This window comes from Salinarchaeum laminariae (assembly GCF_023204835.1).
In the GTDB taxonomy this organism is placed as follows: Archaea; Halobacteriota; Halobacteria; order Halobacteriales; family Salinarchaeaceae; genus Salinarchaeum; species Salinarchaeum laminariae.
Genome location: NZ_CP096270.1, coordinates 1,424,044 through 1,480,232, shown reverse-complemented (window position 1 = coordinate 1,480,232; position 56,189 = coordinate 1,424,044). Strand labels below are relative to the sequence as shown.

Sequence of the window (56,189 nt, the reverse complement as noted above, 5' to 3'; positions counted from 1 at the left end):
TGACGCTCGACCGCGAGACGAGCTACGCCGACATCGCCGAACGGCTCGCCCGCTTCCCGGAAGTGCAGACGCTCCAGCTGGTCTCGGGGGACTACGACTTCGACATGCGCGTCGAAGGCGACTCGATGCGCGAGGTCTCCCGGTTCATCAGCGACAAGGTCGCGCCCGTCCCGGAGATCACGCAGACGGTCACCCACTACGTCATGGACACGTACAAGGACCGCGGCGTGAACTTCGGCGACGGCGACGACGACGATCGTCTCTCCGTGTCGCCATGAGCGAACAGGACCGATCTGGCGATGTCGACGGCACTGGGCCGGGCGGCCAGTCCGAGGACGGCGCGTTCGGCATCTCCCAGCGGGTGCAGGAGACGCCGCCGTCGGGGATCCGGCGGTTCTTCGAGCTCGCAGAGGAGGCCGAGGACGTCATCTCGCTGGGCGTTGGCGAGCCGGACTTCTCCGCGCCCTGGGCGGCCCGCGACGCGGCGATCCACTCCCTCGAGCAGGGACAGACCGCCTACACCGCCAACCGCGGGAAGCGCGAACTCCGGGCGGAGATCGCTCGCCACGTCGACGCAGAGTACGACCTCCAGTACGATCCCGACGAGGAGATTCTGGTGACCACCGGCGTCAGCGAGGGGATCGACGTCGCGCTCCGTGCCGTCGTCGACCCCGGTGACACCGTCGCGGTCCCGGATCCGACCTACGTCTCCTACGCGCCGGGCGTCACCTTCGCCGGCGGGGAGATCTGTCAGATTCCGACCACCGAGGACGAGTTCCGGCTGACGCCCGAGGCGATGGCCGAGGCCGGGGCAGACGAGGCGGACGTCCTCCTCTACTGTTACCCGAACAACCCCACCGGTGCGATCATGCCCCGCGAGGAGCTGGCGGCCGTCGCCGAGTTCTGTCGCGAGCACGACCTCGTCGTCCTCGCCGACGAGATCTACGCGGATCTTACCTACGGCCAGGAGCACGTCTCGATCGCGACGCTCCCGGGCATGCGCGAGCGAACCATCGTCTTCAACGGCTTTTCGAAGGCCTACGCGATGACCGGTCTCCGGCTGGGCTACGCGATGGGGCCACCTGAGGTCATCGAGGCCTGCAATCGCATTCACCAGTACACGATGCTCTCCGCGCCGACGACACCACAGCACGCGGCGATCGAAGCCCTGCGCTCCTGTGACGACGAGGTCGACGAGATGGTCGAGGAGTACGACCGTCGCCGACGGTTCGTCCTCTCGCGGTTCGAGGAGCTCGGGATGGACTGCTTCGAGGCCAAGGGCGCCTTCTACGTGTTTCCAGAAGTCCCCGGCGGCGACGCGGAGGCGTTCGCGGAGGAGCTGCTCACCGAGGCCGGCGTCGCGGCCGTCCCCGGCGACGTCTTCGGCGACGGCGGCGCCGGCCACCTGCGCGTCTCCTACGCGACGGGGCTCGAGGACCTGAAGGAGGCGATGGATCGGATCGAAGCGTACCTCGAGTCCTGAGGCCCGTACTGCTGGCCCTGGCTGTTGAGGACGGCTCCAGATTTTTGTGCGAAAATCGGCCGACGGGCCGTTGAACGGTCGCAAAAACCTGTTAGAGCTCTCAAAAGAACGATCGCCAGGAGAGCGTTCAGCTGCCGAAGATCGTCGAGGTGATCCGTCCGACGAGCCCGGGCTCCGCGTCGGCGTCAGTGCTCCCACCGGCGTCGGATTCGTCCTCGGTCGACGCACCGCCGGAATCCGACTCCGCGGAGTCGGTATCGGGTCCGACGCCGCCAGCGGCGGCGAGCGGGCCGTCCGCTGCCGCGGGATCGTCTGTGGCGAGGTCGACCGTTGCAGTGGAATCGGTTGCGTGATTGGCATCGGCCTCGTGACCGGCCACAGTCTCGTGACTGGCATCGATCGCGCGATCGGCATCGCTACCCTCGCTCGACCCGGATTCTGTCTCCGCCCGATCGGATTCGGCACTATCAGTCGTTTCCAGGCCAGCGGCGGGCGTCGGCGTCGCAGCCGTCTCTGGCGACGGCGTCGACTCGCCACCCGCGGACTCGTCGTCGGCCGATGGTGCTGGTTCGGGCGACTGGACGTCGACGGCTTCGGCATTCGCTTCGGCCGGAGAGCGATCCTCCGAACGGTCCCCGGTCGGATCCCGCTCGGCAGATTCCGCAGTGGATTCCGACTCGGCAGCAGTCGTCGCAGCCGTCGGCGCATCGGCCTCGGTCTCGACGGGGGCGCCGTCGGTGGCCTCTGCTGGATCCGCAGTGGCGGCCGCCGGAGCGGAATCGAGTTGCTGTGACGGGGCAGCCTCGGTCAGCGCGGACGGGACGTCGCCGGCCTCCGCGAGGACGGCGTCGGGGTCAGCGCCGTCCTCCTCGGCGGCGATCGTCTCGAAGTCGCTGTCGCCGGTCGCCTGCGAGAGTATGTCGTCGGCGCTCGTCGAGGAGACGGTCCGGGTCGGGCCGCCAGTGAGGCCGTTGGGAGTGACGTCTGCGTCGTCGGACGATGCGGTCGCGTCGGTCGAGGAGTCGGTGGAGTCGAACATGGAACCTGCGGTCGATTCGGTCGAAGCGGGAGGACGGTCACCAGATTCTGCGGTCGCGTCGGCAGAGTCGTCGATCGAGTCGGACGGTTCGTCGGCTGGCGTCTCGCTGGCGGCGGACGCACTGGCGGAGGACTCGATCTGGTCGAACACCTCGTCGATGCCCGTCGTCGAGACGGTGCGTCGCGGCCCACCGCCGACGGTCGCCGACGCCGAGGCCGCGAGCGCCTCGTCGTCCTCGATCGTGTGGGTCTCCGGGCCGCTGTCGGCCAGTGCGGATTCTATCGACTCGGCGTTGTCCTCACTCGCCTGGGTGACGACCTCGCGGACGGAGTCGCCGTCGGACGCGCCATCCACGAGCCCCTCCGCATCGTCGGCAGCGCCTGCGCTGGGTGTGGCGGCACCGATCGATGCGGACGGTGGCTGGGACGCAGCGGTAGGCGTCTCCGCAGGGAGCAGCGGGCCATCGTCATCAACGTCGATCGCCGCGTCGGGGGCGAGCAGTGGATCGTCGTAGGGCTCGATCCGCGGGCCGTAGCTGGCTGCCAGCGCCGCTATCTCGCGAGGTTCAGCGACGAGGTGGCGACCGTCGAGCAGTTCGAGGAGGTCGACCGGTCCGTCGTCGAGAAGGTTCTCGCGTAGCGTCGTTTCGACGGCCGTCGCGTCCGCACGCGTGTGGAAGGATTCCGTCTCACCGATGACGACGTCAGTGACCAGGAGCGTCAGGTCGGGCTCCGCGTCGTGGCCGGTATCCGCCTCGGAGCCAGAGTCCGCATCGTGATGTGCGTCCGCCTCGGAGCCAGAGTCCGCATCGTGATGTGCGTCCGCCTCGGCACCAGCTGCGTCGGAGTCATGGGCGTCGCCCGCCGACTCGATCTCGATCCGGAGGCCGAACCGACCGAGGGAACCAGTCAGCCGGTCACCGTCCTCGGGGCCAAGACCGTCCCGGAGGTCGATCACGCGCCCGGTCGCGTCGAGTGCGGAGAGGAGGTCCGCGGTGGGGGAACCACGGTCGCCGTCGATCGCGGCTCGGAGTGGCGTCTCCGGGCTGGCGCCGTGGTGCCGGTGGAGGGCGGCGTCTGTGACGCCGAGCGTCCGGAGGACGTCGAGGTACGTGTCCGTCGTGCTATCCGGTGGGCGGGGCATGGCGTAGTCTGTCTACGGCACCCACGCATAAAATTTTTACTTGGAAATTCCTACAACAAACGTCTGACGCGCCGACGGACGGATGTCGCAGGAGTGTGCGAGACGGGACGGCGACGTGGAGGCGTCAGATGGTCTGCGGTCCCGACACTGGAGATTCGGCAGGCCGCACGCGCTGGGGCCGGTCCGGAATCGCGTCCTTTTTGCCCCGGACCGCGGTAAGCAGGGTATGAGCTACGAGGAGGACGACGCAGTTGTCCTGCACGACGAGCACAGCGAGTACGACGGCCAGCAGGGGACGGTCACGCAGATCGTCGAGACGATGTTCGGCGACGCGAACTACACCGTCAGTTTCGAGGACGGCCAGGAGACCGGCGTCCCCGACGACAACCTCGAGGCCGCTCCGGACGAGGAATCCGACGCGGACGAGGACGCCGACGCCGACGAGGAGTAAGTCGATGGCGAGCGTCCCGTTCCACTACGTGGACCTGCGGACGTTCGTCTACGCGACGGAACACGAACAGCGCGTCGAGGACGCCCTTCGGCTGTTCCTTCCCGAGGACGCGCCGATCGAGCGCCAGGAGACCACGGGCCACCACGGAGATCGCATCCTCGTCCTCTCGACGCGCCTCGAGAAGGCCGACGACGTTCGGCACGTCCTCTCCACCGTCGCCGAGAGCGACGACTTCGGCACGCTCGAATCCGAGCTCGACGACCGCGTCACCGACAACTGCGAGCTGTTCGTCAGTCTCGACAAGCAGGCCGCGTTCGGCGGCGAGGCCCGCCTCGGTGACGGGCTGACCCTCCGCGCGAAGGTCGAGGCCTACCCTGCCAAGCGAGAAGCCGCCGTCGAGAACGCCGCCGAGGCACTCTCCCAGTTCGAGTCCGCGGAGTAGCGTCGTCGAGACGGTACCCGTGGTCGCCGGCTCGTCAGTCCTATCCGATCGGAGCGCGGCATCTGTGCCGAATCGGTGACCGCGTCTGGCGTTTTCCAGTTGAAACGGCACCCAGTAACGAGCCCTTCGTATATCGTCGAAACCCGTCGCAATCGCCCGGTTGACTCGACCCCGACGCACCGTGACAAGTGGACACAACGCTTATGCTGATTCCAGCCGTCACGTGTATCGTTACCACGCGACGCGTGGAGAGGTTCCCTGCATGAACGAGTGTCCCTATTGTGGCTCCGACCTGCTCGGCAACGGCACCGTCCGGCAGACGAGATCCGGCGCGCAATCTGGCGCGAACCCCGGCGGCAAAGAGACCGGAGCGTCCCTCGTCTCCTGTCCCGACTGCGACGGCGTCATCGACGGCTACTCGCCACACTGACCACCGCGAGCGTCTGCGAGAGCGATCCCCGTCACGGTTTGTTCCCTCAACTGGGAATGCAGCCATAGGTAGATCGAACAGCACAGCAGACAGCTACGGAAGCCCCCTCCCGCTCGACGATTCTAACTCTCTGTCGTTCGAGAGATCTACGATCTCTCGGACGACAGCGAGCCCTGGGATATCGAGCGGTCGGGGGCTTTCGGAGGCCACTTTCGCCACCTCAATGCAGTAACCACGTTGCAGTACCCAACGGTCAGTTCGAACGGCCGATTCGAACGGAAAACCGACCCCAGACCCCGTCTATCGAATGACGGTCACGGGCACGGGCGAGCGACGGACGATCGTCTCGGCGACGCTGCCGAGCAACAGCCGCGACACGCCGGTTCGTCCGTGGCTCCCGGTGACGATCTGGTCGACGTCGTGCTCCTCGGCGTACTCGACGACCGATGGTCCCGGCCGTCCGACCACCTTGTCGGTGACGAGTTCGCGATCGCCGGCGCGGTCCACCGCCTCGGCGAGGATTCGCTCGGCCTCTTCGGTCGCCTCCTCGTGCCAGCCGTCGGCGACGGCGGGCATCTCCTCAGTAGAGGCGTAGGTGGCCTCTGCCGGGTCGATCACGGTGACGACGTGCAACTCGGCGTCGGGGAACTCCGCGAGGGCGTGGTCGAGTGCTGCGTCGGCCTGCTTCGATCCGTCGTAGGCGACGAGAATGCGCTTCATATACGGAGCGAGGAGCGCCGGTGGCATAAAACCAGGCGCAGGCTCCGGAATCGCAAGACCTCGAATCCACTCTCCGTGTGATGGGCGGCGATCTACTCGTGTTTGACGAGGCAGTGATCGAGCCCGACCAGCTCGACGGGCTCGGAGTTGTCCGGTGAGTAGACGACCATCTGTCCCTGCTCCATGTAGGGGACCTTCTGCTCGAGTGCGGTCGGGATGTTCACGGCAGAGATCGCGTCGTCGTCACCGAGATTGAGGACGACGGTCGAGTTGATCTGCTTGAACACCGCGTCGTCGATGTCCTGGGGATCCTGTGTGACGAGGAAGAGACCGAGACGCTCCTTGCGGCCCTGTTTGGCGGCGTCGGTGAACTTCCCGATGACGTGGCGAGCCTGGACGCTCTCGGCGTCGGTGAGGTAGTTGTGGGCCTCGTCCATCCCGACCACGAGCGGCGTCTCCTTGATTCGGTCGTAGGTGGGGTCACTCGAGAGCTTCTCGTCGACGAGCAGGCTCGCGACCGCGAGCACGACGACCTCCGCGGCGCGGGAATCGGAGATGTGGTAGGTCGGAACGACGGAGAGACCGCCGGGACGCACGAGATCCCGGACCTGGTCGGTGATCGGCCGCGCGTCCTGATCGAAGACGTTGCCGAAGCCGCGGATGCGCCGGAAGACGGCGTCGAACGTTGCCTCGTGGACGCGACCGGATTCATCGAGCTCCTCGCGCAGGGCGGGATCGTCCATGAACGACTCGAACTGGTCGTAGGTGCCGCCGTTGCCGTACTGGGAGAAGAACCGGTCGAGCAGCTCGTAGAGCGCCTGGTACTGGTTGTCGTTGAGCCCGCTGCCGGCGACGAGCCAGGGGTTCCCCCGGACCATCGAGAAAGGAATCGTGAACTCCACCTGCTCGGCGCGGTGGCCGCCGCCGTCGTAGCTCGCGTCGCCGACCTTCGGCACGAACGCGAGCGTGTCGTCGTGGCCACCGTGGGCCACACCCTCACGCTCGTACTGCCGTGCGGCCTCTGCGTCCAGATCGGGGTTGTCGTCGTGGAGCTGCGCGTACTCGTCCTGGGGGTCGAACTGCACGACGCCGGCCTGGACGTCCCGACCGTCGCCCATCGGGTAGGTGCGCTCCTCGGCGAGCACCTGCCGGAGGACGTTCTTCGCGGCGTGGGTCTTCCCGGAACCGGTGCCACCCGCGACAAGCGTGTGTCGGAAGAGGAGCGGGTCACCGGCGTCGTACTCGTCGTCGAGACGGTAGTCGATCGTCGGCGGGGTGGCCGCGGTCGTGACGCGCTCGCCACCGACGGCGAGATGGCCGAGGAAGATACCGTCGGCGGGAATCTTCAGTCCGGTCTTGATCTCGTCGGCGTCCGACGCGCGATGGACGGTCGTCTCGGGCTTTGGCACCCGGTCGGTGGCGCGGCGTTTCTGCTCTGGCTCGCCGTCCTCGTCGGTGCCGTCGTCGTAGATGACCGCGATGGGATCCAGCTCCGCGAGGAACTTGTAGTCGGTCTCGTCGATCGAGCCGTCGCGCATCGCGCGGCGCGCCCGAAGCTCGGTCGCGTCGTCGCTCTGGAACTCCTGGGCATACTCGAGCCCGGCGACGCGACAGAACAGTCGCTCGTTGGACGCCTCGCCAGCGCCGTCCTGGCTGCTACCGGAGCCCCCCGCTGTGTTCGCGCCCGATCCGCCGGCGCCAGCGGGGTAGGGGACGAGAACGTACGTGCCCACGCGCACGTCGTTCCGGTTCGGCGCTGTCACGTAGGCCTGAAGCTCGGTCTCCTCGCCCGTCTCGTCGATTCGCAGCCCGCGAGAGGCCGAGAGGATTCCGAGTCCTTCCGCGCGCTCGGGAGCCGTGGCGTCCGCCGAGGCGAAGGAGAGCCCGTCGCTATCGTCGCTGGCGTCGGGAGCAGCGTCGCCAGCGTCCGTGGCACTCTCCCCGGCGCCGCTACCATCTCCGCCAGGATCGATCGCATCAGAACCGGCGTCGTCGCCGTCCTCGACTGTCTCCGAGGACTCGTCCTCGGGATCGTACTCGGTGAAGTCGTCGAGGGCCATACCTCGCTCTTGCGAGCCGCGGGCAAAGTCGTTTCCATGAGGGTTCCTGCGGTAGCCGGGTCCCGGCGTGATCCAGCCCGTTACTGCCGCGTCAGCGAGCACGATCAGAAGGGACACCTTGAAGGGCGATTCTCCCTTGGGGAAGTGTATGGCAGACGCCCAGACCGTCGATCTCACCTACGAGGACGGGGCACGGGCGGTGGAGCTCGCCCGAGAGGCCGTGGAACTCTACGTCCAGAACGGACAGCGAGAACAGCCCGGCAGCATGCGCGACGCCTTCTACCAGCGAACCGGCGCGTTCGTTCGCCTGGAATCGACCCGAGGCCGCGGCAGCCTGCGTGGCTGCGCCGGCGGCTACGAGGCCAGCGAGCGCCTCGGTCACGTGATCGTCGACGCCGCCATCGAGGCAGCCTCCGGCGACTCCGCAGGCTCGGAGGTTTCCCCGCCCGAGCTCTCGAATCTCACCGTCTCCGTCTGTGCGGTCACGAACGTCCTGCTCACGGACGACCCACTCGCCGACCTCGAACTCGGCTCCCACGGCGTCGCGGTCGACGCCGGCGCAGAGCACGGCTGGCTCTACCCGACGGTGCCCCTCCAGCAGCGCTGGACCGAGGAGGAGTACCTCTCGCGAACCTGCCGGAAAGCAGGGCTCCCGCCGAACGCCTGGCAGCAGGAGGACGTCGTCGTCACGCTGTTCGAGGGAGAAGTCTTCCGCGAGCGCGAAGCAGAGGGCAGCGTCGAGCAGCTGTAATTTCGGCTGGTTTCTCCACCGCGTCTCCGTCGCCGTGTCGTCTGCACACTCAGATCGGCGAGGCGCGCCTATAGAATCCGCTCGCCGAGCGCGCTCGCGACGAGTTCGCAGGCCAGCTCGGCGGTCTCGTTGTGCGAGTCCAGGACAGGGTTGACCTCCACGACTTCGAGCGACCGCGTCGGCACGTCGGCAGAAGCGACCTGTTCGAGTGCGGCGTGGGCCTCGCGATAGGTCACGCCGCCACGCTCGGGCGTCCCGACGCCGGGCGCCTCCTTGGGATCGAGCCAGTCCATGTCGAGGCTGACGTGGAGCCCGTCCGCCCCCGCACTGGCAGCACCGACCGCATCTTCGACGACGTCGACGATTCCGCGCTCGTCGATGTCGGACATCGAGTACGCCGAGACCGGAGAGTCGTGAATCGCCGCCCGTTCGGGCGGATCGAGATTGCGGAGCCCCACGAGCGCGATGCGTTCGGGATCGAGTCCAGAGGCCTGCGCCCAGGGCAAGTCGGCGAACTCGTCGTGGCCGAGTGCAGCGGCCAGGGGCATCCCGTGGACGTTGCCGGAGGGCGACGTCGACGGCGTGTTGAAATCGCCGTGGGCGTCGAACCAGACGACCCCGATATCGGCCTCGCGAGCCGCACCGGCCATCGAGCCGATGGCGATCGAGTGGTCGCCACCGAGCACGAGCGGGAGATCACCGTCGGCACAGACGCCGGCTACGACGTCGGCGAGCCGCTCGGAGACGTCTTGGATCTCCGAGAGGAACTTCGCGCGATCCTGCATCGGAGCGCGATCGGGATCGGTGCTCTCCGCACGGACGACCGAGAGGTCCCCGTCGTCGACGCACTGTTCGTTTGCACGCGCGATCGCGTCGGCGAGGCCGGCGTAGCGGATCGCCGAGGGGCCCATGTCGACGCCGCGTCGGTTCGCGCCGTAGTCCGTCGGCACCCCGAGGATCCGCACCGATCTGTTCATGTCGTTCGTGTAGTTTTCGGTGGGTCGTGATAGTGGTTGGTGACTGCATCGCGCCAGCAGCCACTGGACGAGAGAAGCGTCGGCGAAAACTCCGCGCCGTGAATCCGGTGACGGTGCAGCGCCGCTACTGCACGTCGTTGTAGATTTCGGAGAACGCGTAGGGGTCCTGCTGGACGCCGCTACAGGTCGGCGACACGGTGCCGGTCGCGCAGCTGCCGTTGTCGCGATCGATCGACCAGAAGGAGACGAGCCCGACGCCCTTGTTCTGGACGAAGGAGGCGACCTCCTGTGCGTCGGCCAGATTGTGCGGGCCCCCGGCGTTGTTCTCGCCGATCATGGGCGTGAGCCCGAGCATGCTCCAGGCCTCGTCGCTGGAGAGGCCCGAGAAGATGGATTGCAGGTCCGAGTGGGTGCCGTTGGCGGAGTCCTTGACCGTGCTCGCGCTGGGCTCGACCCACCCGTAGTTCATCGTCATGATGTTGACGTACTGCAGGTCCACGCCGTGGTCGCGGGCGCTCTCGACGACGTAGGTGCCGTGGCTGGTGAGGCCGGTCGTCCGGCAGCGAAGCGTGTAGGACACTTTCAGCTCCGGGCGCTCGGACTGCAACTCGGCGAGCGCCTGATTCCGGCGGTCGACGGCGTCCTGGTTCACGGACTCGATGTCGAAATCGAGGTGGGTGACGCCGTAGGTGTCCATCACCGTCTCGTACTCGGATTTGATCGCCGAGATGTCGGTAGCGTCCTGGGCGATCATCGTCCCGACCGCGCCGCCGAAGGAGACGATCACCTCGCCGCCAGCGTCCTGATAGGACTGGATCTCCGAAGCCAGTCCGAAGTCGCCGACGAGCTGGTCGGGGGCACCGTCCCACGCCGCGTTCCCGTTGCCGTCCGAGAGGACGAACGCGAGGGTGAACGCGTCGTTGTCGGCCTGGCTGTAGTGATCGACCAGACTCGTCCCCGGCTGGGTCGTCATGTGCTTGTACGGCGCGAAGGTCGTCACGCCCGAACCGCCGGGATCGGTCTCGACGGACACCGTCCGCGAGTTCGTGTTCGTCGCGCCGTCGTCGTCGGTGACGGTGAGGGAGACGGTGTAGTCGCCGGCGGAGTCGAAGCTGTGCGTGACGGATTCGCCGCTGGCGGTGGAGCCGTCACCAAACTCCCACTCGTAGCCGGCGATCGAGCCGTCCGCGTCCGAGGAGTCGGCCGCGTCGAACGTCGCCGATTCACCGGGTTCCGGCGAGTACGGAGAGACGGTGAAGGAGGCGTTGGGCGACTCGTTGCCGCCACCGCCACCGTCGCTACAGTCGCCCTGCCGCGACCAGACGTTCGCGTCGCGGCTCGGCTCCGTGCCCTGGGTCCACCACTGCGCCTCCCAGAGTGCGCCGTCGTGCGTGACGCGATCACCACCGGAGTAGGTCGCGGCCGAGTCCCAGGCTGGGACGCCGCTGCAGTCTCCGCCGCCACCGCCGCCACCTCCGCCCCCGTCGCCGTCGCAGCTGCCGTCCTTCGTCCAGACGGACTTGCTGTCGTCGGGCGTCTCGCCCTTGGTCCACCACTCGGCGGTGAACAGGTCGCCGTCGTAGGTGACCTGGTCGCCACCGTCGTAGGCAGTGTCCGAGTCCCACTCGGGAACACCACTGCAGTCCGCTGCCGATGCTGTTACACTCGCGCCGACCGCCAGCGCGGAGAGTGCCGATGCCTTCCGTAGGACGCTTCGTCTGTTGAGATCCATGTGTCGGACTGATCGTATCGTAGTCGCTGTGTGCGCTGTCTGTCACGCCTATCTGCAGCCGTCCCGACGCAGACCTGTCGACGAGCGGGAGCGTGCGGCGTGGCAGTGCTCCCACACGCCGGGTCTGCGCCGTGGGCTTGCCGTCTGGTCGACGCTGCGTTAGAGCAGGCCGTTGCTGAGCTCGTCGAGCAAGTGGTGCTCGACGGTGTCGTGTGAGAGCGCCCAGATCATCGTGCCGCCGTAGTCGCTGTTCGCCAGCCAGTTCGCCCGCTGTTGGACCGAATCGGGCGTCGGGTGGCTGATCATCAGCGAATCGCTCTGGTTGTAGCTCCAGGTCGCCATCGCCGTATCGTCGTAGGAGGTCGTCCACGCCGACGAGGAGAGGTCGACCTGGCCGGTCGCACGGGCTGTGCCGACCGTCGAGAGGTCCCAGTAGTCGTAGATACCACTCGCCGACGTATCCGGCGGGAAGCTGCCCTCTCCGGTGCCGCTGAAGCTCTGGAACAGGCCGTCGTCCGTCCCGTTCCCCAGCCCGTTACTCGGCGGCTCGACGCTGGCGAAGCTGCGGCCGTAGAACGGCGTCGCGATGTTCAGCTGACTTGCGTCCCAGCCCTTGTCGACGTACCAGGACACGCCGGAGGAGACGTTGAACGTCGACGCCTTGCTCGATGGGTCGTTGGGGTTCTGGAACAGCGGCGACGCGTGGCCCGTGTAGTCGCTGAAGCCGCCGCGCATGTCGAAGGTCATGACGGACACGAAGTCGAAGAGGTTCGAGAGCGTGCCGTGGTCCAGCCCCTCGGCCTTCGCGCCGCCGGAGACCATCGCGGCGGTGAGTTTGTACTCCCGACCGTCCTCCTCGCCAGCCGCGTCGAGGGCGTCGCGACAGGCCTGGATGAGCTTCGTGAAGCGCTCCTGGTCGCCCTCGCGGACGGTGTTGTCGGGATGGCCGCCACCGCCGGGGTACTCCCAGTCGATGTCGACGCCATCGACGCCCGCCTCGCGGACGATCCGCACGCACTCCTCGGCGAACGTCTGCCGACTCGACTCGTTTAGCGCGACGTCCGAGAAGTTCTCGGAGTCGCTCCAGCCGCCGATCGAGATCAGGCAGGTGACGTCCGTGTTCGAGGAGATGTCGCCGAACGTCGTGATGTCGTCGTGCCAGGACTGGGGGAATAGGTATTTCTGGGCGCTGGTTCCGCCGAGCCCGGAGATCGTCCCGTCGGATTCGGGCCGCATGAACGCGTACTGCAGGTGCGTGACCTGATCCGTCGGGATGTCACCGGGGACGTACTCGCGATCGTACTGGGCCCACTGCATCCAGTAGCCGACGATGCGGTTGTCGGTGGTGCCGCCTCCACCGCCGGAGTCGACGGTCACCGTCGTCGAGTTCGTATCGGTCGCGCCGTCGTCGTCGGTGACGGTGAGCGTGACCGTGTAGTCCCCGGCAGACCCGAAGCTGTGCGTCACGGATTCGCCGCTGGCGGTGGAGCCGTCGCCAAAGTCCCACTCGTAGCCGGCGATCGAGCCATCAGAGTCCGCGGAGTCGGCCGCGTCGAACGTCGCCGATTCGTCCGTCTCGGGCGAGGCCGGCGAGACGGTGAACGACGCGTTCGGTGCGGTGTTGGAGTCGCCGTCCGACACGGAGATGGTCTGGGACGCTGAACCAGTCGCGCCGTCGTCGTCGGTGACCGTCAGGGTCACCGTGAAGTCGCCCGCCGAGCCGTAACTGTGCGAGACTGACTGGCCCGAGGCCGAGGCTCCGTCTCCGAACGCCCACTCGTAGGATGCGATCGATCCGTCCGAGTCAGAGGAACCGCTCGCGTCGAAGCCGACGTTCTGTCCCGGGTCGGGCGTTGTGGCGTCCGTCGTGAACGACGCAGTCGGTGCGTTGTTCTGGTCGCCGTTGCCACCGTCACAGGCGCCCTCGAGCGTCCAGACGTTCTCGCTCTCAGCCGGTTGCGTGCCCTGCGTCCACCACTCGGCCGTCCAGAGCGAGCCGTCGTAGGTCACCTGGTCGCCGCCGGTATAGGCTGCGCTGGCATCGTAGGCAGGGACGCCCGAACAGTTGGCGCCGCTTCCGTCGTCACCACCACCACCGCTACCGTCGTCGCCGCCGTTACAGGCTCCCTCCTTCGTCCAGACGTCTTTGCTGCCGTCGGGTTCGCTCCCCTTGGTCCACCACTCGGCGGTGAAGAGATCGCCGTCGAACGTTACCTGATCGCCGCCGCTATAAGCAGTGTTGGCGTCCCACTCCGAGACCCCGCTACAGTCCGCCGCTGCTGCCGTCGCGCTCGCGCCGACCGCGAGCGCCGACAGTGCCGATGCTTTGCGTAGGATGCTGCGTCGTGTTGGGTTCATGTGTTGGTGTTCTCCGCTGGCCGTGCTGCCCGCCGTTCGATCGCACGAGCGCCGACGTCACCGTCGTGCTGCGACCCCACAGCCACTCGATCCCCCGTCCGCACCCCTCGCCGACGCGCCGTCACCTGAACGGCCGCCGGCGTGGTGTGGTACCGCATCGCATCAGTGTCGTCACCAAGCATGTCACACAGAAACATAGGATAAAATTCCTTCGGTAACCAATCACATATAAAATATAATTTTTCTACGATTGCCAGTAAATTTCTGTCCCCGAGCCTCCCGTGGGTTCGGTTGTCCCACTCCCGATACGCTCAAATCGTGGCGGTAGCTCGCCTGTCAACTCAATGATGCCATTCCGTGTTACCGATGGCACTGCATTCGGCGAAGGGAGCGAAACTGCGACACCGGAATATGACAGGTAAAGTAGCTATTGGCAGCCCGGTCAGCTCGCCCGACGTCTACGCGTCCTCGTAGAGCCCCTCGACGGCTCGCTCGTAGCGGGAGAGAATCTTCCGTCGCTTCTTCTTCATCGTCGGCGTCAGCAGGTCGTTGTCCTCGGTGAACTCCTCGGGGACGATCACGAACTGCTTGATCGTCTCGTAGGACTCGAAGTTCTCGTTGACCCGATCGACTTCCGTCTGGAGCCGCTCGCGGACGGCCTCGTGCTCGGCGAGCGCTTCGGGGTCCTCGGGAAGATCGATCCCCTCCGCGTCGGCCCAACTGCGGAGGTTCTCGAGGTTCGGCACGAGCAGTGCGCCGACGAACTTCCGACTGTCCCCGACGATCATGCACTGCTCGACGACCTCGCTGGCCGCGAACCCGTCTTCGATCGGCCCCGGTGCGACGTTCTTGCCCGTCGAGAGCACGAGCAGCTGTTTGGCGCGCTCGCGGAACTCGACGTAGCCGTCGGGGCGCTGGTGGACGATGTCGCCGGTGCGGAACCACTTGCCGGACTGGGTCCACTCGTGACCGGACGCTGGCGTAGCACCGCCGGGCAGCTCGTCGACGAAGGCCTCCTCGGTCTCTTCGGGCTTGTTCCAGTACCCCTCGGAGACGTTCGGCCCCCTGACGAGAAGTTCGCCGACCTGGCCCTCGTCGTCGGGGAACTGCCCCTCGGGGACCACCGACTCGTCGACCCAGAGATCCTGACCGATCAGCGGCGGGCCGATCGTTCCCACCTTCGGCAGCTCGGGCGGGTTGACGGTGATGACCGGCGAGGTCTCCGTGAGCCCGTACCCCTCGAGAATCGGCATCCCCATACCGTGATAGAGCGAGCAGAGCTCGGCGGAGAGGCTCCCACCCCCGCTGAGCAGGAAGTCGATCTCGCCGCCCAGCGCGTCGTGTACTTTCGAGAAGACGAGTTTGTCCGCGATCGCCCGCTTGGCGCGCAGGACGACGCCCGCCGACTCGCCCGGCGTGGATTCGGCCTCGTGGTACGCCCGGCCGACCTCGACCGCCCACTCGAAGATCTGCTCCTTGCGCTCGGAGCTGGCGGCCTGCTCGCGGATCGCGTCGTAGATCTTCTCGTACACGCGGGGGACGCTCGTCGCGCTCGTCGGGCTGACGAGACCGAAGTCCTCCCGGAGCGTGTCCGGCGATTCGGCGTAGGCGACGCTCCCGCCGGCCGCGAAGATGACGAAGTGGCCGGAGAGGCGCTCGAACACGTGCGCGAGCGGGAGATACGAGACCGTCCGCGTGTCGGTATCGAGCGACGGCACCTCCTTGTCCGGGCGATCGCCGTAGCGGGAGAGCACCTGGTTGACGTTCGAGCGGAAGTTCCAGTGGCTCAGCTGGACGCCCTTGGGCTGGCCGGTCGTCCCCGAGGTGTAGATGAGACTGCAGAGGTCGTCGACGTCGCGCTCGGCGATCCAGGACTCGTAGGTTTCGGGGCGGAACGTCTCGGCGCCGCGGTCGTGGACCTCCGCGAGCGTGTAGACGTCGTCGCGCTCGCGGTGGACGGCCTCTGCGTCGAACGCAGCGTCGTCGGCCTCGGCCGCAGACGCCTGGGCGCCGCCGTCGGTCGCGACGCCCGAGCCAGGGCGATCCATCTGCACGATGAACTCGAGGTCGAGGTCGTCCTCGACGGCAAGCACGCGTTCGAGATGCTCGTCGCCCTCGAGCACGACGCCCGTCGCGTCGGGATCGGCGAGCAGGTACTCGACCTGCCGTTGTGAGGAGGAGGGGTAGACCGTCGTCACGACGCCGCCAGCGCCGAGCACGCCGAAATCCATCTGTGCCCACTCCATCCGGGTGTGCGCGTAGATGGCGACTCGGTCACCCGCCTCCACGCCGAGATCCCGCAGCCCCGCCGCGAGGTTGTGGACGACGTCGCGCATCTCGTCGTAGGAAATCGATCGAAACTCGCCCTCTGGCGCCGCCGGCATGACCGTCTCCGTGAGCGTCCGGTCGTAGACGCCTCCCTTGTATCGCTGGGCCGGTCGGTGTTCGTTCCGTTCGGCCGTCTCCTCGAACAGCTCCGGAATCGTGTTCTCCCCGACGCCCGGTCCATCGTACGTTCGTTCTGCCTCCCGCCAGTCCATGTCACGAACGATCGTTGGGGTCCGGCATAAAGTCTCGTGAACAGGTGACACGGCGGCCGCGGTTGCTGTCGTCACTGCGAGGACGTGCCCACTGCCGCACGCGGCGATCGAGTCCGTCGACGGTCCCGGAACTCAGTCGCCGGCACCGTGGCGGACGAACACGGCGACGCCAGTGTCGAAATCCGCCATGGCGTCGGGAGAGAGCTCCGCACGGCCGACGCCGAGTACCTGGGGGCCGCTCCCGTCGTCGTAGACGACCACGGCGTCGTCACCGGGGCGGAGCTCGGGATCGACCGACTGCACGAACTTCGCGAACGCGTTCCGGCCGTCGCGAACGAACTCGACGCTCTCTTCCCCCACCACGACGCGATGACGCGGCGCTTCGAGCCCTTCGACGATCCGGCGACCGCCTTCGACGGAGAGCACGAACCGGCCGTTCGTCTCCATCGTAAACAGCCGAGCGCCGTCGTCGAAACACTGCTCGACCCGGCCCGATGCGGTGCGGGTGACCGTCACCGACCCGACGTCGTCGCTCCCACGCTCACCGACGTTGGGGAATAGCGCCGCCGCCCCACCGCGGCCGAACTGGAAGTTCGCCACGCGCCGGAGCCGATCCAGATCCTCGGGTGACGGCGGCTCGTCGTCCATCGAGGTCGGGTTTGCGTCCGCCCGGCGAAAGCCCTTCGCTCCGCGCGTGGCCGGTTCGGAGCTTCCACCGCCGACCGATCCGCCTGTCAGCGCCCGCATCAGTCGACGTCGGCGATCTCGATCCGGCCCTCGAGGTCGCGCTTCTCGGTGGGAGCGACGGTGATTCCAGCGTCGTCGAAGCGGCGCTTGACCGCGCGTGCGTACGCCGACCGGACCGCCAGAACGTCGTTTCGATCGGGATCGTCGATCCAGAAGTGAACGCGCGCGACGAGTCCGTCGCCCCCGAACTCGTCGAGGTAGGCCCGCGGATCGGGCGCGTCGAGACTGCCATCCACGTCTTCGACCGCCGCCTCGAGCTGCTGGAGGGCAGCCGCCAGATCGTCGTCGTAGGAGACCTCGACGCGCTCGACGATCTGGAAACGGCCGTGGCCGAACGGACGGGTGATCGCCTGGTCCGTCAGAACGTCGTTGGGGACCGTCACCAGTTCGCCGTCGGGGGTCTGTACTCGTGTGACGCGGAGGGTGATCGATCGAATCGTGCCCTCGCCGCCCTCCCACGCGACGTAGTCGCCGACGTTGAACTCGGGGTCGATCACGAGCACTGTGCCGCTGACCAGCGATCCGATCACCGACTGGGCGGCGACGCCCAGCGCGAGCGTCGCGGCCGCGACGACGAGTGCGGAGTCGGTGAGAAACCCCGTGAACCCCGTCGACGCGAACCCGACGTACACCGCCACGACGAGGACCGCAAGCTGGAGGTATCGCGAGATCGCCTCCTCGAGAGTCGCATTGTTGCGGTTTCGACGGCCGACGATCCGACGGGCCGCAGGGACGAGGAGAAACCAGCCCGGGAGTGCGACGAGCAGGAATCCGGCACAGAACCACGCCGCGGTGACCAGGAGCGGCCATTCGTCGACGAGTGCCGCGGCGCCGACGTCAGTCAGTGAGTTCGCGAGGCCGAGAACGATCCCGGGCGCGTGGGAGACGCCCAGCGCATCGACGAGGACCGTGGAAGGGAGTGCCATGGTGCAGACAAAAACGGTTTCCGGCGGCAAAAGCCCGGCCGTCAGCCCGGTGCGTTCGAGCGACTCGGCGTCCAGTTCACGAGTCTCAACGTTGAAGGCCGTCCGCGACCGATCCGCGGCCATGACAGTCGTCGCGCTGTTGGCCGAGCCGCCGCGTCCGGGGCACGTTCTGACCGATCTCGTCGATGCAGACGTCTGCACCGCCGAGGCGGCCGCGGAGCTCTACGCCGCCATGATCCAGGACACGGCAGTCGCGATCACCCGCAGCGGCGGCGAACTTCTGGTGAACTATCCGCCAGCGGAGGACTACGCGGACGACGTCGATCCCGAGGCCGCCCTGCAAGAGGTCGTCGCCGAGGTCCGCGACGACGTCGAGGACGTCCGGTTCGAGGTGCAGGTCGGCTCCACCGAGTCTGCGCGCGTCGGCAACACGATCACCCACCTGCTACAGGAGGAGGGCGTCGACACCGCGGCGCTGCTCCGGCCCGAGGCACCGCTCGCGGGACGCACGGCGATCGACGCCGCGGCGATGAAGCTCCGGAGCGATCCGGTGGTCGTCGGCCCGGCACCCGGCGGACGCGTCTACTACGCCGGCTTCGGCGAGCCGATCGACTTCGAGGGCGCGCTCGCACAGCCGGCGGTGGAGACGATCACCGACCGAGCCGCGGACGCCGGCCTCGGCACGAACTTCGAGGCGATGCAGCCGCTCCTCCAGACGGCCGACGACGTCGAGGACCTCCTGCCGATGCTCCGCGCGCGGATGCGAGGCGGCGGGCTGGTGCCCGAAGCGACGGCGGAGGTCGTCGAGGAGATCGGGCTCGGCGCGGTGTGAGGCTGCGGTCTACGGACCGATGTGTCTCCGCCAGGCGGTACCACGTCTCCTCAGATTCGCCCAGGTGTTCGCGTTGCTCGCGCGTTCGGGCGCTCCGTGGAGCGGAGTGTGAAAAATGGAAAACGGCGTGCGTCCCGACGCGATCGGCGGCCGGGACGACAGAGGAGCGTGTATCGCTAACGGAGTCAGACCAGCCGATCGATCTACGGGAACTCGATAGAGCTACCGTCGCTGACGAGGGTGAGGTTCGACACGTCGTACTCGGCCGTGATTAGCTCGTCGGCGGTGACGTCGATTGCCTCGTCATTCTCGGCCGGCTCGTCGTTCGCAGCCGCCTCCTCGGAAGGCGTTCCCTCGGAGAAGTCGATGGAACCGCCGTCCTCGATCATCACCGTGTTGTCGCCGGTCAGTTCGACGTCCATCGAGGTCGTCTCGTCCGCGGAGAGGGGCTCCCGCACGTCGGTGAACGTGTCCGAGCCGACGTAGTAGGTTCCGGAGACGCGAATCTGGCCCGGCTCGTCAGCAGGAGAGACGGAGATCGCCACGCGATCCTCGTCGGCGTCCGGGGCCCAGAGGTCGAAGTGGACGGACTCGCCGTCCGCGAAGTAGCTCCGGAGCTCATCGTCCGCCCACGCGGCCTGGATCGCAGCCTCGACGTCCTCGTCGGTCAGCACGTCGTGGCGGTCCGTAACCTCGACCGTGTAATCGTCGGGAAGGGTGTGTTCTGTCGCCGGTTCGTCAGAGTCGTGGACTGCTGGGCTCGCGCCCGTCGCAGCCGCCACGCCGCTCGTGAGCAGCGCGAGGGCTGCCACGAGGGCGAGCGCAACTTGCGTCGTTCTCATCGTTGGATGTTCCGAGAGCGGCCGGCAGCGGGCCCACGTACGGTGGAGGGCCGATGGGGACCGGTCCGTCGACGGCAGAGACGGCGGGGTCCTACGGGCACCACCACCGGCGCGCTCTCGAATATACCCAGGATGAAAGACCAGATAGTGTTTGATTGAGAACGTGTTCCGGAACAGCTTTCGAACGCGTTTCCGCCGGAGTACGCGTCAGGTCAGCACGACGACGTTGCCCATCCCCCGCCGCTTGCGTTCGAGGAGCTGCTTGCGCTCGAGGGCGTCGAGCGTCCGACTGACTGTCGCCTTCGAGAGGTCGGTCTCTTCGACGACGTCGCGCTGCGGGAGCTTCCCCTCGGCCTCGACGACGGCGCCGTACACGGCCGCCTGGTTGCCCTGGAGCCCATCGAGCGTCGACTCCCACGCTGCCGGATCGGGAGACCGTTGGGCTGGCGCCCCGTGGGAGCCGCTTCCATCGCCGACCGCAGTATTCCGGGACCCCATGGGAGACGGGACGGCGTCCGAGCCCGTCGCGCTGGTGCGCTCGGATCGCTGGCCGCGGCGCTCGCTGGCGGGGCTCACCAGGAGGTAGGCGCCGCTGGCCCCGGCGAGGACCGACGCCGCGACGATCGTGCCGACGTCGGAGTAGGTGAAGTACTGCCCCAGCTCGTCGGTCTGGGCGCCGTTCTCGCCGACGGAGACGACGACGGGCGTGGGGTTGATCAGCTGGACGGCGAGGACGAGCGTGGCGGCGACGAACGCGACCGCCGCCACGAGTCGCTTACCGCGGAGGGCCGGCGGATCCATACAGAACCCTATACCGAGTCCTCGTTTAATGCGTAACGCTCCACCGCCGCCCTCAGTGCCTGAAACGGCCGAGAAACGCGTTTGAAACGCCTTCCGAACGCGTTTCAACGCAAGGTTGATCCGGCCTTTCACCCAAATTACGTTCATGATCGACGCGTTTCGCTCCCGGGCCGCCCTCCTCGTCTGCTGTGCAGCGATCGGCGTCGGGCTCGCACTCGCCGGCAGTGCCGTCGGCGCGACGGGATCGATCGCCTCGTCGGGGTCGAGCCCCTCCTTCGTCGTTGCCGAGGACACCGTCACCTACCAGGACGGTGGCGAGCGCACTACCGTCGTCGCGAACGTAACCGAGGCAGACCGCATCGAGTTCGAAGAAGTCGACGACGGCCAGTTCCGCGTCACGACGGAGCAATCCCATCCCTTGAGCGCCGACGAGCGTGACGCCGCGATCGAGATCGCCCAGTCGAACGCGAGCTTCCAGCGCGCCCTCGGGAAGGTGGACGACCCCGAACTGGCAGTCGAACCAATTCGGAAGCTGCAGGTCAACGACGCGATCAACATGACTACCTCCACAGCAGCCGCGAGCGCGATCACCGAGAACGCGACCGCCGAGACGTTCACCATCGAGAGCGAGGGCGACGACGGCACGGTGACCGTCGATCGCGAACCCGAGTACGTCGAGAACGAGGCAGACGTGAGAATACAGGACGACAGTGGGAACACGGAGTTCTCCGTGGTGGTCGACCTCCAGAACGAGACCGTCGTCGACGGCATCGACTGGGACGACGGCTGACGGCCGGGAACGATACCTTCAACTTTCGCGTCCTCGTTCATCCTACTGACCCCCGAGAACGCTGCTCACAGCTGATTCGGACCGATTCACGTTAGGTTCGTTAATGGCGGAGTCGATCATTGGGCTTCACCGTTTGAGGCCCAAAATCGCCAGACTGCGACGGGGTCGAACACGTCAACTCGGTGGGGTGGCAGAGCGGCCCAACGCGCCTGCCTTGAGAGCAGGTGTCCTCACGGACTCATGGGTTCAAATCCCATCCCCACCGTATTCCGCTCGAACGAACACGGCGAGCGAAGCGAGCCGTCTGTGAGAGCGGAGTTCGGCGGGGGATTTGAAGTAGACGAGTCGCAGCCCCGGAACGGCCGAACGAAGTGAGGCCGCATGCCCGGACCGTCTCGGCGTAGTTCAAATCCCATCCCCACCGTATTCCGCTCGAACGAAATCGGCGAGCGTAGCGAGCCGTCTGTGAGAGCGGAGTTCGGCGGTGGGATTTGATCCCTGCAAGCGCAGCCCGGGAAGCGACCGTAGGGAGCGACCCGGAACGTCTTGCTCTGGTTCAAATCCCGTCCCCACGGTGCAACTTCACTTTGCTCGTTCAGCGATCCTCGCCTCACTGCGTTCGGCGAGACACCGTCAGACTCGCTTCGCTCGACTGACGAGCCCTGCCTCGCTCCGCTCGCTCACCAGGGCACCGTGCAACTTCACTTTGCTCGTTCAGCGATCCTCGCCTCACTGCGTTCGGCGAGACACCGTCAGACTCGCTTCGCTCGACTGACGAGCCCTGCCTCGCTCCGCTCGGCAGGACGCCGCTCTCGAAACCCCCTTCCGACGCAACCCACAACCCATACTCGATGCCAACAGACGGCGACACTGTTCCCGATTTCACGGCACCGCTCGCGACCGGCGACGTCGAGACGTTCTCGCTCACCGAGGCGCTCGAAGACGGCCCGGTCGTGCTCGCCTTCTTCCCGGGCGCGTTCACGAGCGTCTGCAGCCACGAGATCAACGCCTTCGACGACCGGCTCGGCGAGTTCGAGGCCGCCGGTGCGCAGGTCGTCGGCGTCAGCCGGGACTCGCCGTTCTCGCTGAACGCGTTTCGCGACGATCTCGGCGTCGACGTCGATCTCGCGAGCGACCTGAACCGCGAAATCGTCGACGAGTATGGTATTCCGATGGACTTCGAGGAGCTGGGCGTCGAGGGCGTCGCCAAGCGTTCGGTGTTCGTCGTCGACTCCGACGGCGAGGTCGCCTACGAGTGGGTGTCGGACGATCCCGGCGTGGAGCCCGACTACGACGAGGTCCTCGCAGCGGTCGAAGCGCTGGACTGACCGGCAACGATTCGACCGACTCCGCCCGGATTCGGGCGGTCGCTGCTCTCTTGTGCGTGCCCGCCGTCCGTCCTGTATGAGCGACCAGGCAGCCACCGGAAACGGTGGCCACGTCTACGATCCCGACGCCGAGCACGCCTTCCCCGACGGGCGCGTCAACGAGGTGCTGGCTCTACTGGACTCCGACGAGGAGGTGCAGGCGTATCTCGAAGCCCAGAACGTCAACCCAGTCAAACGCAAGCGGTACAACGACCACGGAACCAAACACATCGAGATCGTCCGCAACCGCGCGCTCTGTCTCTACGATCTGCTGAAAGAGGCCGGTGTCGCGTTCAACGGCGCCGCCGATCAGGGGCTCGAGGAGGCCGACGAAGCGGTGATCGTCGCGCTCGCGGCGACCCTCCACGACATCGGCCACGTCGTGCATCGCGACGAACATCCCTACTACTCGATCCCGCTGGCTGCTGATCTCCTCGACCAGATTCTCCCGCAGTTCTACGACGTCGGCGACGCCGTTCGCGTCAAGGGCGAGACGCTCCACGCGATCCTCTGTCATCACACCGAGGAGGAGCCACTGACGCTGGAGGCGGGCGTCATCCGCGTCGCGGACGCGCTGGACATGGAACGCGGGCGCTCGCGGATTCCCTACGAGACCGGCGGCCGCGGCATCAACACGATCTCCAGTCAGGCGATCAAGCAGGTGTCGCTCAGACGCGGCGACGATGCCGCCGTCATGGTGGAAATCCAGATGACAAACGCCGCCGGCGTCTACCAGGTCGACAATCTGCTGAAGTCGAAGCTCCAGGACTCGGGACTGGAGGAGTACGTTCGCATCGTCGCGATCAACGGCGGGGAGGACGAAGACGACCCGCTGGTCGAGCGCATCGAACTGTAGCGGCGTCGGTCGACGAAGGAGCGCCCAGACGAGACTGCGGTGTCAGGCTGGCGTGTAGATCGACCCGCTGCCATCGCGGTCGACCTCCACGACACCGGTCTCGACGAGCGAGTCCAGCACGCCGTAGAGCGTGATTCGGGGCTCGCCGAGTCGGTCCTGCAGTTCGGCGACGGACGCCCGCCCCTGCTCGGCCAGCGAGAGGTAGACCAGTTTGGCTGTCGGCGACTCGATCTCGGATCGCAACGCGCCCTGCGACTCGGATTCCACGACTGCCATCACTACTCCCGTCGACAGCTTCGACGATATTAAAACTCCTGCACGTCGATCGTCGAAAATCGCAGCAGGCGGCGCGACGAGTCGCCAATTCTTCTCTGCAACAAGGGTCCCAGCCGACGGCAAACCGCAAGCGAGCACCGCGTTCGACGGAACACGAGCGCAATTGTACCGATCGTCGAACTGCGTACGGACGGTCTCCGCCAGCTATCGATAGTGACTGGCAGGGTTCCCCGTGGTTCGCACCCAGCGAGCGACGCCCGTCGTTCGCATCGACGGCTCGCTTCGCTCACCGTCGCAGCGAAACACCGAAATCCTCCATCCAGTCGGATTTCGTGCGTTGCTTCGGACGATCGCTCCGCTCGCGTCCTCAGCAACACTCCGAAAATCTCGCGTCGCTCTTCTGAAGAATCTTCGCTTCGTCAGCGGCTGTGCAGCCGCTTCCTCAGCGAAACACCGAAAAATCTCGCGTCGCTCGATTTTTCGAGCGTTTGCAGAAGATCCTCGCTACGCTGCGGCTTCGTCGGCGAAAACACCGAAAACTCTCTGTGGTCGTTTTCGAGCGTGTGCGTCGTCGCCGGCGGCTTACGCCGCCGCCTCCTCCGCAAACACGTCGTCGTACTCGCCGTCGTCGATCTGCTGCTTGAACTCTCGCGGGTTCTCGCCCTCGATCGTGACGCCCAGCGACGTGCAGGTCCCGACGACCTCCTTCGAGGCGTTCTTGAGATCGTACGCGAGCAGGTCGGGGAGCTTCTGCTCTGCAATCTGCTTGACCTGGTCGACGGAGATGTCGGCGACGAACTCGGACTGCGGCGTGCCCGAGCCGGTCTCGAAGCCAGCCTCGTCCTTGACGAGCTCGGCCGTCGGCGGGACGCCGACCTCGATCTCGAAGGAGCCGTCGTCGTCGTACTCGACGGTGACGGGGACTTCGGTGCCGTCGAAGGCCTCTGTCTGGTCGTTGATCTCCTGCACGACCGCCTGCACGTCGACCGGCGTCGGGCCGAGCTCCGGCCCGAGCGGCGGTCCCGGATTCGCCTGGCCGCCAGGGACCAGTACGTCGATAGTTCCAGCCATGCACGGGAAAACCGGCCTCCGGGAGTTAAGGGTTGCTTTTCGAGATTGAGGTGACTGGGTGTGCACAGACATGCTCTTTCCGTGGGGGCGGCGGGGAGCGGGAAGATTCAGTGATCACCCGAACGGATGGGCTCCGTCCGTAATGGGTCAGGGAGAACGGTTTCAGGGCCACTCGACGGGGAGATCGTGCTCGTTGTCGCGGAGCAGCTCCAGCACGGGTTTGATCTCGGCCCAGTTCGGCCCCTTGACGACGGTTCCCTCGTCACGGTTCCATTCGACGTAGCCGCTCGACTCGAGTTTCGGGAGATGCGTGTGGTGGAGCCCGATCCGTTTCGCCTCAACGTCCTGGTCGCGCCCGGCCGGGAGATCGGCAGACGACTTGGGGGATGGACCGCCTGCGGCCGAGGCACCGATATGCTCTGAGATCGAGACCGGATTTGCCTCTAGCACGCCAGCGAGTAGCTCGCGCCGATCGGGATGCCCGATGGCGTCGGCGATATCGTCGAACGTACCGCTCGAGGTCATAGCCACCTTTTGTACCGGCAGGGGTTACTCTTCGCGCATGGAGCACAAGGGTGTTAATGACACCCCAGGTGAGCCATGGTAGGGAGCCCGAGAGAGAGGTACTGCAGGACCCCTCGAATCACTCTGCTGCCGTATCGCCGATGCGCGTGAGCTCCGCCGTCTCGCTCTCTTCCTCCATGGCGGCGAGCGTGTTCTCGACGAGGGTGACGATCGCCCGACGAAGCCGCTCCGTCACGGCCTGATCGGAGATGCCTAGCTCGTCCGCGAGGTCCTGCGTCGACATCCGTCGTGGGATGGAGTAGTAGCCGCCGTCGACGGCGAGCAAGATCGCGTCACGCTGGGCGACAGTCAGTCCGTACCACATCCCGGCGCTGGGTTTCGTCGGGTTGTAGATGCGGTTCACCGTCAGGCCGATGTGGGCGTTCGAACAGAACTCCTGAAACTCGTTGAGTCCCTCGTGGGTCGGAAAGCGGATCTCGAACTCCCAGACGTTCGAGCCGCCCGTCGCACCGAGAATATGCGCCTCCGTCTCGAGAATGCCCTGGAAGAAGACGTCGCGAGCGACGTTCCAGTCCAGAGAGTACAGGAGGGTGTCTTCGTGTCGCGATATCTCTTCGATCCCCTCGACGGACGGATGGTCGCGGACGGTCTCCTCGAAGGTCTGCCGGACGTCCTCGCTGATCGAGAAGAACGGCACCGCCTTCTCGCCGAGCGGAACCATGTTCTCGAGCTCCAGGGTAGTCCCGGATTCCATCTCGAGGATCCGACCGAGTTCGAACGATTCGGCCGGAATCTCGAGGTGCGCGATGACGGCCATTGGTCTCGATACTAGTTCGGGCTCGACGCGGGTAAATATGGGCAGCATGGTGTGTCAACCCGCCGTCCGAAGCATGGCACACCATGTTTAGCGGCAGGTCTTTCAGGGTGGCGCGCCAGTAACGAATTGGACCGAATATCCTGGACGGAGATCGACCTGCCGGGCGGACGATGGTCGGCTGCTCTTCGAGTCGAGGCCAGCCGGCCCGCAACCCATGACAGACGACCCACTCTCCGACGTCTCGGTCGCGGACAGCGACGAATTCGAATCGGCACTTGGAGCACTTCTCGAGCAGGCGGTGGCGGCGAGGGTCGACGTTCGCGGTGCCTGGGAGTTCCAGACCAACGGCACACGCACCGACTGGGAAGTCGAGATCGTCGAACTCGCAAGAGAGCTCAACGAAGAGTAGCCAGCAGACCTGGGTAGTGGTACCACGCATGCCCGTCCCTGGCGCTCGGGCGCGATCGTACCCAACCGGAGACCTTTGAGGATCGCCCCCGACGTATGTCTCAATGACCGACCCATACGTGATCGTCGGTGGTGACGCTGCCGGGCTCTCCGCCGCCAGCAAGTGTCGGCGTGAGGACCCCGATCAAGACGTGATCGTCTTCGAGCGTGGAAACTGGATCTCCTACGCTCACTGCGGGACCCCGTACTTCGTCAAAGGCGACGTCGACCAGCTCACGGACCTCCTCTCCCTCTCGCCCGCGGAAGCCGAGGAGCGGGGCATCGACCTCCGGCGGAACCACGAGGTCACTACCGTCGATCCAGCGTCTTCGACGGTGACCGTCGCTGGCCCCGACGGCGAGTTCGACCAGCCCTACGGCGAGCTCCTCGTCGCGACTGGTGCCCACGCCGTGAGGGGACCAATCCAGGGCGCTGCCCTCGACGGAGCCTTCTCACTGCACGGCATGCCGGACGCCGCCGCGATTCGGGCGATGCTCGCGGATCCCGACGCCTTCGCCGTCGAGGATCTCGGAGGCGGCCCGTTTCTGGACCCCGATCGCGCCGCGCACTTTGGCGCGATGGCACCACCGGAGACCGTCGCGATCGTCGGTGGCGGCTACGTCGGCGTGGAGATGGCAGAGGCGTTCGACGCGCACGGACTCGACGTCCACCTCTTCCAGCGCGGTGACGACCTCGTGCCTGCCTTCGGCGGCGCTGTCGCGGAGGCGGTTGCCGACGCCCTCCGTGCGAACGGCGTCACGCTCCACCTCGGCACCGAGGTCGATCGGCTCGCCGGCGAGGACGGTCGGCTGACCGAGCTTCACTGTGGCGACGGCAGCTCGCTCTCCATCGACGCCGCGCTCGTGGGGATCGGCATCGCTCCGAACGTGGAGCTCGTCGCCGACACCGCCGTCGAGCGTGGCGAATCAGGCGCGATCAGAACGAACGAGTACGGCGAGACCAGCGTCGAGGACGTCTACGCCGCCGGGGACTGCGCGACGATGCGACACGTCGTCACCGGCGAGCAGGACTGGGTGCCGCTGGGGCTGACCGCCAACCGTGCGGGCCGCGCCATCGGCTCGACGGTAGCCGGCGATCCGAGCACCGTCGGCGGTATCGCGGGCACGGCGATGCTCAAGGCGTTCGACCTGGAGTGTGGCCGCTCGGGAATCGTCGATCACGAGGCAGCGCGTGCTGCCGGCTTCGATCCGGTCACGGAGACGATCACTGCCGGCTCGCGCTCGGGCTACTACCCCGGCGCGAAAGAGACGGTCGTGTCGCTGACGGCCGATCGAGAGAGCGAGCAGTTGCTCGGTGGAACCATCGCCGGTGAGGATCGGGCTGCCGTCCGGATCGACACCATCGCGACGGCGCTCGAGGCCGGCATGACCGTCGACGACGTCGAACAGCTCGACCTCGGCTACGCACCCCCGTTTAGCCCGGTCTGGGATCCGGTGCTCGTCGCTGCGAAGGTGCTCAACGGATCGCTGTGAGTGGACGGAGTGGGGTGCGTCGTGAGTCTACGCCAGTTGGATGGTCAGTTTCGGCAGATGCGCGACTGGACGGGCACCGAGAAGAGACGCGCGACCGCGGATTGGAAAAAGGAACGACCGACCGCGACACTCAGCCATCGTCGATCGGCGTGAACTCGCCCGTAATGTCCCACTCGTGGATGCAGTAGGGATCACCGACCTGCTTCTCATCGCTCTCGTCGGAGGCGATCCGCCAGACGCGGTCGGACTCGTCCCAGTACTCCTCGCGGCCACAGCGCTCGCAGGTGCGATCCTCGGGGGTCCGGAGCCTCGTGCTCATAGGTGGTGATTCACACGGTCGGGCTTAAGCGTCTCGCCACGGTGACGTCACAGAGCCCAGGCGGGCGCGGCAATGGGTCGTCTGCGGGCCGATGCAACTCGCGACTGAGAGACCATCTCGCGGCGGTTTCAGTCCACCGACGGAAGAAATATTTGCGCGGGGGTCTCATCCCACGCTATGGCGGAAACCCGCGTCTTCGTGTCCCACGCGACGGCGGATCTCGACGCCGCGCAGAATCTGCTCTCGTCGGTACGCAATCTCCCACTGACGGTCGCACTCGCCGGCGAGGAGGTCGAACCGGGTCGCGCTCGCCGGAATCTCGAGGGGCAGCTCCGCAACAGCGACCTCGTCATCGTCCTCCTGACCGACGACGCCGCCGACGACTACTGGGTGAACCAGGAGCTCGGCTACGCGAAGGCCAAGGGGCTCCCGATCATCCCGATCGTCGAGGACGACGATTACCTCCGTGGCTACGTCGAGGGGACCGACGGTGTGCAGTACGACGCGCAGAACCCCGAGGTGACGGTGTTCAACCTCCTCAGCCGGCTGCGCTCCGAACTCGAGCCCATCGGCACCCTCTCCAGCCCGAACTGGTACGTCGCCTTCCCCTGCAACAACGGCCAGTGTGGCGCCGAGGTGCAACTCGAGATCGAGCGGCTCCAGAAGGACCTCTGGCAGCGCTTCGAGCACGGGAAGCTACTGCGTGCGAACTGTCCGGAGTGTGGCGCGGGATACGAGTTCAACCCCGCGACGCTGGGATTCGTTCGGAGCGTCGCACCGGAAGCTGAGTGAGAACGGGAGGTCTTGTCTCAACAATCCCACCGCAACAGCGACCGCTTAGGAAGCCCCCTCCCGTTGGTGCGTTCTATCTCGCTGTGCGCTTCCCTCGCTCCCGCTGGTCGCTCGGTCCAGTGCTTGCGTCGGTAGAACGAACCAGCGGTCGGCCCCTTCACCCCACCCGAATTGAGTTTCGATCAGTCGTAGCCACGGTGGGGCAGTCCATCGGACGTCGCAGCGGCCGATCCCTGGCACGAACTGGGCCGAAACTCCCAATGAGGATTCGACCCCGGAAACCCACTACCGGGTGGGACTGGAAGGGGCCGACCGCTCGACGCCTCTGGCGAAGTAAGCACTGGAACGACCGCAGGGAGTGAAGGGCGCAACGAGCCAGAGGCGTCGAGCGGGAGGGGGCTTCCAAACGGTTTGCTGTCGGGGATCCAATTCCACGCTGAGAATCAATCAAACGTCCAGCCGATACACGCAGAACCGAGTCACGCGGTCCCACGTTTCGGTGCCGTTAACTGCGAGCGCCGGGGATTCCCGCACACGCTCACTATGAAACTTCACGAATTCCAGGCGAAGGAGCTCTTCGCCGACGCCGGGATCCCGACGCCGGACTCCCAGCTCGCGTCGACGGCCGACGAGGTCGTCGCTGCGGCCGAGGATATCGGCTACCCCGTCGCAGTGAAGGCGCAGGTGCAGGTCGGCGGCCGCGGCAAGGCCGGCGGCATCGAACTCGTCGAAACGGCAGACGAAGCCCGCGCTGCTGCGGACTCCATCATCGGGATGGATCTCAAGGGCATCCACGTCGACCGCGTGCTCGTCGAGGAGGCGGTCGACTTCGTCAACGAGCTCTACGTCGGCGTGACGATGGACCGTGGCGAGGGCAAGCCCGTCGCGATGGTCTCGACCCGCGGCGGCGTCAACATCGAGGAGGTCGCCGAGGAGGACCCCGACGCGATCGTTCGCGAGCACGTCGATCCCGCCTTCGGACTCCACCCCTACCAGGCCCGGAAGGCCGTCTTCGAGGCCGGCGTCGACCGCGAGATTGCGAACGACGTAGCGAGCGTCCTCCAGACGCTCTACCAGCTCTGGGACGACAACGACGGCGCCGACGCCGAGATCAACCCGCTGATGGTCACGAGCGACGACGACGTGATCGCCGCGGACGCCGTCTTCAACGTCGACGAAGACGCACTGTTCCGCCAGCCCCGGATCGCGGAGTACGAGGAGGAGACCAAAAGCGACGATCCCCTCGAGCAGAAGGCCGACGAGTACGGCTTCGACTACGTCCGCCTGGACGGAAACGTCGGCATCATCGGCAACGGTGCCGGCCTCGTCATGACGACGCTCGACCTCGTGGATCACTACGGCGGCACGCCCGCCAACTTCCTCGACGTCGGCGGTGGCGCGAAGGCCGATCGGATCGCCAACGCGCTCGACATGGTGTTCTCCGACGAGAACGTCGACGCCGTCGTGTTCAACATCTTCGGCGGCATCACCCGCGGCGACGAGGTCGCCCGCGGCATCAACGAGGCGCTCGGCCAGTTCGAGGAGATCCCCAAACCCGTCGTGGTCCGCCTCGCCGGCACGAACTGGGAGGAAGGTATGGAGATCCTCGATGAGAGCCTCGTCACCGTCGAACAGACCCTCGAGGACGCCGTCCAGCGCTCCGTCGAGTACGCCCAGGAGGTGGAAGCATGAGCGTGTTTGTAGATGAGGACACTCGCGTCGTCGTGCAGGGTATCACTGGCGGCGAAGGGAAGTTCCACGCTGGCCAGATGATCGAGTACGGCACCAACGTCGTCGCCGGCGCGGTCCCCGGCCGCGGTGGCCAGGAGGTCCAGGGCGTTCCGGTCTACGACACCGTCGAGCAGGCCGCACGCGAGGAGGACGCCGACGCCTCCGTCATCTTCGTCCCGCCGGCGTTCGCCGGCGACGCGATCATGGAGTCGCTCGACTCCCCGCTCGACCTCGCGGTCGCGATCACCGAGGGCGTCCCGACCCAGGACATGGCCGCTGTGCGCAAGCGGCTGAGCGAGGTCGACACGAACCTCATCGGGCCGAACTGTCCCGGGATCATCACCCCCGGCGAGTCGAAGCTCGGCATCCTCCCCGGCAACATCTTCTCGTCGGGTAACGTCGGCCTCGTCTCCCGATCGGGCACGCTCACCTACCAGGTCGTCGACAGCCTCTCCGAGCGCGGGCTGGGCCAGTCCACCGCGATCGGCATCGGTGGCGACCCGATCATCGGGACGACGTTCGTCGACGCCCTCGAGGCATTCGAGGCCGACCCCGACACCCACGCCGTCGCGATGTGCGGCGAGATCGGCGGCGAGGACGAGGAGAAGGCCGCTGAGTTCATCGGCGCCAACATGGACACGCCCGTCGTCGGGTTCATCGCTGGCCGCACGGCTCCGCCGGGCAAACGTATGGGCCACGCCGGCGCCATCGTCTCCGGTAGCGGCACCGGCACCGCAGAGTCGAAGATCGACGCGCTGAACGCCGCTGGCGCGGAGGTCGCGGAGACGCCCGAGCAGGTCGCCGGCGCGATAGAAGACCTGCTGTAACGGCCATCGGAAACCTGCCGTTACGGTCGTCGATACGGCCGTTCGAACTCACCCGTTTTCTCACTACACTGGAACGGCCAGCATCGACCGCCGACTCGCCCGTAGAGCCGACGGCAAACCATTATACGGCAGCCCGAGCAACGAACGGAACAGATAGACGTCTCTCATGCCACTCCACACTGTCGTTCCGACGTTCTTCAGGCGGCGCTACCGGCGAACAATCGCCGGCTGGCTGCTGCTCGCTGCGATCGTCGTGCTCGGAGCGGTCGGGGGCGCAGCGTACTACGTGCGCGCTGACGCTCAGGACGGCTCCGTCGCGACCGAGACGGTTCTCACCGGGTTCGCGGGCGTGGGCGCCGTCGCCCTCCTCACGTTCGCCCTGCTCGCGATCGTCCTCGGTCGCGGGACGAGCAAGTCACTGCGCCAACTCACCGCCAGAACCGAGGCCGTCGCCGACGGCGACGACGCGTCGTTCGAGACCGATCGGATCGACGAGGTCGGCGACGCCTACGCCGCGGTTTCGACCCTCCGCGACACGACCGAGTCCCGGATCGAATCACTCGAAAGCGAACGCGAGTCCGTCGCGGACGAGCGGGAGTCGCTCGCGGGCGACAACGACGCGTTGCTCGCCGAGGCCGAGCGCTTTAGCGAGGTGATGGACGCCTGTGCCGACGGCGATCTGACCCAGCGCCTCGACGCCCGCACCGACCACGAGGCGATGGCACAGGTAGCTGGATCGTTCAACCGAATGCTCTCCGAGCTCGAACGCACCGTCGTCCAGGTCAAGCGGTTCACCGACGTCGTCGACGAGGCCAGTGGCGATCTCCAGGGGAGCGCCCAGGAGATCCGCGAGGCCAGCGAGTCGGTGAGCCAGGCCGTGCGTGAGATCTCCGAGGGCTCCGGTCGCCAGACCGACGACCTCCAGGCTGCCGCCGGCGAGGTCCGGGAGCTCTCCGCGACGATCGAGGAGGTCGCCGCGACGACCGGCACGATCGCCGAAGAGTCCGAGCGCGTCGCCGGCCTCGCCGACGACGGCGTCTCGACGGCGACCCACGCCGCCGATCAGATGCACGAGGCCGAAGACCACACGGCGGCCGTCGCGGACACGATCGACCTGCTCAACGAGGACGCCCGGCGCATCGCGGAGTCGATCGAGCTGATCGACGACATCGCCCAGCAGACGAACATGCTGGCGCTGAACGCAGCGATCGAGAGCGCCCGAACCGACCAGGACGTTGGGGACGACGGCGGGTTCGACGTCGTCGCGGACGAGGTGCAGGAGCTCTCCGCGGAGATCCAGGAGGCCGTCGACGAGATTCAGGAGACGATCGACTCCCTGCGCTCACGCGCCACCGAGAGCGCCGCCGGCATCGAGGCAGTCGAGGGCCGGATCGCCGGTGCCACGGACGCCGTCGACGATCTCGAAGCAGAGCTCGTGACCGTCACCGACCGCGTCGAACACGTCTCCGACAGCGTCCGAGAGATCGACCGCGCGAGCAACGACCAGGCCGAGACCGTCGAGGAGCTCGCCGGGCTCATCGAGCGGGTCGCGACCGTCTCCGCGGAGACCTCTCGAGAGGCCGACCGCGTCGCGGACGCCTCCGAATCCACCGCCCTCGAGATCGGCGAAGTCTCAGCCAAGGCCCGCTCGCTGGACAGTCAGGCCGACCGACTCACCGACGTCGTCGGCCAGTTCTCCGTCTCCACGCGTCAGCAGCTGTCCGCGGGTGCGACCGCAGCCCCACCGGCGTCGAGTGAGAGCGAGGACGGCGATGACTGATCGGTGGCACCACCAGGTTGGCCGCTGCTGAGGAGGACGGGTCGATACTGAGTACCGTTATTCTGGCCGATGGTCACCAGGAAACCGTGGGCTCGGTCTGTTGGCGGACCCGATCGACGACGTCGTCGACTGTGAGCACGTCGTCGAGCCCCGCAAACGCGAGCCACGGGAACGCCGGTCGCAGGTGACTCGGATCCCGGCCGCGAGCGTCCGCGTGGCCGCCGTGGCGAGCGAGCACGCCAGCGTCGGCGAGTTCATAGCAGAAGCGACGGACCGTCCCCGCCGTGAGCGACGTCCGCTCGGCGATGGCGGTCGCCGCCTCGGCGACGGTCGGGTCGAGCTCGATCTGGAGGAGCGTCGCGAGCACCCGACGGCGGTTCTCCGGAAGCGCGAGGACGCGATCGAGATGCACCGTCGTCTCGGGAACCGCCTCGCCGGCAGCGACGAAGTGGGGGCGTGCGATCGCGTCCGCATGCTCGTTGTCGGCCAACAGCGCGGCGCCGAGAGCCACCGCCAGCGCGTCGTGGGCGTTGCCCTCCTGCTGGGCGGCGACCGCCCGGAGATCGTCGTGCTCGAACGCGTCGGTCCGAACGGCACGCGAGCAGCGCTGGGAGAGCAGATCGGTGAGTGCGTGGTGGCGGTAGGGCTCGATCCGGACGGTCTGCTCGGCGTCGACGTCCAGGGACTGCCCGAGCCAGGTCACCGAGGTGGCGTCAGCGACGGGCGCCAGGAGCTCCCGGACGGCCTCGACGTCGAGATCGTCGGCCTCCTCGACGTGATCGACGGCGATCACTGCCCACTGTCCGCGCTGGGAGACGTACTCGGTGACCCGCTCGCGGAGCCGGTCGGTGCCGACGCCGTGGGCGGGCACCTCCTCGGCACCGAGCTGGAGGAGCAGCCGTCGGTAGAAACTGAAGTCGGTGCCGGCGTGACGGCAGTCGACGATCGCGAACCACCGCTCGGGTCGGCCGCCGCGCGTACTCGTCGCGATCGACCCGGCGGTACCGAGCCCGTCGCCGAGCGCGCGATAGAGCGCGTGGACGATGGCGGATTTGCCGACGCCCGGCGGCCCCTCGATCGCAAGCTCCGGCGGCAGCCGGCCGTCGAACGCCGGCTCGACGGCGTCCAGAACCGCCTCCAGCACCGGCGCGCGGCCCACCGGTTCCTCGACGTGGACCGTCGGGCTGAGCTGGGAGCGGTCGAGGAGGATTCGCTCCTCGTCTCGGGTCCGTAGCTGGCGTCGTTCGATACGTTCGCTGAGGTCCATCGTCGGAAAGTCAGTCGTCGTCAGTGTCGTTTCCAGTCGGCAATAAATACAGTTCCGGCCGGCCGACGGAGCGATCGGACCGCCGCGTCGGGGCGATCGGATCGCTGCACCGTGGCGATCGGACTGTACCCCCCACGACGGTCACCACGCCTCACCCTCGCCGACGAGCGTCGCCTCGAGCAGTTCGAGCGTGTGTCTGACGTCGTAGCCGGTGCCGTGTTCCATCTGCATCGCACAGGTCGGACACTCGGTCATCCCCGTCTCCGCCTCGGAATCTTCCATGTGATCGAACATCTCGTCGCCGATCGCCATCGAGGTGTCGTAGTGTTTGCTCTTCCAGCCGTAGGTCCCGGAGATGCCCGAACAGGAGTCACCGACGTCGTCGACGTCGACGCCCTCGACGGCGTCACCGACCTCGAGGGCCTGTTCGGCCAGCCCCTGGTTTCTGGCGTGGCACGGCGCGTGGTACGCGAGATCAGGCAGTTCGTCGTCGGCGTCGGTCTCCGCGTCGGCCAGCTCCTCGCGGAGATCCTCGTGAATTCGTAGATACTCGACGGCGTCGTAGGTGTTCGCGGCGACCCGTTCGGTACCGTCGATGTCGAACAGTTCGGGGTACTCCTGTCTGAGCGCCATCGAGCAGGAGGTACACGAGCAGACGACGTCGTAGCCCTCCTCGATCAGCGCGTCGAACTCCGTGACGTTGACCGTCGCGGCCCGCCGCGCGTCGTCGAGCATCCCGTTGGCGAACATCGGCGTCCCGGAGCAGCGCTGGCGAGGCACGGCGACCTCGTAGCCGAAGGACTCGAAGACGCGGACGAGCGCCTTGCCCACCTCAGGCGTGTTGTAGTTCGCGTAGTCGCCGTGGAAGTACGCCACCCGACGATCCTCGCTCTGGACCTGCGCACCGCCGCGTTCGTCCCACCACGACCGGAAGGTCTGGGTCGCGAACTCGGGGAACTCCCGCTCGTCGGTGATGCCGAGCGTGCGGTCCGTGATCCATCGAACTGCGCGGTTGCCCATGACGAAATTGGTCGTCCGGGGGAACAGCGAGCCGAGGCGACCCAGACGACCGTAGTTCGAGAGGATTTTCTTGCGGAGATATTGAATAGAGAGCTTCGAGAGCTGGTCGTCGACGTAGCGCCCGCGGGCGGTGTTGTGCATCTGAGACAGCGGCACGTCCGTCGGGCAGGCGTGATCACACCGCATGCAGTTCGAACATTTGTCGATCGAGTCGTCGATCTCCGGGGCGTCGTCGCGAGAGAGGCGCCACTGCTCGGGCCCCTGGAACTTCGGCCCGGGGAACTCGTCGTCGACTTCGGCGACGGGACAGTTCGTGTCACAGGTCGAGCACTTGTAGCAGCTGTCAGCACCCGGCCGGAGGTCCTGTTCCGTGCTATCCGGAAATACCTGCACGGGCTCGAACTCGTCGTCGGAGCTGGGGTGCGATCCGGCACCGCCAGCGGAGCCGGGGTCGCCGGGAACGTCGGCGTCGATACCCCCATCGGAGCAGAGCTCCGATGTGGGTCGCCTCTCGTCGCTCGGCTCCCCTCCGTCAGAGCGGACTTCCGACGTGGATCGCGATTCTGCAGATCCGTCCGATTCGCCGGATCCGGCCTCACAGCCACAGCTCGACTCTGTCTCGTCCGATTCGTCGCCGTCGTCTGGTGCGTGTCCGAACATGATCAGCTCCCCTCCGCTGCCGCACTGCCCGCAGCGTGGCCAGTCGCGATCGAGACGCCCGCGCCGGAGTTCTCGGCGGCGAAGTCGTAGCCACCGAGCACCGCACCGGCCGCGTGCAGGTTCGCGTACTCCGGTTCGCCCTCCGCGTCGAGGGGCCGAAGATCGCGATCGACGTCGACGCCGAAGTAGGCGAACGGATGGTCGCCGAAGGCAGCGTCGGCGAACCACTCGTACCGATCGTCGGGATGGGGGACGTGGCAGTCGAAGATCGGCTCCCGGACGCCGTCGCGATCCGCGTCGATCCCCCGGCCGACGAGCCCGCCGGTCGCGAGTACGTAGCTGTCGGCGGCCATGGGCACCGTCGAGCCGCCCGCCGACTCGACGACGAGATGCCCGACGCGACCGTCGGTTGCGGAGACGTCCACGACCGGACGGCCGTCGGCGACCCGAACGTCGCGCTCGCGCAGTGCATCTCCCAACTGGTGCTCGAGTCTGATTCCGGGCAGACTCGGCGCACCGGTCGGCACCTCGAAGACGGGGACGCCGAGCCGATCCGCGAGGTCGGCGCGAGCCTCGGCAGTCCGCTCCTCGCCGAGCACCGCCGGGAACCCGATCCGCTCGGGGTCGACGTCGACGTCGCCCACCGCGCGCCGGATCCGCTCGACGATCGCCGCGCGACAGGATCGGCCCTGGCTCGCGTGCGTCGCCGCGCCACTCGATCCGCCGTCGGCGGCCTTGGGAGCAGGCACCTCGTCGGTCTCGAGGAGTTCGGCGTACCGGGTCGCCTTCGCGTCAGCGCGGAGATCGCCCGGGAACCGGACGGTGACGCCGGCGACCTCGAAGGGCACGCCGCCGGCCGCGAGGCTGTCGGCGGCGACCGGCGCGTCGAAGTCGGTCAGGGTCTCGAACCCGACGAGCACCGCGTCGCGGTCGTCGCTTGCCAGCCCGGCGGCGGTGTGCTCGGGGTATCGCGCCGTCGGTTTGGCCACACCGCCGTGCGTCGGAACGAGTGCGTTCGCGTCCGTGTGCGAACCCACGTAGCCGTCGACGACCTCGTCGAACGTCGCGAGCCCCTCGCGGACCGCAGCAAGTCCCACCCGCTCGTATGGGTGGCCTTCTGGAAGTTCGGGGATCGCTTCGAACGGATCGACGATCGGGCCCGATCGAAACGGGGCGTCGGGTCGGGGGTCTTCTGCGTCGACGGCATTGGGGTTCTCTTCGCCGACGGCGTCGGGATCGTCGGCATCGGCTCTGTCTGAATCAGCATCGCTTGCGTGATCGCCAGCAGCATCGCCAGTTCCAGTCTCCCCAACTGCTGCCGCTGGAGGATACCCGAGCACGTCGATCAGCCCGCTGGCCTGCCGGAGCGTGCTCTGATTTGCCGTGACGAGACGCGTCTCCTTTCCGGCGTCCGCAGCGGCGATCGCCGCGAAGTGACCGGCGAGTCCGCCGCCGATCACGATCACGTCGGACTCAATCGCCATCGTGACCCTCCTCGTCCGCCGATCGCGAGCCGGTCGGCCTGCCGCCGTCGGCCGCGGCCGTGGTGTCGCCAGTCCCGGCGGTGTGTCCGGGCGGCCCGGTGTCGAAGGCGGCGTACTCCGGATCGTCGTCGGTTCTGGCCGGATCGCGATCGAGGTTCATCGTGGTCGCGTGGAGTGCGTAGTTGAGCGCGGCCTGTGCGAGCTGCTCGCCCCACAATGCGTGGCGCTCGCCCTTCCAGCGCTCCTGCAGGAGTTCGTCGTGCGCCGCGCGGACGGTGGGAGACTCGTACTCGGGCGAGAGTTCCGCCGCCATCCGGTGGGCGCAGATCCCACCCTGACAGTTCCCCATCGACGCCCGGGTTCGAATCCGGACGTCGTTGAGGTCCGACCCGGCGCTCTCGATCGCGTTCTGTAGCTCCGCGCGCGTGACAGCTTCGCACTCGCAGACGACGGGGTTGGGCTCGTCGGTCCCCAGCACCGCCTCGGTCTTGGAGCCAAGGCGCTCCGCGCTGCGGCGGGCGATCGGCGAGCGAAGTCCGTACCGATCCATCGCGTCGTCGAGTCGCCCCGGCGACTCGCTGCCGGGCAGTGGCACGTCCGCGGTTCGACAGTCCGCGGAGACGCCCAGCCGATCGCAGACGTGATCGCTGATCTCCTCGGCCATCGCACGGTAGGTGGTGAACTTCCCGCCGACGATGCTGGTAAAGCCCGTTACGCCGTCGCGGTCGGCGTGGTCGAGGAGGAAGAAGTCCCTCGTGATGTCTCCCGTATCCTGCGTGCCCGTTCCCGGCGGCTCGTAGAGCGGACGGACACCCCAGAACGTCCGGAGCGTCCGGGCGTCCTCGAGGATCGGCACGAGATCGGTGAGCTGCTCGAACAGGAGGTCGACCTCCCGCTGCTCCTCGGGGTAGTGCTCGGGATCGTCCACGGCCTCGTCGGTGGTGCCGAGAATCGCCGTGGTCTCGTGGGGAACGAGAATGTCGGCGTCGCCTTTCGGCCGGCAGCGGTTGATCACGGTGTCGACCTGCCGGACGTTCGTCACGGTCATCGCGCCCTTCGCCGGCTGGACTGCGACGTCGACGCCGGCAAGATCGCCGAGCTGGCCGGCCCACGCGCCGGCGGCGTTGATCACGTGATCGGCGTAGATCGTCTCGATCTCCGTTTGCTCGCCGTGGGTGCGCGAGCCGGTACCGCTCTCGTGGCGGATCTCCGCGCCGACCACCGCCGCTTCGTCGGTGCCCGCCGGCTCGTCGACGAGGAGATCGACGACCTCGGCGTGGGTCTCGATTCGCGCGCCGTGGTTCGTCGCGCTCTCGGCGTTGGCGACGCAGAGCCGGAACGGGTCGATCGCGCCGTCGGGGACGCGGATCGCCCGGTCCACGTCCTGTGCGAGGTAGGGCTCCATCTCGCGGGCCTCCGCCCCCGAGAGCACCTCGGTGGGTATCCCACACTCCTGGCAGCCCTCGAGTTTGGTCTCGAAATACTCCTCGGTGTCCTCCGGCCGTTTGACGAACAGGCCGCCGGTCTCCTCCACGCAGTGGCTCGCGATGTCGCGGAGAATCCGATTCTCCTCGATGCACTCCACGGCGCTGGGCTGGTCCGAGACGGCGTACCGGCCGCCGCTGTGGAGCAACCCGTGCATTCGGCCGGTCGTCCCGTGTGTCAGGTTCCCCTTCTCGACGAGCGTGACGTCGACGCCACGCATCGCGAGATCCCTGGCGACCCCCGTGCCGGTCGATCCGCCGCCGATTACCAGTGCACCCGTGTTCGATTCCATTCGCTACGCACACTGTCGGGACCCGCGCACTTTAGAGTACCGCCGGTATCGAGAGACCAATATAGATTGTGAACGACCATGTTAATTCCAGGCGGCAAGCGACGACGAAGTGCGATTCTCGGACGTGCAGCGAGGAGAGTCAGACGGAGGAATCGATGCCGACGATCGCCAGTTCACCGGACGATCGAAACGGGTAGCACAGTTCTACTACAGCGTTATACGCCCGCTACCACCCAATAAGCGCGCATTTGTCGACCGGCCCGATTCCGTACCGACGCGTTGCTCTCCCCGTACGCGTCGTAGGCAGCGAGGAAGTTCCCCCAAATCCCAACCGGTCGATTCTCGTGTGAATAGCTGGCAAACTTTTATGAGAGATGGTGTTGTTATCGCCGCTAGGCCTGCATCGGTATCGAAACCATGCGGGTACCGGACAATGTCAGCACGCACCTACGTGGGCGCGATCGACCAGGGGACCACGGGCACGCGGTTCATGGTCTTCGATCACGGCGGCCAGGTCGTCGCGAACGCATACGAGACGCACGAACAGTACTACCCCGAACCCGGCTGGGTCGAGCACGACGCGATGGAGATCTGGGAGACGACCAAAGACGTCGTCACCCAGGCGTTACACGAGGCGGACATCGAGGCAGACCAGCTCGAGGCGATCGGGGTGACAAACCAGCGCGAGACCACCCTGCTCTGGGACGCAGAGTCGGGATCACCGGTCCACCGAGCGATCGTCTGGCAGGATCGCCGGACCACAGATCGCATCGAAGCACTCGAAGCGGCCGACAAGGTCGGTGACATCCGGGCGAAGACCGGGCTCGAGGCAGACGCCTACTTCTCGGCGACGAAAGCCGAGTGGCTCCTCGAGAACGCCGATCCGGTCAAGACCGAACGCGCTCGTCCCGCCGATATCAGGGAACGGGCGGCCGACGGCCAGATCCTCTTTGGAACCATCGACTCGTGGCTGATCTACAATCTCACCGGGAACCACATCACGGACGTCACGAACGCATCTCGGACGATGCTGTTCAACATCCACGAGATGGACTGGGACGACGAGCTCTTGGAGGAGTTCGGCGTTCCAGAGGCGATGCTTCCGGAAGTGCGCCCCTCGAGCGACGAAGACACCTACGGCACGACCGATCCCGACGGATTCCTCGGCGCCTCGGTGCCGGTCGCGGGTGCACTCGGCGACCAGCAGGCGGCCCTGTTCGGACAGACCTGCTTCGACGCCGGCGACGCGAAGAACACCTACGGCACGGGGAGCTTCTTCCTGATGAACACCGGCGACGAGGCTGTCGAATCCGAACACGGCCTGCTCACGACGATCGGGTTCCAGCGTTCGGGCGAGCCGGTGCAGTACGCCCTCGAGGGCTCGATCTTCATCACCGGCGCCGCGATCGAGTGGCTCGAAGACGTCGACCTGATCGACGACGCCGCGGAGACGGAGTCGCTCGCGCGGGAGGTCGACTCGACGGACGACGTGTTCGTCGTACCGGCGTTCACCGGGCTCGGCGCACCACACTGGGACGGCCGGGCGCGTGGCACGATCGTCGGCATTACGCGTGGCACGCGGAAGGAGCACATCGTCCGTGCGACCCTCGAATCGATCGCCTACCAGACCCGCGACGTCGCCGAGGCGATGGAGGCCGACAGCGGCATCGACATGGGAACGCTGCGCGTCGACGGCGGCGCCGTGAAGAACAACTTCCTCTGTCAGCTCCAGGCCGACATCATCGACACCGAGATCGCTCGACCCGAAGTCGACGAGACGACCGCTCTCGGCTCTGCCTACGCCGCGGGGCTCGCCGTCGGTTACTGGGACGGCATCGACAGCCTGCGGGACAACTGGCAGGTGGACCGAGAGTTCGCCTCCGAAATGGATCCCTCGACCGCCGATCGGATGTACGCCCGGTGGGAGGACGCCGTCGAGCGCTCGCTGGACTGGGCACAGGACGGAGGTGAGTGATCGTGTCGATCGCAGTCGCCGACGTGCTCCTCCAGGTCCCGATCCTCGACATGGAGTGGGAGCATTTCGCAGTGCTCGTCCTCGCCGCGGCAGCGGGCGGCGCGTTCGGTGCGTCAATCGGCGCACTCCCCTCCTTCGTCTTCACCGGCTTCGTCGTCCTGCTGGGCGAGGGCATGGCTGCGCTGAGCGGCACCGGCACCGAGTTCACCGAGCTCGGCGGTGCGAATCTCGCGTCGGGGGTCACCGGCACGATCGGGTTCGGTCCGGTCACCGGTCCGCACGTCGCCTTCGCCGGCGGCGTCGCGGCGACGGCCTATGCTGGGTGGCGCTACGGCGAAATGGAGCCCGAGGACTGGGACTACCACTTCGGGAAGAACATCCTCTACGCGTTTGGGACGAAACCTGACATCCTCGCCGTCGGTGCGGTCTTCGGCGTCCTGGGGATGCTCATCGCTCGCTTCTCCGGCGCGCTCGAGCTCCCCGTCGACGGCATCGCACTCGCCGTGTTCGCGACGGCCGTGATCGCGCGGCCCGTCTTTGGCTACTCCGTGATCGGGAGTCCACGCGGCGACGGCTACTTCGACATGAGTCCGTTCGCGCGAGAGGACGAACGCGGCGACGGCAGCGGCCGACTCGCCGTCGAGCCGTGGCTCCCACAGCAGTACAAGTGGTCCGGCGTCGCGACGATCGGCCTCGTCGGCGGCGCTCTCGGTGGGTGGGCCTGGATCATGACCGGCAGCGTCTTCATGGCCTACGGCATCTCCGCCGCGAGCCTGCTCTTCCTCAATCTCGGGGTCGAGAAGTTCCCGGTCACCCACCACATCACCCTCGGCGGCTCGACGTTCGCCGTCGTCGCCGCTGCAGAGCTCAACAGCGAGCTCGGGGTCATGCTGCTGGCGATCCTCGGCGGCCTCGTCGGCTCGCTCCTCGCGGAGTTCACCCAGCGCATCTTCTACGCTCACGGCGGGACCCACGTCGACCCGCCCGCGATGGCCATCGTCATCTACACCGTCGCGATCGGCCTGCTCTACGAGTTCGGCGTGCTCGAGAGCCCCGGCTATCTGGGCATCTGAACGCTGCTGGCGGCGTTTCTTTTTCGACGAGATCGAGGCGGTCGTTGGACCGGCTCAATTGGAATCTGTCGCGTTCGGTGGTTCATCCGGTGAAATTACTGCTCAGTAGACCTGCGGATCGGCCACTAGCAATCGTTTCAGTCCACCGAGATTATCTGCTCCGTGTACAAGCGATAGGACCTCCATCCTCCACATTGTCGTTGACAGCGGCCACGGAACTGGTTCAACCCTCCCGAACAAATTGTGCGAATTAGTCATCCGCTCCAGTTTGTAGCTACCCAGCTACCACGAAATGGCCCAGACGTACATATTCCAAAAGAAACATGAAAATTCGTCTCAGCGAAGATAGGTTTCGATCGAGTCCACGACCTCGTCGACGAACCGATCAGTTACTCGGCCCTGCCACGCGATCAGATCCTCCGCCCTCGGCGAGTGGACTGCCCATGGAGAAACGAACGACGCTCTCGGGACGCCCCCTGTAGTCCAGTGTTCGTCGATGAGGGCGAGCGATTCCTCGTACTCCTTGGTCGATATCGCGACGGCGAGGAACTGCTCGTCATCGAAGGGATGTGATTCGTTGTTGACGATCAGCCACGGCCGCTGCCGGTCCCCGCCCAATTTGAACGGATCGACGCTGCGGACGACGTCGCCACGGTCCGCCTGCATCTATCCGTCCTGCTCGCTGGGGTGGGGCTCGTCTGGAGCGGTAGCGTCCCACTTTGCAGGGTCGATGCCGCCGTCCTCCTCGTCGAGTCGTTGCGAGATCGCGTGGAGATCGTAGGCGTCCGACACACGTTCGAGATCGTCGGTGAGGGCCCAGTACTTGCCCTTGTGCCGAACCAGATCGCGCGACTTCAGGCGGGAGAGGGCAGTTCCGACGGTGTTCGGATCCGCATCGATCCCGGTAGCGATCTCCGACCTGGTGAACGCCCGATCTCGGTTCGCGTGCAGGAACGTGATCACCTGTACCGGGATGCTCGGACCTTGGGGAAGCTCGCCCGTTTCGAACTCCTCGATACGTACAGGCATGTGATGTGCTTAGCGTGCTGGAGTAATGAATGTACTGGGGTGCTGCTTGTCTTTGAGCGTTGGAGGTCAGTGCTTAATACGGGGTCTGTATCTTGCAAAGGTCTCCGAGAAGTGCACAAACAGTTTAGAGTTCCTCGCTACGACGTTGCTCTGTACCAGCCGTGAGGCATCGGTCGAGAGTATCGAACGCCCAGTACCTCGGGCAACGAACTCCATCGTATCCAGCGTGTGCTGCCCCGATCGATTCGACCACCCGAACGAACTGCGGTCAGTCGAGCTTCCGGTAGTCCCGGGCCTCCTCCGCGCGCTGGAGGACCTCATCGAGCGTCGCCTTGGGAGAACTCGCGGACACTGCGGCGTTGAGCGTGCCCTCGAGGATCGGCGCGTCGGCGATCACGACCTCGAGGTCCTCCTCGAGCATCTCGATGGCGAGTTCGGCGTTCATCACGGCGCTGCCGAGATCCACGAGCACGACGATGCCGTCGGCGGTCTCGCCGTCGGGCCCCTCTACGGCATCGAGAATCGCGTCCTCGATCTCGGGGGCACTGGTGCCGATACCGCCGTCGGGATCGCCGCCGACGGGGACGATCCGAGCGTCGCCACCCATCTCCGTAGCGACCTCGGCAACCCCGTTCGCGGCCTGCTCGCTGTGGGAAACGACGACGAGTGCGATCACGCTCGCTCACCTCGCAGGAGAGCCGCGTGCATCACTCCTCACCCTCCGGTGACCCATCCGCCTCCGCCGACTCGTCGGGGACAGTGGGGGAGGTTGCGTCGCGGTCTATCTCGCCGTCGAGATACTCGGTAGCCACGTCGAGGATTGCCTCCAGACAGTACAGCGTGGAGGTCGCGCCTGGATCCTGGTGGCCGACGGAGCGCCAGCCGAGGTAGGAGGCCCGGCCCTTCGAGGCGCGGATCGGCGTCGTGAACGCGACGCCGCGCTCGGCGGCGTCGACGGCCTTGGCCAGCGCGGCGAGCGGCGGGAGCTCGTCCTGTTCGATCGACTTCTTGTATGTGTGGACCGCCGGCGTCAGCGCGTCGACCATCGTCTTGTCGCCGACGGTGGCGCCACCGCGATCTTCGACCTTCGCGAGGTATGCCTCCGCGAAGGCGACGGTGGAGGCGGTGTCGATCCCCTCCGCGAACTCCGTGCTCGCGCTCATGATCGAACCGCCGTAGAGCGGGCCCGCGGCGCCGCCGACCTCCGAGACGAGCGTCCGGCCGACGAGCTTCACGAGCGCCGCCGGATCCTCTTCGTCGGTGTCCTCGATCGCCTCGACGACGGCCTGCATCCCGCGATGGAGATTCGCACCGTGATCGGCGTCGCCGATCGCCGAGTCGAGCTCCGTGAGATACGTTTTCTCCGCCTCGATGCGCTCGGCGACCGCGTGGACGGCCGCCTCGATCGCCTCGCGCTGGATCGACTCCTCGACCATATGTGGTACCCGTTCGCAATGCGCTTGGGTGTTCCGCCAACTGTGAACTGATGACGACGCCGTGTCGCCGCGTGGCGGTGCAGGTCCGGCGAGTCACTACTCCCGAACAGTCAGCGCTGGCGTGTCAGCGGGCGCGGCGAGGAGCTCCTTTCGCTCGTCGTCGAGTGCACAGACCGTGATCGAACAGCCCTCCATGTCCAGTGAGGTCATGTAGTCGCCCACCCACGCGTCCCAGACCTCGAGATCGTGCTCCTCGATGAGCTGGTCGACCCGGCGCTGGACGACGAACAGCTCCGAGAGCGGCGTCCCGCCCATCCCGTTGACGATCGTGAGCACCTCGGTCCCGGCAGCGAGCCCGAGGTCGTCGAGGACGGCCTCCGTGAGGTGGTCGGCGACGTCGTCGGCGGGCATCTGCTCGACTCGTTCGGTCCCGGGCTCGCCGTGGATGCCGATGCCGAGCTCGATCTCGTCCTCGCCGAGGTCGAAGGTGGGTTCGCCCTTCTCCGGGGTGGTACAGGAGGTCAGAGCGGTGCCCATCGTCCCGACGTTCTCGATAACGCCTTCCGCGTGCTCGGCGATCTGATCGAGATCGTCGCCGCGGGCGGCGGCAGCGCCCGCCACCTTGTGGACGAGAATGGTACCACAGACGCCCCGACGGCCGCTCGTGTACAGCGAGTCCTCGACGGCGACGTCGTCGTTGACCACGACCTGCCGGACGTCGACGTCCTCCATCTCGACCATCTCCGCGGCGGTGTCGAAGTTCATGACGTCGCCCTCGTAGTTCTTGACGACGACGAGGACGCCCTCACCGGCGTCGCAGGCCTGGATCATCGCCTCGAGCTGGTCGGCCGTCGGCGAGGTGAAAATCTCTCCAGCGGCAGCGCCGTCGAGCATCCCCTCTCCGAGGTAGCCCGCGTGGGTGGGTTCGTGGCCGCTTCCGCCGCCGGAGACGACGCCGACCTTGCCGTCGACCGGGGCGTCGGTCCGGACGAGCACCTCCGTCCCGTCCAGCCGCCGGAGCCGCTCCGGATGCGCAGATACCATTCCCTCCAGCATCTCGTCGACGACGTCCGACGGATCGTTGATCAGCTTCTTCATGGGCATCGATACCACGGCACAGGCAATAAATCGTCACCGTCGTCTACTGACATGATACGTTCCAAATCCCAGCCACTAGCTCCCTACGCAGCGTGCCCGAAACCACTGCACGTCGGAGTCGGCCACAGCACCGCAGATCGCTGGCACCCTCACCCTCATGACAGACGAGAACGAATGGCATACATGATGGTCCCCAGCAGATGTCGCGGGATTCGAGGTGAGACCCGATGGAACGGATCGTGACCGTCGAACAGGAGGCTGGCCTCCACGCACGGCCAGCGTCGGCGTTCGTCGAGGCCGCCGGCGAGTTCGAGAGCGAGATCACGGTCGGACGTGCGAACGGCGATGGGGCGGTCGACGCCGGAAGCATGCTCGCGGTCACCGGGCTGGGGATCGAACGCGGTGATGCCGTCCGCCTGACGGCGGAGGGGCCGGACGCCGACGACGCCCTCGACCAACTCGTTGCGCTCCTCGAACGACCGGAACCATGAACAGATCCGAATCATGAGCCGATCTGACCGGCGAGCAGACCAGAACCATGAGTAAGACCCTCTCTGGCGTCGGCGCGACGCCGCTGGCCGGCGTCGGCACCGTCCGCTGGTACGAGCCCACGATCCCGGAGTTCGACCGCGAGAGCGACGATCCCGAGGCCGAACGCCAGCGGTTCGTGGACGCGCGGGACTGGGCCCGCGCAGCTATCGACGAGGAGCGCGAGCGCGTCGCAGAGCGGGTCGGCGAGGAGGAGGCGGCAATCCTCGAGGCACACCGACAGTTCCTCGACGATCCGCAGATCGAGTCGGCCGTCGACGCGGAGATCGAGGGCGGCGCCACGGCCGAGGCGGCCGTCGAGGCGGCGTTCGCAGATCCGATCGAGCAGTACGAGGCCACCGGCGGCCGGGTGGCCGAACGGGCCGACGACCTCCGGGACGTTCGCGACCGGCTGCTCAGGACGCTCGCCGGCGTCGAAGACGTCGACCTCGACGCGCTGCCGGACGAAACGATCCTGCTCGCCGAGCGGCTGGTGCCGAGCGACGCCGCGGGACTCGATCCCGACCGCGTGGCGGGACTCGCAACGGTCGTCGGTGGCCGGACCGCCCACGCAGCGATCGTCGCGCGGGCGATCGGCCTCCCCGCGGTCGTCGGCGTCGGCGACCCCCTCCGGGAGATCGAGAACGGAACGACGGTCGTCGTCGACGGAGAGGCCGGCGTCGTGATCGTGGATCCAGACGAGGAAACCCGGACCGCCGCACGGACCGAACGCGAGATCGACGTGATCGACGAGCAGGTCGCGACCGCTGACGGCCGCTCGATCGAGGTGGCAGCGAACGTCGGCCGGCCGGGCGAGCTCGAGGGCGCAATCGACAGCGGCGCCGACGGCGTCGGCCTCTTCCGCACCGAGTTCCTCTTCATCGATCGCACCTCGCCGCCCGACGAGGACGAACAGTTCGAGACCTACTCTGAAGCGCTCCAGGCGTTCCCCGGCGAGCGGATCGTCGTCAGGACCGCCGACGTCGGCGGCGACAAGCCCATCGACTACCTCGATCTGCCGGCGGAAGCGAACCCCTTCCTCGGGGATCGGGGAATCCGGCGCTCGCTGGGCGTCGACGCCGACCTCTTGGAGACGCAGCTCCGCGCACTGCTGCGAGCCGCGGGAACGGCCCGAGAGGAAGGCGACGCCACTGGCGATCTCGCCGTCATGTTCCCGATGGTTGCGGACGTCGCCGAACTCGACGCCGCACTGGAGCGGGTCGATGCGGTCGCGGCGGCGCTCGAGGACGCCGGCGAGCCCTGCGCCATCCCGGAGCTCGGAGTGATGGTCGAGACGCCGGCAGCGGCACGGATGGCACCGGAGCTCGCCGACCGGGTGGCCTTCCTCAGCATCGGCACGAACGACCTCACACAGTACGTGATGGCAGCCGACCGAGACAACGATCGAGTGACGACCTTGCACGACCCACTGCACCCGCCAGTGCTCCGGACGATCGCCGACGCGATCGACGGTGGCCACGAACGCGACGCGTGGGTGGGGATGTGCGGCGAGATGGCGGGCGACCCGGCGCTCACGGAGCTCCTGATCGGGCTGGGTCTCGACGAACTCTCCGCGAGCGCAGTCACGATCCCGCAGGTGAAAGCGCGAATCCAGGAGACGGATACCGAGGCCGCCGAAGCGGTCGCCGAGCGAGCGCTCGCCGCCGAGACCCGATCGGCGGTGCTGGACGTGCTGGATGGCGACGACTGACTGGCTTGCCGTTTAGGGCGAAAAGAGCACACCCAGCACTCTACTCCTGCAAGCGCTTCGTCGTCTCGATGAGCGGGTGCCGGGCGTAGTCGACGACCTCGATGTCGGGGATCCGTTCGAGCCCCTCCTGGCGGGCGGTTCGCAACATCCCCAGCTCGACGAACTCGTCGACGACGATGACGTAGGCCTCCATCGACTCGACGTCGAGCTGATCTGCCGCCAGCACGCGGTGGTGGCCGTCGGCCAGCAGCAGGGTCCCGCCGTCGTCGATCACCACGAGCGGTTCGGCGAGACCGCGTTCGAGCTCGTACCGCCGGCCCTCGAGTTCGTCGGCGTAGACCTTGCCCTGGGTCGGGATCAGCTGGTCGAGGGCGACCTCCCGGCGCTCCTCCCGGAGCTCGAGATCGTGGATTCCCTCGAGCGTCCGGCGGAGTTTCCCGACCTTCTCCGGGGTCGCGCGCTCGATCTGGCTGCGGATCACGTCGGCGTGGGAGATGATTCCGACGAGCGTTCCGGCGTCGTCGACGACGGGGAGCTTCTGGATCCCAGACCGGAGGATGACGCGGGCCGCGTCGGTGATGTTCATCTCCGGGTGCGCGACGAGGATGTCGGTCGTCATCACGGTGAAGATCGGCGCGTCGGGTTCGGCGAGCAGGAGGTCCGAGGCGCTGACGAACCCTTCGACCTGTCGGCGCTGTGCGACGGGGAAGCCGCTGTGATCTGTCGATTCGACGATCCGTCGCGAGACCTCCTCGACTGTCTCGTCGGGATCGACGGTGGCGACGTCCTCCGTCATGTACGCTGCGACGCGGGCGTTGGGAGCGCCCTCCGCGACGGTCATGTCCGAACAGACGGGCGGCGGCGGCAAAAGCGTTCCCTGGCGGCGAGTTCTGCGGCCGGCCTCACTCCAGTTCGCCGTCGCCGCCATCGCGGTCGGGCTCGTGGTCGACCGAACGCGAGGCGTCACCGACACCCGACACCTCCCGGCGGAGCTCCGGCAGGAAGGAGAGGCCGTCGCCCGCCATCGCGTACCCCCCGCCAGCCGCCGTCCGGCTCGTCTCCAGCGCATCGAGGAAGGCGTTCGTCAGCACCTCCTCGACGATCTCGACCGGATTCTCCTCGTCGGGCTCGACCAGCATGCCGACGGGGAGCTGTGCGCCAGCCATGTCGGCGTGCCCGCCCGCGCTGCCGAGTTGGCCGTAGGCCGCCCGGAGCGTCTCGCCGAGGTCGATCTCCGTTCCCCGGGCGCGGCCGGAGACGTAGACCGTGTCGTCGATGATCCCGAAGACGAGCGTCGTGGAAACGTCCTCGAGGTCGAGCAGCAGGTCCGCCGCCTGTGCGAGTGCGTCACGATCGTTTAGCTCGCCGACGCAGGCGGTCAGCGCGTTCCCGTTGCGGATCCGGCGTTCGATGGCCCCGGCGAGCACGTCCATCGTCTCGCCGCTGAGGCTCGGGGATTCGACGCGTTCGAGGACGCTCTCGTCGACCCGTGGCAGGAGTCGCGCGGCGGCCTCGAAGTCCGCGACGGCGACCTCGCGCGTGAAGTCGTCCGTATCCACCCGGAGACCGTAGAGCAACGCCGTGGCGACCTGCTCGGTCAGCTCGATCCCGAGCCGGTCGAAATACTCCGATAGCAGCGTGCTCGTCGCGCCGACGCCGCTGCGCAGGTCGACGAACTCGGCCTCGTCGGGGCCGTGCGTCGGATGGTGGTCGATCACGACGTCGACCGGCGTGTCGTCGGGCAGCTGATCGTTGACGCCGGGGCGGGCGTGATCGACCAGGGCGATTCCGCCGTACTCCTCGAGCTCCGAGGGATCGTCGAGCGTTCGGAGATCGAGATCGAGGAGATTGACCAGTGCACGGTTCTCCTGGTGAGCGATCGCACCGAAGTAGCAAGCCTCGGCGTCTACGCCCACGCCGGCTGCGATTTCGACGAGTGCGACCGCGCTGGCGATCGCGTCGGGATCGGGGTTGTCGTGTGCGAGAACGGCGACGGGCTCCTCGATGCTCCGGAGTGCACGGCGGAGCCGGAGCGATCGATCGCCCGCGGACGACGCGACGTACTCCAGCACTCGATCCGCGACGACGCCCGCCGGATCGGTGGTTTCGGCGGCCGCAGCGAGCTCACCGTCCTCGCGCTGGACCCCGGGCTGTGAGAGCAATCTCGCGTCGGGGAAGACCTCGCGAGCGGCGACGGAGATGCGCGACGTTTCGTCGGCGCTCCCAGTGGCGACGACGACGCTCTCTGGATCGGCGTCGAGCTCGCGGAGGGTCGCCGGATCCGTTGGATCGGCTTCGACGACCGGGACGTCGCGCTCGGTGAGCCACTCTGCCTCGTCGGCGTCGTCGACCACGACGAGGAGGTCGCCAGCGGCTGCGAGACGCGCCAACAGCACCCGGTACTCCGGCCCACACCCGAGCACCACCCGGGTCGGCATATCATGGGCTACTCGCCCACCGCGGGAAAAAGGTACGCTCTCCGCGGCCGACTACGGTCGACGGTCACCCGCGAAACGTCCGCCGATCAGTGCTCAGACGTCGCCACGGAGGCACTCGAAGAGACGTTGGCTGAACTCGGGGACGTTCATCCCGTCGGATGGGCCGATCCCTTCCATGTGATCGATCGAGAGCTGGCCGCCGCCCATCCGCGCGTGGCCGCCGGCGCTGGCCATCGGGACGTCCTCGACGGCAGCTTCGAGCGCCTCACCCATGTGGACGCGATCGTCGCGGGAGCGCCCGGAGACGTGAAGCACGCCCTCGCGCTCGCCCATCACGACGACGGCGCCGACGCCCTCGAGGCGAACCAGTTCGTCAGCGGACTGTGGAATAGTGTCGGCGTCGGTGATCTCGCCGACGTGGCTCACTGCGAAGGAGCCGTCGACGGTCCGGTTCTGGATCGCGCGGGCTTTCACCTCGAGCGTCTCGGCGGTGACTTGGGGGTTGGCGATCCGTTCGAGCCGATCGCTGTCGATGGCGGGGTAGAGATACGAACACGCGTCGAAGTCGGCCTGCGTACAGCCCTCTGTGAGCCGGTTCGTGTCGGACTGGAGCCCGAACACGAGCCCGGTCGCCAGCGGGGAGTCGAGCGCGAGCGTGTCCCCTTCCGGCGCTGGATCCTCCGGCCCGTACCGATCCGCACCGAGTTGCTCGAAGTAGTCGGCGACGATGCTCGCACAGGAGCCGCGATCGGGCCTGACATCGGTGAACCGCGTCCCGACCCCGTTTCCAGGGTGGTGATCCACGACGGCGATCGGTTCGATGCCTTCGGCGCCGGGGAATCCCCGGGGAACGTTGTGATCGACGAGCACGACGTCATCGCAGGCGACGTCGGCCTTCCCCTCGATCTGATCGGCGTCGAACTCGAGGACGGTTCGGAACGCGCGGTTCTCCTGATGGCGGATCTGGCCGGCGTACTGTATCGTCGGATCGACGCCAGCAGCCTCGGCGATCTGCGCGGCACCCATCGCACACGCCATCGCGTCGGGATCGGGGTTCGGGTGAGTCAAGATTGCGACCTCCTCCCTTCCCGCGAGCACCTTCTGGAAGCGCTCGCCCGGCGTCCGGCGAAGTCGGAGGAACGTCCACGCCGTCCCACCGATCACGAGGAGAAGCCCGACGATCATCGCGGCGAGGAGGAGCGGGTCGGTGCCGGTCAGCGCCTCGGCCTGCCCGACGCCGACCGCGGGGACGCCCTGCATATACGCCCCCGAGAGAGCCGACCAACTAAACCGTTACCCCGTCTCGAATCCACAGATCGTTGCGCTGTGGAGAGCCCACACACCAGTGTCCGCCCAGCCTACTTGCTGTAGGCTTCGATCGCGTCCCGATACCCCTCACGAAACGACGGAAACGAAAACTCGTATCCCAGCTCCCGGAGCAGGTCGTTCGAACAGCGTTTGCTCGTCCGAAGGCGGCGTTCGGCCGGCTCCGAGAGGTCGCCGGCCGCCAGCCGCTCCTCGATCGTTCGCTTCTCCGGCGCTGGCTCGCCACACCGCTCGGCCAGCCAGTCCGCGAACGCCCACTTCGAGACCGGCTCGTCGTCGACGGCCAGCAGCGTGTCGATCGAACGGTCTGCGAGCGTCCCGTCGGCAGCCCCATCGAGCGCGAACCGAACCACGCCCGCCGCGTCGTCGCGATGGATCATGTTCAGATACCCCTCCGTGACGGGTCCCTCGACGTAGCGCTCCAGCCGGTAGCGATCGGGGCCGTAGAGTCCGGCGAACCGGACGACGGTTCCGTCGATGCCGTGCTCGTCAGCGACGTCGGTCGCCACTCGCTCTGCGTCGGCCAGCACCGCGGTCTTCTCCGTCGTCGGATCGATCGGCGTGGTCTCGTCGACCCAGTCGCCGTCGTGATCGCCGTAGACCCCTGTGCTGGAGGTGTAGACCAGCTGCTCGGGTGGGTCCTCCCGGCCAGCGAACTGCTCGATCGCCGTTTCGAGCCCCTCGACGTAGACGTGGCGGGCCGCCTCGGCCCCGCGACCACCGGAGCTCGCCGCGAATACCAGCGCGTCGACGTCCGGCACCGCGTCGAGCGATTCGGGATCGGTTACGTCGGCCTGCACCGCCTCGAAGCCGGCCTCCTCGATGGCCGCTGCCCCGTCAGCGGACCGGCGAACGCCGACGGCGTCGTGCCCGGTCGCCGTCAGCTGGCGACCGAGTTCGAGTCCGACGTAGCCACAGCCCAGAATAGCGACCTGCATGGAGACGTATTGCACGTCCGTGAGGAAAACCGCGACGGTCGATCGACTCGCGTGGCCGTCGCCGGCCACCGTTCACCATGCCACCCTACCGCCGGCTCGCGATGAAATGCTCCAGCCTGGCAAACTCGGCCAACGAGACCGGTGCGCGACGTTCGAGTCGCTGCTGGATTCCCTTGCCAGACCGCTCGCCCTCGTACTCCGCGGCGATCGTGTCGACGTCGAGGACCGCCATCGACATCCCCAGCAGCAGGTGGTCGCAGGCCTCCGCGTGAATCGTCGCGGCGTCGAGCTCAGAGTCGAGCGCCTGGATCGCGGCGGCATCCTCGAGAAACAGCTCCGGCGCCTCGCCGGCGGCGATGGACCGGAGCGTCGCCGTCTCGATCCCGGTCTCGGCTGCGACCGGTTCGACGCCGTGCTCGTCGACGATCCGGGCAAGCTCCGTACGATACTCGTCGGCGAGCGCCTCGGGCGTCGGCGCGTCGACCGACGTCCGCTCCTCGTGTAACATTGTGCGGAGTTCGTCGAGTGCGGGCAAGTGCCTTTCCCAGTCGGTCCGGCCGCGAGGCACCAATCTGTGGGCCCCAAGAGGATGGTAGTCGACGCGGTCGGGAGAGCGTCTCGCTAGTCCCAGCCGTCGGAGGTTTGTGTGAACCCGGACCCTCCGTTGCCGACACCACCGCCGCTGGGTGGGACGACGACGGCGACGGTCGTCGAGGCCTCGAAAGAGATCCGGCTCGCGGTCCCGAGACGCTCCGGCGAGCCGTCCCCCGTCACGTCGATGGCGACGTGCTGCCCGTCGCGAACGTAGCTGACGTGGCCACCGCCGCTGGGACCGCCCTGTGCCGCACGGACCGAGAATCCGGCGTAGGTGCCGGCGACCTCGACGCGCCAGACGTTCCCGGTCGCGGCCCACCAGCCGGGGAAGGGGACGAGCGGGAACCCACGCGTTCCGATGACGGGTGCGCGATCGAACTTGTTTGCGAGCCGTTGCTCGACGGAGTCCGCGACGGATCCTGCCTTCGCGGCAATGGCGTCCTCAGCGATCGATCGGGCACGATCCGTGGCGGCCTCGACGACGGAGAGTTTCACCTGCGCGGCGTCGTCGCCGAGGCGCGAGTCGACGCACTGGCGAACCATCGTCGCGGCGCGGTCGGCCGTGGTGTCGTCGACGTCCTCGTGGGCAGCGGCCAGTTCGCCGATGGCTGTCGCCGCGGAGCCGTCGTCGTATGCCAGGGCGCGCTCGGCCGGGCCGCCGAACTGGACCGTCGCGGCGTCGACGACCGCCGCCGCGTCGTCTTTCGACAGAGAGGTTTCCTCCGTCAGCGCGTCGACCGCTGCCTCGTCGACGGCCTCGACGCCTGCACGAACCTCCTCGCGTAGTTTCTCACGGTGGGCGAGCAGGCCACCGTCCCCAGCAGCGTCGGTGGGGATCGCGTTCGCGCCCTTCAGTGAGCGAGCCGCCATCGGGAGTGGTACTTTCTTCGTCGGAGAGTCGAAGAGGTTGACCACGATGCCCGCGAACTTCGAGGCCATGTCCTCCGTCGGGAGCGAGGCGATGGTCGTCGTATTTGCGGCCAGCGGATAGTAGGAGCCGTTCGCGTCGGTCGGTGGCGGGACCGTCGTCTGGTTCACCTCGTCGAGGTCGAGGTAGCCGGGGTCGGCGTCGACCGTGATATCGAGATCGGGTGCAGGCTCCTCGGTCGCCAGCGTCGCGGGCTCTGGGCGCGCGTAGTCCAGGCCGGTTTCGAGCAGCTTATTCAGGCCGATGCTCGGGAGCGTGGAGATCTCACTCACCTTGTCCGATATCGCGTCCTGCGTCCCGGCCATCCCCGCCGAGCGGGCTTCGAGACGCGTGAGGACGCGATCGAAGTAGACCCCGCGAGCGGCGACGGTCGCTCGCTGACCGAGCCCGTCGTACTCGGCGGGGACGTCGCGGTACTGATCTGCCGACGCTTCGAGTTGTCCCCGGAGTTCTGCGCTGGGATCGGCGTCAGTGGCCAGCATGGCGAGCTCCGTCTCCGTCGAGATTCCGCGGAGATCGTCGCGGAGCGAGCCGAGCGCCTCGTATGTGTCGTCGGACTGGTCGCTCACTGCCTCGGGCGAGACGACGCTCGACCGGCCGATCGACTCGTTGGTGGCCACGGCGCGGGCGACCGCGTCGATGCCACCGACGTCGTCGATCAGCGTCTCCTCGGCTCTTTCGGCGAGCGATGCGTACTGTTCGCCCTCTGGGCCAGGCGCGAGTGCGGACGGGATCCACTCGCGGTCGAGCGGCCGGTGTTCGAGGGCGATTCCCACGTCGACGTCACGGCGGTAGCGAACCTCGCCGTAGCGGACGCTGTCGTTGCCCTGGTGCTGGTACTCTGCGAGCACCGTCTCTTCGAGCACGACGGTTCGCCGCTCCGTCACCGAGCGCGACCAGCCGTTGGTCTCGGCTGGCAGCGATCCGCCTCCCGACTCGACGGCGACGGCTTCGACGGTGCTCGTCCCGACCGTCCCGACGCGCGTCCAGTTCCCCGCCGTGGAGATTTCCTGGTCGTAGCGGTCGCGAGCGCCGTAGGAGTCGGTGGTCTCGAGCGAGGCCTCGATGGAGCTCGCAGTTCGAACGATCGCCTCGATCGGATACTCCGCCGGGCTATCGGCATCATCGGGAACGAGGCCGTCTTCGGGATCGGCGGCGTCGTCGATGACGTCCGCGAGCGCGCTGTCGGCGGTGCCGTTGACGCCGACGACGGTCGTTCTCGTCGGCGGCGAGGCGACCTCGCCGAACGTCGGATCGTCGTCGTTCGCCTCCGGGAGGGCCGCGTCGGCGAATCCGCCAGCCTTGAGACCGATCGTCTCGTTCGCGACGACCCGAGAGGTCGCAGCCGCCAGCCCTTGCTCTGCCTGCTGATTCGAGTTCCCGAAGGTCGACCGCTGGGCGTCGAGCACCGCGAGGTTCGTCACGAGTTCGACGTGGCGGTTCGCGATCACGTCGTCGATCGGAAGACCGGCGTACTGGCCGTAGCCCCGGGTCCATCCCAGTCCGTAGAGCCCGCCGGTGAGCCCCCGGCTCAGACTCCCC

Annotated in this window: 51 protein-coding genes and 1 tRNA gene (2 of these 52 only partly in view); 21 read left to right on the top strand and 31 right to left on the bottom strand. The window is 67.1% G+C overall.

The features are described from left to right. Nucleotides 1-278: the 3' portion of an Lrp/AsnC family transcriptional regulator gene (locus tag MXF70_RS06775; RefSeq protein WP_248518241.1), read on the top strand. It extends 208 nt beyond the left edge of the window; the window shows 278 of its 486 coding nt (coding positions 209-486); the start codon falls outside the window, past its left edge; it ends in the stop codon at nt 276-278. After that, entirely contained in the window at nt 275-1,483 is a 1,209-nt protein-coding gene (locus tag MXF70_RS06770) for a pyridoxal phosphate-dependent aminotransferase (RefSeq protein WP_248518240.1), read from the top strand. Before MXF70_RS06775 ends, MXF70_RS06770 begins: the two co-directional genes overlap by 4 nt. Before the next feature lie 127 nt (nt 1,484-1,610). Here MXF70_RS06770 and MXF70_RS06765 read toward each other — a convergent pair whose 3' ends face one another. Continuing rightward, nucleotides 1,611-3,665 (bottom strand): hypothetical protein, encoded by a 2,055-nt coding sequence (locus tag MXF70_RS06765; protein ID WP_248518239.1) that lies wholly within the window; start codon nt 3,663-3,665, stop codon nt 1,611-1,613. A 226-nt stretch (nt 3,666-3,891) separates the two neighbouring features. On the opposite strand from MXF70_RS06765, the gene MXF70_RS06760 reads away from it, so the two are divergent. From MXF70_RS06760 to MXF70_RS06750, 3 genes are all read left to right on the top strand, one after another. Continuing rightward, a complete protein-coding gene (locus MXF70_RS06760) occupies nt 3,892-4,116 on the top strand; it encodes a DUF1918 domain-containing protein (RefSeq protein WP_248518238.1) in 225 nt (74 codons plus the stop codon). A 4-nt stretch (nt 4,117-4,120) separates the two neighbouring features. After that, entirely contained in the window at nt 4,121-4,558 is a 438-nt protein-coding gene (locus tag MXF70_RS06755; protein WP_248518237.1) for an RNA-binding protein, read from the top strand. A gap of 262 nt (nt 4,559-4,820) precedes the next feature. Continuing rightward, the gene (locus MXF70_RS06750; protein WP_248518236.1) at nt 4,821-4,988 is read left to right on the top strand and encodes a hypothetical protein; all 168 of its coding nucleotides are present in this window, start codon (nt 4,821-4,823) and stop codon (nt 4,986-4,988) included. A gap of 300 nt (nt 4,989-5,288) precedes the next feature. Here MXF70_RS06750 and MXF70_RS06745 read toward each other — a convergent pair whose 3' ends face one another. After that, nucleotides 5,289-5,708, bottom strand: a complete 420-nt coding sequence (locus tag MXF70_RS06745) for a universal stress protein (RefSeq protein ID WP_248518235.1) — start codon at nt 5,706-5,708, stop codon at nt 5,289-5,291. 92 nt (nt 5,709-5,800) lie between these two features. Further along, on the bottom strand, nt 5,801-7,768 hold the full coding sequence (locus MXF70_RS06740) for an ATP-binding protein (RefSeq protein ID WP_248518234.1): 1,968 nt from the start codon (nt 7,766-7,768) through the stop codon (nt 5,801-5,803). 148 nt (nt 7,769-7,916) lie between these two features. Between MXF70_RS06740 and MXF70_RS06735 the strand changes: the two genes are divergently transcribed. Further along, a complete protein-coding gene (locus MXF70_RS06735) occupies nt 7,917-8,519 on the top strand; it encodes a TIGR00296 family protein (protein WP_248518233.1) in 603 nt (200 codons plus the stop codon). A 68-nt stretch (nt 8,520-8,587) separates the two neighbouring features. Here MXF70_RS06735 and rocF read toward each other — a convergent pair whose 3' ends face one another. The 6 genes from rocF to MXF70_RS06705 all read right to left on the bottom strand — a co-directional run bounded on the left by rocF (nt 8,588) and on the right by MXF70_RS06705 (nt 17,799). Beyond that, entirely contained in the window at nt 8,588-9,496 is a 909-nt protein-coding gene (gene rocF / locus MXF70_RS06730; RefSeq protein ID WP_248518232.1) for an arginase, read from the bottom strand. A gap of 124 nt (nt 9,497-9,620) precedes the next feature. After that, the gene (locus tag MXF70_RS06725; protein ID WP_248518231.1) at nt 9,621-11,228 is read right to left on the bottom strand and encodes a PKD domain-containing protein; all 1,608 of its coding nucleotides are present in this window, start codon (nt 11,226-11,228) and stop codon (nt 9,621-9,623) included. 159 nt (nt 11,229-11,387) lie between these two features. Continuing rightward, entirely contained in the window at nt 11,388-13,586 is a 2,199-nt protein-coding gene (locus tag MXF70_RS06720; protein WP_248518230.1) for a glycosyl hydrolase family 18 protein, read from the bottom strand. A 458-nt stretch (nt 13,587-14,044) separates the two neighbouring features. Next, the gene (locus MXF70_RS06715; protein WP_248518229.1) at nt 14,045-16,126 is read right to left on the bottom strand and encodes an AMP-dependent synthetase/ligase; all 2,082 of its coding nucleotides are present in this window, start codon (nt 16,124-16,126) and stop codon (nt 14,045-14,047) included. Nucleotides 16,127-16,258: 132 nt separating this feature from the next. Next, a complete protein-coding gene (locus MXF70_RS06710; protein ID WP_248518228.1) occupies nt 16,259-16,774 on the bottom strand; it encodes a PUA domain-containing protein in 516 nt (171 codons plus the stop codon). Between the two features lie 98 nt (nt 16,775-16,872). Further along, the gene (locus MXF70_RS06705; protein ID WP_248518227.1) at nt 16,873-17,799 is read right to left on the bottom strand and encodes a mechanosensitive ion channel family protein; all 927 of its coding nucleotides are present in this window, start codon (nt 17,797-17,799) and stop codon (nt 16,873-16,875) included. A 121-nt stretch (nt 17,800-17,920) separates the two neighbouring features. On the opposite strand from MXF70_RS06705, the gene MXF70_RS06700 reads away from it, so the two are divergent. Further along, nucleotides 17,921-18,631, top strand: a complete 711-nt coding sequence (locus MXF70_RS06700) for a hypothetical protein (protein WP_248518226.1) — start codon at nt 17,921-17,923, stop codon at nt 18,629-18,631. Nucleotides 18,632-18,834: 203 nt separating this feature from the next. Here the strand turns inward: MXF70_RS06700 and MXF70_RS06695 are convergent, their stop codons facing one another. Both MXF70_RS06695 and MXF70_RS06690 read right to left on the bottom strand, forming a co-directional pair. Next, nucleotides 18,835-19,473 carry a hypothetical protein gene (locus MXF70_RS06695; protein ID WP_248518225.1) on the bottom strand — a complete coding sequence of 213 codons (639 nt, stop codon included), beginning with the start codon at nt 19,471-19,473 and terminating at the stop codon, nt 18,835-18,837. Between the two features lie 207 nt (nt 19,474-19,680). Beyond that, nucleotides 19,681-20,274, bottom strand: coding sequence for a helix-turn-helix transcriptional regulator (locus MXF70_RS06690; RefSeq protein ID WP_248518224.1), 594 nt, complete (start codon nt 20,272-20,274; stop codon nt 19,681-19,683). A gap of 145 nt (nt 20,275-20,419) precedes the next feature. Here MXF70_RS06690 and MXF70_RS06685 point away from each other — a divergent pair, with 145 nt between their 5' ends. The 4 genes from MXF70_RS06685 (at nt 20,420) to MXF70_RS06670 (ending at nt 23,287) form a co-directional block, all read left to right on the top strand. Next, nucleotides 20,420-21,064 (top strand): hypothetical protein, encoded by a 645-nt coding sequence (locus MXF70_RS06685; RefSeq protein WP_248518223.1) that lies wholly within the window; start codon nt 20,420-20,422, stop codon nt 21,062-21,064. Between the two features lie 181 nt (nt 21,065-21,245). Continuing rightward, nucleotides 21,246-21,329 (top strand) — tRNA-Ser (locus tag MXF70_RS06680). A 586-nt stretch (nt 21,330-21,915) separates the two neighbouring features. Beyond that, nucleotides 21,916-22,392 carry a redoxin domain-containing protein gene (locus MXF70_RS06675; RefSeq protein ID WP_248518222.1) on the top strand — a complete coding sequence of 159 codons (477 nt, stop codon included), beginning with the start codon at nt 21,916-21,918 and terminating at the stop codon, nt 22,390-22,392. Between the two features lie 76 nt (nt 22,393-22,468). Continuing rightward, entirely contained in the window at nt 22,469-23,287 is an 819-nt protein-coding gene (locus MXF70_RS06670) for an HD domain-containing protein (RefSeq protein WP_248518221.1), read from the top strand. Between the two features lie 42 nt (nt 23,288-23,329). Here the strand turns inward: MXF70_RS06670 and MXF70_RS06665 are convergent, their stop codons facing one another. The 4 genes from MXF70_RS06665 to MXF70_RS06650 all read right to left on the bottom strand — a co-directional run bounded on the left by MXF70_RS06665 (nt 23,330) and on the right by MXF70_RS06650 (nt 25,976). Continuing rightward, nucleotides 23,330-23,563, bottom strand: a complete 234-nt coding sequence (locus MXF70_RS06665) for a helix-turn-helix domain-containing protein (protein ID WP_248518220.1) — start codon at nt 23,561-23,563, stop codon at nt 23,330-23,332. Between the two features lie 582 nt (nt 23,564-24,145). Beyond that, the gene (locus MXF70_RS06660) at nt 24,146-24,634 is read right to left on the bottom strand and encodes a 50S ribosomal protein L11 (RefSeq protein ID WP_248518219.1); all 489 of its coding nucleotides are present in this window, start codon (nt 24,632-24,634) and stop codon (nt 24,146-24,148) included. 162 nt (nt 24,635-24,796) lie between these two features. Continuing rightward, nucleotides 24,797-25,159: a DUF7344 domain-containing protein gene (locus tag MXF70_RS06655; RefSeq protein WP_248518218.1), complete on the bottom strand. Its 363-nt coding sequence runs from the start codon at nt 25,157-25,159 to the stop codon at nt 24,797-24,799. A gap of 118 nt (nt 25,160-25,277) precedes the next feature. Next, nucleotides 25,278-25,976, bottom strand: coding sequence for a helix-turn-helix domain-containing protein (locus MXF70_RS06650; protein ID WP_248518217.1), 699 nt, complete (start codon nt 25,974-25,976; stop codon nt 25,278-25,280). 214 nt (nt 25,977-26,190) lie between these two features. Here MXF70_RS06650 and MXF70_RS06645 point away from each other — a divergent pair, with 214 nt between their 5' ends. Continuing rightward, a complete protein-coding gene (locus MXF70_RS06645) occupies nt 26,191-26,385 on the top strand; it encodes a hypothetical protein (RefSeq protein ID WP_248518216.1) in 195 nt (64 codons plus the stop codon). A 103-nt stretch (nt 26,386-26,488) separates the two neighbouring features. Then, nucleotides 26,489-27,916 carry an FAD-dependent oxidoreductase gene (locus MXF70_RS06640; protein ID WP_248518215.1) on the top strand — a complete coding sequence of 476 codons (1,428 nt, stop codon included), beginning with the start codon at nt 26,489-26,491 and terminating at the stop codon, nt 27,914-27,916. A 130-nt stretch (nt 27,917-28,046) separates the two neighbouring features. Here MXF70_RS06640 and MXF70_RS06635 read toward each other — a convergent pair whose 3' ends face one another. After that, the gene (locus MXF70_RS06635) at nt 28,047-28,235 is read right to left on the bottom strand and encodes an HEWD family protein (protein ID WP_248518214.1); all 189 of its coding nucleotides are present in this window, start codon (nt 28,233-28,235) and stop codon (nt 28,047-28,049) included. Nucleotides 28,236-28,412: 177 nt separating this feature from the next. On the opposite strand from MXF70_RS06635, the gene MXF70_RS06630 reads away from it, so the two are divergent. From MXF70_RS06630 to MXF70_RS06615, 4 genes are all read left to right on the top strand, one after another. Continuing rightward, nucleotides 28,413-29,027 carry a toll/interleukin-1 receptor domain-containing protein gene (locus MXF70_RS06630; protein WP_248518213.1) on the top strand — a complete coding sequence of 205 codons (615 nt, stop codon included), beginning with the start codon at nt 28,413-28,415 and terminating at the stop codon, nt 29,025-29,027. A gap of 543 nt (nt 29,028-29,570) precedes the next feature. Further along, on the top strand, nt 29,571-30,719 hold the full coding sequence (sucC, locus tag MXF70_RS06625; protein WP_248518212.1) for an ADP-forming succinate--CoA ligase subunit beta: 1,149 nt from the start codon (nt 29,571-29,573) through the stop codon (nt 30,717-30,719). Next, a complete protein-coding gene (sucD, locus tag MXF70_RS06620) occupies nt 30,716-31,585 on the top strand; it encodes a succinate--CoA ligase subunit alpha (protein WP_248518211.1) in 870 nt (289 codons plus the stop codon). Before sucC ends, sucD begins: the two co-directional genes overlap by 4 nt. A 166-nt stretch (nt 31,586-31,751) precedes the next feature. Beyond that, on the top strand, nt 31,752-33,365 hold the full coding sequence (locus MXF70_RS06615; protein ID WP_248518210.1) for a methyl-accepting chemotaxis protein: 1,614 nt from the start codon (nt 31,752-31,754) through the stop codon (nt 33,363-33,365). A gap of 73 nt (nt 33,366-33,438) precedes the next feature. Here MXF70_RS06615 and MXF70_RS06610 read toward each other — a convergent pair whose 3' ends face one another. The 4 genes from MXF70_RS06610 to glpA form a co-directional block, all read right to left on the bottom strand. Then, the gene (locus tag MXF70_RS06610; protein ID WP_248518209.1) at nt 33,439-34,632 is read right to left on the bottom strand and encodes a Cdc6/Cdc18 family protein; all 1,194 of its coding nucleotides are present in this window, start codon (nt 34,630-34,632) and stop codon (nt 33,439-33,441) included. 141 nt (nt 34,633-34,773) lie between these two features. Beyond that, nucleotides 34,774-36,312 (bottom strand): anaerobic glycerol-3-phosphate dehydrogenase subunit C, encoded by a 1,539-nt coding sequence (locus MXF70_RS06605; RefSeq protein ID WP_248518208.1) that lies wholly within the window; start codon nt 36,310-36,312, stop codon nt 34,774-34,776. Nucleotides 36,313-36,314: 2 nt separating this feature from the next. Beyond that, complete coding sequence (gene glpB / locus MXF70_RS06600) at nt 36,315-37,796, bottom strand: glycerol-3-phosphate dehydrogenase subunit GlpB (RefSeq protein ID WP_248518207.1); 1,482 nt, start codon at nt 37,794-37,796, stop codon at nt 36,315-36,317. Then, a complete protein-coding gene (gene glpA, locus MXF70_RS06595) occupies nt 37,786-39,573 on the bottom strand; it encodes an anaerobic glycerol-3-phosphate dehydrogenase subunit GlpA (protein WP_248518206.1) in 1,788 nt (595 codons plus the stop codon). Before glpA ends, glpB begins: the two co-directional genes overlap by 11 nt. Before the next feature lie 433 nt (nt 39,574-40,006). Here glpA and glpK point away from each other — a divergent pair, with 433 nt between their 5' ends. Together glpK and MXF70_RS06585 are read left to right on the top strand one after the other, a co-directional pair. Next, nucleotides 40,007-41,548: a glycerol kinase GlpK gene (glpK, locus tag MXF70_RS06590; protein ID WP_248518205.1), complete on the top strand. Its 1,542-nt coding sequence runs from the start codon at nt 40,007-40,009 to the stop codon at nt 41,546-41,548. Nucleotides 41,549-41,598: 50 nt separating this feature from the next. Beyond that, entirely contained in the window at nt 41,599-42,621 is a 1,023-nt protein-coding gene (locus tag MXF70_RS06585) for a DUF7973 family transport facilitator (RefSeq protein WP_248518367.1), read from the top strand. A 336-nt stretch (nt 42,622-42,957) separates the two neighbouring features. Here the strand turns inward: MXF70_RS06585 and MXF70_RS06580 are convergent, their stop codons facing one another. The 5 genes from MXF70_RS06580 to dhaK all read right to left on the bottom strand — a co-directional run bounded on the left by MXF70_RS06580 (nt 42,958) and on the right by dhaK (nt 46,184). Beyond that, nucleotides 42,958-43,287: a hypothetical protein gene (locus MXF70_RS06580; RefSeq protein ID WP_248518204.1), complete on the bottom strand. Its 330-nt coding sequence runs from the start codon at nt 43,285-43,287 to the stop codon at nt 42,958-42,960. Then, nucleotides 43,288-43,650, bottom strand: coding sequence for a hypothetical protein (locus MXF70_RS06575; protein WP_248518203.1), 363 nt, complete (start codon nt 43,648-43,650; stop codon nt 43,288-43,290). 268 nt (nt 43,651-43,918) lie between these two features. Then, nucleotides 43,919-44,326 (bottom strand): dihydroxyacetone kinase phosphoryl donor subunit DhaM, encoded by a 408-nt coding sequence (gene dhaM / locus MXF70_RS06570; RefSeq protein WP_248518202.1) that lies wholly within the window; start codon nt 44,324-44,326, stop codon nt 43,919-43,921. 31 nt (nt 44,327-44,357) lie between these two features. Beyond that, entirely contained in the window at nt 44,358-45,086 is a 729-nt protein-coding gene (gene dhaL, locus MXF70_RS06565) for a dihydroxyacetone kinase subunit DhaL (RefSeq protein WP_248518201.1), read from the bottom strand. A gap of 96 nt (nt 45,087-45,182) precedes the next feature. Beyond that, a complete protein-coding gene (gene dhaK / locus MXF70_RS06560; protein WP_248518200.1) occupies nt 45,183-46,184 on the bottom strand; it encodes a dihydroxyacetone kinase subunit DhaK in 1,002 nt (333 codons plus the stop codon). Between the two features lie 227 nt (nt 46,185-46,411). Here dhaK and MXF70_RS06555 point away from each other — a divergent pair, with 227 nt between their 5' ends. Further along, the gene (locus MXF70_RS06555) at nt 46,412-46,675 is read left to right on the top strand and encodes an HPr family phosphocarrier protein (RefSeq protein WP_248518199.1); all 264 of its coding nucleotides are present in this window, start codon (nt 46,412-46,414) and stop codon (nt 46,673-46,675) included. Between the two features lie 47 nt (nt 46,676-46,722). After that, nucleotides 46,723-48,423 carry a phosphoenolpyruvate--protein phosphotransferase gene (ptsP, locus tag MXF70_RS06550; protein WP_248518198.1) on the top strand — a complete coding sequence of 567 codons (1,701 nt, stop codon included), beginning with the start codon at nt 46,723-46,725 and terminating at the stop codon, nt 48,421-48,423. Between the two features lie 40 nt (nt 48,424-48,463). Here ptsP and MXF70_RS06545 read toward each other — a convergent pair whose 3' ends face one another. The 6 genes from MXF70_RS06545 to MXF70_RS06520 all read right to left on the bottom strand — a co-directional run. Beyond that, a complete protein-coding gene (locus tag MXF70_RS06545; RefSeq protein WP_248518197.1) occupies nt 48,464-49,264 on the bottom strand; it encodes a CBS domain-containing protein in 801 nt (266 codons plus the stop codon). Between the two features lie 61 nt (nt 49,265-49,325). Continuing rightward, nucleotides 49,326-50,861 carry a DHH family phosphoesterase gene (locus MXF70_RS06540; RefSeq protein WP_248518196.1) on the bottom strand — a complete coding sequence of 512 codons (1,536 nt, stop codon included), beginning with the start codon at nt 50,859-50,861 and terminating at the stop codon, nt 49,326-49,328. 93 nt (nt 50,862-50,954) lie between these two features. Beyond that, a complete protein-coding gene (locus MXF70_RS06535; RefSeq protein ID WP_248518195.1) occupies nt 50,955-52,121 on the bottom strand; it encodes a DHH family phosphoesterase in 1,167 nt (388 codons plus the stop codon). Nucleotides 52,122-52,219: 98 nt separating this feature from the next. Continuing rightward, complete coding sequence (locus MXF70_RS06530; protein WP_248518194.1) at nt 52,220-53,125, bottom strand: SDR family oxidoreductase; 906 nt, start codon at nt 53,123-53,125, stop codon at nt 52,220-52,222. An 85-nt stretch (nt 53,126-53,210) separates the two neighbouring features. After that, the gene (locus MXF70_RS06525; RefSeq protein WP_248518193.1) at nt 53,211-53,633 is read right to left on the bottom strand and encodes a DUF5791 family protein; all 423 of its coding nucleotides are present in this window, start codon (nt 53,631-53,633) and stop codon (nt 53,211-53,213) included. Between the two features lie 113 nt (nt 53,634-53,746). Next, nucleotides 53,747-56,189: the 3' portion of a DUF7286 family protein gene (locus tag MXF70_RS06520; RefSeq protein WP_248518192.1), read on the bottom strand. The gene runs 605 nt beyond the window's last position; the window shows 2,443 of its 3,048 coding nt (coding positions 606-3,048); the start codon falls outside the window, past its right edge — the gene reads right to left on this strand; its stop codon occupies nt 53,747-53,749.

Excerpts from the sequence above, each read along its gene's own strand:
- MXF70_RS06770 (WP_248518240.1), top strand. The coding sequence starts at position 275 with ATGAGCGAACAGGACCGATCTGGCGATGTCGACGGCACTGGGCCGGGC.
- MXF70_RS06765 (WP_248518239.1), bottom strand. The coding sequence starts at position 3,665 with ATGCCCCGCCCACCGGATAGCACGACGGACACGTACCTCGACGTCCTC.
- MXF70_RS06760 (WP_248518238.1), top strand. The coding sequence starts at position 3,892 with ATGAGCTACGAGGAGGACGACGCAGTTGTCCTGCACGACGAGCACAGC.
- MXF70_RS06755 (WP_248518237.1), top strand. The coding sequence starts at position 4,121 with ATGGCGAGCGTCCCGTTCCACTACGTGGACCTGCGGACGTTCGTCTAC.
- MXF70_RS06750 (WP_248518236.1), top strand. The coding sequence starts at position 4,821 with ATGAACGAGTGTCCCTATTGTGGCTCCGACCTGCTCGGCAACGGCACC.
- MXF70_RS06745 (WP_248518235.1), bottom strand. The coding sequence starts at position 5,708 with ATGAAGCGCATTCTCGTCGCCTACGACGGATCGAAGCAGGCCGACGCA.
- MXF70_RS06740 (WP_248518234.1), bottom strand. The coding sequence starts at position 7,768 with ATGGCCCTCGACGACTTCACCGAGTACGATCCCGAGGACGAGTCCTCG.
- MXF70_RS06735 (WP_248518233.1), top strand. The coding sequence starts at position 7,917 with ATGGCAGACGCCCAGACCGTCGATCTCACCTACGAGGACGGGGCACGG.
- rocF (WP_248518232.1), bottom strand. The coding sequence starts at position 9,496 with ATGAACAGATCGGTGCGGATCCTCGGGGTGCCGACGGACTACGGCGCG.
- MXF70_RS06725 (WP_248518231.1), bottom strand. The coding sequence starts at position 11,228 with ATGGATCTCAACAGACGAAGCGTCCTACGGAAGGCATCGGCACTCTCC.
- MXF70_RS06720 (WP_248518230.1), bottom strand. The coding sequence starts at position 13,586 with ATGAACCCAACACGACGCAGCATCCTACGCAAAGCATCGGCACTGTCG.
- MXF70_RS06715 (WP_248518229.1), bottom strand. The coding sequence starts at position 16,126 with ATGGACTGGCGGGAGGCAGAACGAACGTACGATGGACCGGGCGTCGGG.
- MXF70_RS06710 (WP_248518228.1), bottom strand. The coding sequence starts at position 16,774 with ATGGACGACGAGCCGCCGTCACCCGAGGATCTGGATCGGCTCCGGCGC.
- MXF70_RS06705 (WP_248518227.1), bottom strand. The coding sequence starts at position 17,799 with ATGGCACTCCCTTCCACGGTCCTCGTCGATGCGCTGGGCGTCTCCCAC.
- MXF70_RS06700 (WP_248518226.1), top strand. The coding sequence starts at position 17,921 with ATGACAGTCGTCGCGCTGTTGGCCGAGCCGCCGCGTCCGGGGCACGTT.
- MXF70_RS06695 (WP_248518225.1), bottom strand. The coding sequence starts at position 19,473 with ATGAGAACGACGCAAGTTGCGCTCGCCCTCGTGGCAGCCCTCGCGCTG.
- MXF70_RS06690 (WP_248518224.1), bottom strand. The coding sequence starts at position 20,274 with ATGGATCCGCCGGCCCTCCGCGGTAAGCGACTCGTGGCGGCGGTCGCG.
- MXF70_RS06685 (WP_248518223.1), top strand. The coding sequence starts at position 20,420 with ATGATCGACGCGTTTCGCTCCCGGGCCGCCCTCCTCGTCTGCTGTGCA.
- MXF70_RS06675 (WP_248518222.1), top strand. The coding sequence starts at position 21,916 with ATGCCAACAGACGGCGACACTGTTCCCGATTTCACGGCACCGCTCGCG.
- MXF70_RS06670 (WP_248518221.1), top strand. The coding sequence starts at position 22,469 with ATGAGCGACCAGGCAGCCACCGGAAACGGTGGCCACGTCTACGATCCC.
- MXF70_RS06665 (WP_248518220.1), bottom strand. The coding sequence starts at position 23,563 with ATGGCAGTCGTGGAATCCGAGTCGCAGGGCGCGTTGCGATCCGAGATC.
- MXF70_RS06660 (WP_248518219.1), bottom strand. The coding sequence starts at position 24,634 with ATGGCTGGAACTATCGACGTACTGGTCCCTGGCGGCCAGGCGAATCCG.
- MXF70_RS06655 (WP_248518218.1), bottom strand. The coding sequence starts at position 25,159 with ATGACCTCGAGCGGTACGTTCGACGATATCGCCGACGCCATCGGGCAT.
- MXF70_RS06650 (WP_248518217.1), bottom strand. The coding sequence starts at position 25,976 with ATGGCCGTCATCGCGCACCTCGAGATTCCGGCCGAATCGTTCGAACTC.
- MXF70_RS06645 (WP_248518216.1), top strand. The coding sequence starts at position 26,191 with ATGACAGACGACCCACTCTCCGACGTCTCGGTCGCGGACAGCGACGAA.
- MXF70_RS06640 (WP_248518215.1), top strand. The coding sequence starts at position 26,489 with ATGACCGACCCATACGTGATCGTCGGTGGTGACGCTGCCGGGCTCTCC.
- MXF70_RS06635 (WP_248518214.1), bottom strand. The coding sequence starts at position 28,235 with ATGAGCACGAGGCTCCGGACCCCCGAGGATCGCACCTGCGAGCGCTGT.
- MXF70_RS06630 (WP_248518213.1), top strand. The coding sequence starts at position 28,413 with ATGGCGGAAACCCGCGTCTTCGTGTCCCACGCGACGGCGGATCTCGAC.
- sucC (WP_248518212.1), top strand. The coding sequence starts at position 29,571 with ATGAAACTTCACGAATTCCAGGCGAAGGAGCTCTTCGCCGACGCCGGG.
- sucD (WP_248518211.1), top strand. The coding sequence starts at position 30,716 with ATGAGCGTGTTTGTAGATGAGGACACTCGCGTCGTCGTGCAGGGTATC.
- MXF70_RS06615 (WP_248518210.1), top strand. The coding sequence starts at position 31,752 with ATGCCACTCCACACTGTCGTTCCGACGTTCTTCAGGCGGCGCTACCGG.
- MXF70_RS06610 (WP_248518209.1), bottom strand. The coding sequence starts at position 34,632 with ATGGACCTCAGCGAACGTATCGAACGACGCCAGCTACGGACCCGAGAC.
- MXF70_RS06605 (WP_248518208.1), bottom strand. The coding sequence starts at position 36,312 with ATGTTCGGACACGCACCAGACGACGGCGACGAATCGGACGAGACAGAG.
- glpB (WP_248518207.1), bottom strand. The coding sequence starts at position 37,796 with ATGGCGATTGAGTCCGACGTGATCGTGATCGGCGGCGGACTCGCCGGT.
- glpA (WP_248518206.1), bottom strand. The coding sequence starts at position 39,573 with ATGGAATCGAACACGGGTGCACTGGTAATCGGCGGCGGATCGACCGGC.
- glpK (WP_248518205.1), top strand. The coding sequence starts at position 40,007 with ATGTCAGCACGCACCTACGTGGGCGCGATCGACCAGGGGACCACGGGC.
- MXF70_RS06585 (WP_248518367.1), top strand. The coding sequence starts at position 41,599 with ATGGAGTGGGAGCATTTCGCAGTGCTCGTCCTCGCCGCGGCAGCGGGC.
- MXF70_RS06580 (WP_248518204.1), bottom strand. The coding sequence starts at position 43,287 with ATGCAGGCGGACCGTGGCGACGTCGTCCGCAGCGTCGATCCGTTCAAA.
- MXF70_RS06575 (WP_248518203.1), bottom strand. The coding sequence starts at position 43,650 with ATGCCTGTACGTATCGAGGAGTTCGAAACGGGCGAGCTTCCCCAAGGT.
- dhaL (WP_248518201.1), bottom strand. The coding sequence starts at position 45,086 with ATGGTCGAGGAGTCGATCCAGCGCGAGGCGATCGAGGCGGCCGTCCAC.
- dhaK (WP_248518200.1), bottom strand. The coding sequence starts at position 46,184 with ATGAAGAAGCTGATCAACGATCCGTCGGACGTCGTCGACGAGATGCTG.
- MXF70_RS06555 (WP_248518199.1), top strand. The coding sequence starts at position 46,412 with ATGGAACGGATCGTGACCGTCGAACAGGAGGCTGGCCTCCACGCACGG.
- ptsP (WP_248518198.1), top strand. The coding sequence starts at position 46,723 with ATGAGTAAGACCCTCTCTGGCGTCGGCGCGACGCCGCTGGCCGGCGTC.
- MXF70_RS06545 (WP_248518197.1), bottom strand. The coding sequence starts at position 49,264 with ATGACCGTCGCGGAGGGCGCTCCCAACGCCCGCGTCGCAGCGTACATG.
- MXF70_RS06540 (WP_248518196.1), bottom strand. The coding sequence starts at position 50,861 with ATGCCGACCCGGGTGGTGCTCGGGTGTGGGCCGGAGTACCGGGTGCTG.
- MXF70_RS06535 (WP_248518195.1), bottom strand. The coding sequence starts at position 52,121 with ATGCAGGGCGTCCCCGCGGTCGGCGTCGGGCAGGCCGAGGCGCTGACC.
- MXF70_RS06530 (WP_248518194.1), bottom strand. The coding sequence starts at position 53,125 with ATGCAGGTCGCTATTCTGGGCTGTGGCTACGTCGGACTCGAACTCGGT.
- MXF70_RS06525 (WP_248518193.1), bottom strand. The coding sequence starts at position 53,633 with ATGTTACACGAGGAGCGGACGTCGGTCGACGCGCCGACGCCCGAGGCG.